Source organism: Gloeocapsopsis crepidinum LEGE 06123 (assembly GCF_015207655.1).
GTDB classification, from domain to species: domain Bacteria; phylum Cyanobacteriota; class Cyanobacteriia; order Cyanobacteriales; family Chroococcidiopsidaceae; genus Gloeocapsopsis; species Gloeocapsopsis crepidinum.
Map to the genome: position 1 here is coordinate 1 of NZ_JADEWN010000044.1, position 49,788 is coordinate 49,788.

Genomic DNA, 49,788 nt, shown 5'->3' on the forward strand with positions numbered 1-49,788 from the left:
AATTTTTGGACAACCATACATCATCTTTCTCAGAGCGATTGCCTGAGTCAAGCTATTACTGCTAAATGGGCATTACAAGCTGTAGTGCTTATTCTGCAACACTTTGAGCTTTTCTTCGTGCCATTCGTTTTACAGTTGTATCTTAAACTGTATGGAAGATTTTTTCAAAATTTAATAGGTAGATCTTATTCACTTCAGCTCGTCATTTCATCAACTACTCTTGATTTGGCGTTGGAATCTCATAGGAGTGTTACTAGGAGTGACGACTACTGAGAGTGTTGTTATCCTTTCAGAAGCTGATTAAGTAGCTTAACTAAGTTAATAGAAGTAGGTATTTTGCCTGCCTATCAACTAAATTAATACTCAAACAAATTTAGTAGCGCTCCCAAGAAGGTTGAAAGCCGCGCCGTCGCAGAAAATCTTCTTGTAGTTGTTGTCTTTGACGCGATAAATCGCTATCCGACTGTCCATTGGATTGATTTACTTGCAACCGCTCAAGTTGTTCTAGTGCAGTCAAAGGTTTATCTTGTGCAGCACTCAAACTTGCTAGCGTCCGCCGAATAGATAAATCATTTGGATTAACTGCTAAAACTTGAGAATATAACTGTTCTGCAGAGTTAAAGCGGCGCTGCTGAAACCGAATACCACCTAAAGCAGATAAAGCATCTGCATTGTAAGGTTGTGCACTCAAGATTGTTTGATAAGCGCGATCGGCAAGACTTAGATCGCCAATTGCTTGTGCTAATTGTCCTTGCAAGAAATAAACGCCAACATTATTTGGATTACTTGCAACAATTTGAGCAACTCGCGCGCGTGCTAGTGCTGGATCTCGCGATGCAATTAATTGCAAAGAGCGTGTTTGTACAGGAATATTATTCGGCTCAATCGCCAAAAGCGCATTATAAAGACTTTCCCGCTGAGGACTTGCAGGCAATGCAGCAACTAAACTAAATAACTCAGCAGGTGCATTAGTCGTAGGTTGAGTTTGCAACCAACTGCTGAGTACTGCTTCTGCTTGAGCTTGTGAGATTCTGTTTGCTTGATAAGCGATACTAGCGCGTCCTAATTGGATATTTGCATCTTGAGGATTTCGTACCAAAAGCTGATCGTAAAGAATAAGAGCATTATCTGATTGATTTTGGCTGAGGTAAATTCCAGCAAGTCCTTGCAGTGCAGCATTTAGAACATCACTATCTTGAATATTAGCGGCAATCAATGCTTGATAACGTGCTTGTGCAGCTGTTAAGTTTCCTTCCCGTCGCTCGATTTCTGCTGCAAGTAATTGTGGTGCGAGATCTGTTGCTCCTGCTGGTGTCGCTGCATAAGCTGCCAAAGCGCGTTTGGCACCTTCTAAATCATTGCTTTGCAGTAATAGCTGTGCTACGCGGAAATTAAGAAACGGTTGATTGACACCAACCAGCAGTAAATTCTGATAAACAGGCAGAAATTCTAGCCCTGGGGGTTCAATTTGTGCTAAAGCTTGTGCTAATTGCTGCCGTTGAGTGGGATCTGTGGGTAAGATTTGTAGAACTTGAGATAGTCGTCCCTTGAGATCGGTTGGAGAGATTAACCCTAGTTGGCGTTCGAGAGCTAAAAGTTGTACTTGAACACTGGGATCGTTTGGTTGGCTAGTTGCTAATTGACGATACAACTGTAATGCAGTTTGTTGCCCTTGAGGTAAACCACTAAAAACATCAGCTGCCTCGCGTAATAGTTGCGGATCGGGAGTCACTGCTTGAGCTAGTGCTTGAGAGTAGAGATTTCCGACTCGTTCAGCAAGTCCAGCAACATTAGCACGTAAACGAATTTCATTGAGCGATCGCGCTAAAGGTAAAATCGCATCGACTCTACCTTGTAAAGGATCTAAAATTGCTAGTGATTCAGTAAACTGCTGATTTGCTAAGTAGGCTAAAGATAACTCCGCACGGGCTTGAATCGCGCGATCGTCAATTTGAGCAGCTTGTACTTGGGGTTCGAGAACTTGTATAGCTGCTGCTGCACTACCTGTTTGACGTAAAGCGCGGGCATAGGCGATCGCTGCATAGCCAGAGATCGACTGTCCTGTTGCACGGTAGCGATTAAACAGCTCTAATCCTTGTTGATAGTTACCGCTATTAGTGTAAGTTTCTGCTGCACCAAGTAAGATTTCTGGAGATGGATTATTAGCTAAAACAGTTTGATAGTCTGCTAAAGCTTCCGCGAACCGACCTTGATAACCGTAGAGTAATGCGCGTTGGGCACGAGCTTCGGTGTCATTCGGGTTAAGACTGAGTAACGTTGTCAGTGCTTCTATGCCACGTGCTTGCCACTCAGGGCGAAAACCGCCAAGAGTACCTACACTTTGAAGTGCTAGTTGATTGTTAGGTTCTTGTGCCAAAACTTGTTGGTAAGCATCCCACGCTTCAGAAGTTTCTCCCTGTCGCCTATAGGCAATTGCTAAGCCGAGTTTCGCAGGAATAGACTGCGGATAGCGGCGAATGGCTTGGTGAAAAGCAGCGATCGCATCTTTAACCAGTCCTTGATCTAAAAGCGTATAGCCTCGACGCACCTCGTTTGGCAGTGCTTGTGCTTGAGCAACAGGAACCCCTATAACAACCTCTAGTACTGGACTTCCAACTAATCCCATCATTAGTACAAAAGGAACTAAGTAAGAAATTTGCCTTTTGCCAGTTTCCATTTTGTTCACGCTCTTTTGCGGCTGACTCATCGGATAATACTCTCGATAGGAGTCACATTAAACTCTGTTTTAAGCCTAAATCCAAAAATTGTTTCGGAGAAATTGTTACGCTCTTGAAACGTAAAGCCCAACCGTAAGTTAGACAGAAAGCGGAAATCATAATACAACTCTAAGACATCAGGTCTATCATTCCCTGCTTGCCGACGCAATCTATCATTAGACAAACTTCTACCATAAGCTAAGCCAAGTCTATCGTCAGGTGAAAACACATCTAAAAAGCTCACACCTAAACTATATGTATCTCCTCCTAGTTCTAAATCGCGGTTTTCATAGCGACCATAGCGACCAAATAGCCCCATTTTAAGATTAGGAATATAAACTTCTGCGTTGACACCGTATGATTCCTCGCGATCCGAACGCAAAATGCCACTATCTCCATCACTTCTGGCAACTTGAAAAGCTTCTTGGAAGCCATCTTGAGTTCCAGCATCGCGATCTGTAGCATAAGTTCCGCGAATGATCGCATTGCCGTAGCGAATCCCTACTTCTGTAGCAAATCCATCGAGTGCAAAGTCTCCAATTGCTCGTGAAGAAGAAAAGATCGCCGCTTTAGCTTCAATGTTATCGGTTACGGTCCAATTCACCAAAGCACCAGGACGCGAGTTAACACCAGTACTGACTAGAGCTGGATTTGTCTGAAACACAGGATTAAAAAACTGCGATGCTCCATCTTTAGCAAAGCTATTACGGTCAAAGTAAGAAGTCAAATCAAGTTGACCAATCACAAACCGCAAGTTTGGTACATTTTCTAACGAAGTTGCTAAATAAAATTCATTAAGATTCAATCCTTGAGTTCGAGAATCAGCAAAAGCGTTGCCATCAGTTAAATCAACTGTCGCACCTACCAAAATTCGAGGTGTGAGAGGATACACTGCACCTACTCGTGCTCGAGCTGAAGACTCGTCTCCTTGATAAGAATAAACACCTTGCAACTGCAAAGCAGAATTACTCACCGGTTGACTATCCAACGCAGGTACTGTAGGTGTTTGGATCGTACCTTGGTTAGGAATAGGAGTTGGAGGTGCTGGAGCTAAATTCGGGCTAGGAGCAGTGGGAGGTACTGTATTGAGTGGAGGAGGTAATTGTGTTGTGGCTGGTGCTAAGTAAGAGCCAACAGGTGCTGGAAATACTTGCTGTCCAACAGCTGCATTTTGGTTGACAACTGGAGCATATGATGTCATACCGCCTGGGTACATCATGCTCATACCACCCGCATTAGGTTGTGGCATAGGTGGTAAGTAAAGTTGGGGAACTGGAACACCATAAGGAATCATATACCCTGGTGCTAAAGGTACAGCATTTCCACCGATCGCATTAGGTGGCGCTAGATAAGGCTGTTGAGTTGGAACACCATAAGGAACCATCATCATGCCGAGTGCATTAGGTTGTGGCATGGGTGGTAAGTAAGGCTGTTGAGTTGGAACACCATAAGGAACCATCATTCCATTGACAGGACTTCCTGGTGCTGGCGGTAGCACATCGCCGTTTGGAGAATTTGCCTGAGGAATTCCAGGGCTTGCAGGAACTGGTAGTGATGTCACTGGTGGTTGAACGTACGTTGGAGATCCAACGACACCGTAAGGATAAGGTGATGCAATCGCTCCAGGATAAATATTGGCTGGAGCTTGCGGCACATAGGGTTGTACAACGCTGTAAGGAGTCATAACTCCAGGTGCAATGCTTCCACTACCAAGCATATTAGGTTGTGGTGGTGCCACTGGTGGTAGGGAAGGTGATGCCATCCCTTGATTTGGGTAATTGCTGTTTCTCTGCGCAAGTTCTTCTTGCCACGTTTTCGCAGGAGATACTGCTGGCGGGCGAGATCCATAAGGAATACCACTAGGAACGGCCAAATACTGATTGTAGTTGGGAAGTGTTCCTGGAGCTACTTGTGGACTTTGAATATAATTAAAATTTGGTGGAGTCGTATTTTGATTTGGCAAGCTCGGAAGTTGTGCTATCAATTGAGAGTCAATGTGTTGATGCTGTTCAGAGTTTGCTTGAGCAGGTTGATTAGTACCAACTTCAAGCAGGCAAACAGCGATCACACTCACACCAAGTAAGCTAAATAGCTTAAATTGATTCAAAAATATGGGTATAGGACAATCAGGTACGGTTTGGCTCATCACACCCTGGTTGCTTGGCTAATTAATTCTTCGTAGGCAGACTGACGCCACTTTAACAAACCTTATTCCGATCGACGAGATCTAGCAGCTTAATATTCTCGTGTAAAAGGTATTAATTTGCAGCCAATAGCCGTAAATTTTGCAGGGTGAGTAGCTGAATAGGTGTAAATAAAAGTACAAATTTTGAGTAATTAAATTTTCCAAGATTCTTTGTAAAAGTCTCTTGTTGATCTTAAAAAGCAAGATTATCCTGGAGCAGTAGCTTTACGAGTTTTAAGGAATGCGCTTTTTGCTCACTGGTGTTTAATGATTTTTGTTTGGTTTTGCAACTTTGTCATCAAAATACTTAAAATTTAGTGTGTTTTTATTGCGATCGCCCTATGCTTATCCCTTTATATCAATTTATTCTAAAAATTAAATTCCCTCAGATTACGGCTTGTAGTTTACTGTCATTGCTATGTATTAGCTGCTCGCCTCCACCTCAACAAGGTGTAGAACTCAACATTAACCAGATCAAAGCAGCAAGTCGTCCAGGAGTCTACAATATTGCAGGTAGTACTAATTTACCTGATGATAGTGGAATTGCAGTGACAGCGTTACGTTATCTCAGTCCAGCACACGAGCGATCGCTTACTTCTCAGCCTCATACGTACTCTATCTTGGCTAGGCAAATTGTGCCAGTATCGGCAGGAAAATGGCAAACTACACTTAATTTTTGGCAAGTTGCTACAGATGGAAGTTATCAAGAAGCTTGGCAAACAGAAGCAGCACTGCAAAACTTACTACAACCAGCCACATCTATAACTTTTATTGCTACCTACGAACCTTCAGCTCAGTTACCAACTGAACAGCAAACAATCCCAGAATTACAAGGAAGATTAGTTCGGTTTAGTGTTGATGGTGAAGAGTATGTGCAAGCTAGTCAAACACTGCCTATTACTCTAGCTTCTGGAAAAACAGCTCCTCCTAAAGTTCTACCAGAAGAAACAAACGGAGGTTGGGGAAACCGTTCAGAACTTGATTTGAATGCTTCTAATACCACCGCAACTCGTCCAAAACCAATTAAGACAAACCAAACTAATGCTCCACTTTCTCTAGCTGAATTCTTACGTTAATAACTACTGCGTTTCTAATTAAGTAAGTGGGTGTAGTTATTTATCAGATGCTATGTGCTGCTTAATAGCTCCACTAGCCATTAGACCTATAACAGCCCTTAAATCACGTTTATTTTTATTCACTTACTTAGGATAGTCATTCAAGTGAAGATAATAGACCTGAATTTATAATTCATAACGTAGACGTTAACAGTATTTTGCTTTTAGTTTTTTACTTTGTTGACGGCTACGTTCTACACATATGTTTTTATGAGTGAGAAACAAGCAGAGAATCACTAGCTAATGCTTCTTGCTCTGGTTTTACCGAGGTATTTATTTGTAATGTTTTGTGTAAATTCTCCATCTGAACCATGATTTGTTGTAATTGATCTTGCAGTTCTTCTACTGAAGGTGTATCTAGCGCAGGTTCTTGCTGAAAATCTCTCAAATTTTGCGGTTTTTGAGTAGGAATAGCTTGTGTATACGATATATAGTTTTGCGCTAAAGAAAACTGTGATGTAGCTGCTTGAACTGTTAAGATAGGCTCTGCTTTGTGCTCTGCAATTACAACTAAAGGCTCAATAGCTTGTACGGGTGTAGTGATAACAACAGGCTGCATTGCAGTTGTAGCAGGTTCTGAGGCTGTAGTAGATACTTCACCTTCTAAGAATGAATTTAATCCAACAGTTGCTAAACGAGATTCAGAAAGTTTAAGTTGTTCTAATTGCTCTTCTTTTTCTTGCAAACGTTGTTGCAAACCAGATAGCTGCTGCTCTACTTGTGCTGATTTACGAGAAGATTGTTGCCATCCTGCAACTGCAACACTAGCAATTCCTGTTCCCAAACTCAGTAAGCTTGCTAAGCCAAGATAAGGAGTAGAGATGTCTCTTAGTTTACCATGAAACACTGGTTCTTCTTGGAGTTGAATTGCTACAGGCTTAGAGCCAAGTAAAGCCAAAGGTAAAGTTAATGTTGCAAAGATTCCGGTAGAAAGAAGTACAGGTGGTAGAACAAATTTTTTGAAGATAGATGTAGTCATGATTTATACTTGTGAATGTTTTTTGTGAGGAACTATGTCAATTAGAAGTTTTTTCGAAACCAAAGCTAAAGGTGTACTTTAGTTTTGTAGAGGTAATTATTAATATTTAGTAACAAGTCCTTGCCACAATTTGCTTTTATTTCTGGAATGTAATTAATTCGTTGTCTGTACTTAGTTTAACTTTGAGATCGTAATTGTCTATATAGAGAATATAAAGTTGCGTGTAAATACTTAAATTTGTTGTAAGGTTTTTCAGTAAAATTGACAATGCATCTTCTACTAAATTCCTACAAATACTGATTGTGCGGAAATTTAGACTGTGATGAAAATAGAGTGAATAGGCGATCGCTCTAATAAGTGGAGGCACTTCTTGATACTGATACGTGTCATGCTCAATATAAGCAAGATAAGCAAGCAGCCTGCTCATAAATAGATTCTAGAAGATACATATTTATAGAAAGCTCTTATATAACTGTGAGATTTAAATAGCTGCACACCTTAACGGCTAGCAGTTGCCTACTACAAATATAGATAGATACAAATATGGTTAATTTTTTCTCCTATGGTATGTGTATTGCATCTATGGCAGTGTTTATACTGAGTTTTTTAGATCAAATGCTACTCTTGAACACTTGTTCTTACCAGATACAGAAAACATCGCCGCTTCTACCAGAGAGAAAGTGCTCTCAACGACGAAATAAGACCATGATTTTACAGATGCTCTGCTTATTTACATTAGCAGTGACAACAGTATTGGTGACGCCTTGGTTATTGAAAGAAATCAATACTACAACCTATGCCACGACAACTATTCAATTTCCCTTATCTACTCAAGGAGCAAAAATAGTTGATGCTAAAGGAAATCAAGTTTTGCTTAGAGGCGTTAACTGGTTTGGTATGGAGACAGAGTTACATGCTCCTCACGGTTTATGGCGTCGAGATTATCGGGAAATGTTAGCACAAATCAAGAGTTTGGGATATAACACGATCCGGCTACCTTATTCCGTACAATCACTGAGATCTTTAGAAGTCAGCGGAATTGACTACAAACTTGGTGCAAATCAAGAACTGCAGGGAAAAACTCCCTTAGAAGTCATGGACTATATCATTCAAGAAGCTCAGCATCAAGGCTTGCTTATTGTGTTAGATAGTCATCGATTAAATGACAAACGTATTCCTGAGTTGTGGTACGGAGATGGGTTTACAGAACAAGACTGGATTAATACATGGCTAATGTTAGCGATTCGTTACCAAAATCAAGACAATGTGATTGGAGCAGATTTAAAAAATGAACCCCACGGTCGTGCGAGTTGGGGAACTAACGATTTAGCAACTGATTGGCGACTTGCTGCAGAACGAGCAGGAAATGCAATTCTTGCGTTGAATCCTCATTGGTTAATTATCGTGGAAGGAGTAGAAAATAATGTTCCAGGACAAAGATTATCAGGACATTGGCAAGGAGGTAATCTTGAAGGTGTCAGACGTTATCCAGTACGTTTATCTCACTCTGATAAGTTAATTTATTCTCCGCACGAATATGGTCCTGGAGTCTACAATCAGCCTTGGTTTGCTGAACGAACTTTTCCTTACAATCTCTATCACCGTTGGGAGATTGGATTTCACTACATTGCTGGTCAAAATATCGCCCCTGTTCTAGTTGGAGAATTTGGCGGTCATTATGTAGATACGATATCCAAAGAAGGTATTTGGCAACAGCAATTTATCAATTACATTCAAAAGCATCATCTGAGCTTTACCTATTGGAGTTGGAATCCTAACAGTGATGATACAGGCGGAATTTTACAAGATGACTGGCAAAGTGTAAATGTACCTAAACATAATCTATTGAGTCGGCTATTAGAAGGTATTTCCTTCACTCATTAATTACCTCTACCCATCATAACTATAGTGAGCAAAGCGATCGCTCTCTACAACAATCTCAACCATAACTGACAAAATTCCAATGTTCCAACTTTACATTCTCAGGGGTTAGAAGTGACAATACAGCTGCAATGTGATTGGAAAACAGGGTTTTGTTATAGTTTCCATGCCAGCAATAAAACAAACAGCCATATCTCAAATTGACAAGTAAGCTTTCAAATACATGAAACAGCAATTGATAATATTTGGAAGGCAACATTTAAGCAACCAGGGAAAAAATACTTATTGACTCCTTAAGATGTAGAAAAGAAACCTCGAACATAATCAAGTGTGATTTGGTTGTTGTGCTACAAAGCCAAGTCAAAACTATCAGATGCGGCAAATACAGCAATAGTAAACATAATTAGGGCATTATTGAGGAACCCAGAATTATCGCTCTAACTAACTTTTAAGCATGCTCTCTGAACCGAAGATTTGCGAAGAGCTTCCTCTGCTATATCTAATCCCCAGTCGCTAAATTTTGCACATATCCCACCTTTAAAGTAAACCCTCTAAACCAAAGTGGTCTAGAGGGTCTTTCTTTTTCCTATTTCAGCTCAAGATTAGCTCAACAAGTTAGAGATCGTCTTCATCACTGTCTTCATCTTCATCTTCTTCGTAATCATCGTCTTCATCTTCATCAGCTGCAAAGTCCTCGACCTCATCACTGATCATCAAGTCTTCATCATCTTGAATGAAGGAATTACGATCAAAGCTAAAATTATCTCCCAAACCACCGTCTAAATTGTAAGCGCGAGCTGTACGGTCATCGAGTACGACATCGAGTGAATCTTCTCCATCATCAAAGACACTTCCTGAGTCAAGCGAGAGATCTTCGCTCATCGGACTAGCAAGTTCCTCATAGGCATTAAAGCCAGTTCCAGCAGGAATCAAGCGTCCAATAATGACGTTTTCTTTCAAGCCGCGTAGCCAGTCTGATTTACCTTCAATCGCGGCTTCGGTTAGGACTCTTGTAGTTTCTTGGAAAGAAGCTGCTGAAATAAAGCTATCTGTATTGAGTGATGCCTTAGTGATACCGAGTAGCATTGGTGTATACTGCGCTCTAGCACCTCCAGTAATACTCATTGCTTCGTTGACCTGCTCAATTTGCCGCAGCTCGACCAATTCACCAGGTAGCATTGTGGTGTCGCCACCATCATCAACACGTACCTTAGAAGTCATTTGCCGCACAATAACTTCAATGTGCTTGTCAGCAATATCAATTCCTTGAGATTGGTACACTGTTTGGACTTCATTCACCAAGAAAGTTTGTACTTGCTGCAATGCTTCTAAAGCATCAGCATAAGCACCATTTTGCGTACCATACTCAAAGAAAATTTCCAAGATTTCGTGAGGATTGGCGGGTCCTTCTGTCAGCGGCATTCCAACTTCTACTGTTGCTCCATCTGGTACTACGGCATTCTGACCAGGTCCAATAGGATATTCAATGACTGCGCCAGAGTCTTCAACAACTCTAATTGCAACTGCTTCATCTTCTAACCTGCCAACTTCAACGGTTCCTGGTTTACGAGCAAGAACACAAGCTTCCTTGGGTTTACGAGCTTCCAACAGTTCTTCAATTCGCGGTAAACCTTGAATAATATCTCCAGTCTTAGCTCGCTCGAACACAAGTAATACTAAGTTGTCACCGCGTTGAACTAAACCGCCATCTTCAACTTGTAAGACAGCTCCTGGTGAAACGCGATAAGGACGAGCAATTCGCAGAACAATTTCATAATTGTTACTAGTTAGGGCTGTGTTTGCTGCGTCTTCTTGCCTTGCGGTTTGAGATCTAATTTCCAGGACTTGACCGGATTCCTCAATCACAACCCCTGGAGCGATTTCACGACCAGCAATTAGTAAGTCACCTGTTTTGACGTGAGGTTTCTCTTTGGTTGTAACGGTGAATTGATCTGTCGTTCTGACTACTAAGATCCGGCGAATTGCCTCTGCCCCCTCACGAATACCGCGAATTTCCCCTGCTTCTTTGCCCTGGATTTCTGTGCGAGCCACAACAGCACCAGCTTCAATAGTTTGTCCGTCTTCGACAAGAAGCCTTGTTTGAGTACTCCCTTGGGTTGCATCAGCAGCAATGTCACGACGAATCACTAATGATTCAAGAATTACTAACTGCAAGCGCTGAACGTTTGAATCGTCCTCATCTGGGACTAACTCAATGTCAGCGAGCATTGGTGAGCCTGTGTGTTCAGGTGACTGCATTTGCTCAATTTCTAGCACCAACTGAGTACGTAATAGCTCTACTCCCTCGACAGAACGAACGCGCTCTGAATCTTTGTACGGAACGCGTTGCACTGCTCTAAGAGTAATTGAACGACCCGCACCTGCGCTCGATTGTGTACTGGGAACTGAAGGTTCATCTGGTACTGCGAATTCAGTCACTGGACGCAGCAGCAAAGCAGGTCCTTCTGGCGATTCGACGTACTCGATATAGCGTAAGTCTGAGAGGGTATGTCCTGGCAGAATTTCCTCGCCTGGTTGACCAAATGTACCATCGCGATTCATAACTGCTTCAGGATCGTCTACCATCAGCAAGTCACCAGGCTTGATCACTAGCTCGCGTAGAATGTCATTTTTCTGAGTAACTTCCACTACACCATTGTTTTGGCAGAAGATATCTTTAACTACTTCAGTTCCAGCTTCAACATACTGAGCATCTTCTACCATCAGTAGCGAGATATCTTTATTAACCTCGTGGGTTTCTTCTGGAATCCACAAAATCGTTCCACCTTGGACAATTTCATAGCCCTGCTTAGCTTTACCTTTCTTCGCCAGCTCTATCCCAGAATACTTAATTAAACCGCCAGTCGTAGTGCGATATTCATCAGAAATCAACTCAGCTACAACTTGGTTATTTTGTACTTTTGTTCCAGGGGTAGCGAGCAGCGAGAACATTTGGTTATTATTTGTTTCAACCAAATATTGATCGCGACCTTGACTGTGTTCTGCTCGTACTCTAGCGGTATCTAGTACGACTGAAGCAGTAATGATTTCTATTTCTCGCCCACCTTTGCCGTTGTTTACACTTCCTGACGGTATCCGTACAGTACCGCCATAGACAGTGTTAAGTCGTGTCTCAGCAAGAACGCTATTTGCTTCAATCTTTTGACCATTAACAACCGACGGTTCTGCTCCTGGAGGTAAGTTGTACACTTCTCCAGATAAAATCCAAATCAAACCACCTCTTGCTGCAGTAGTTGTCGTATTACCTTGACGGTCTGTTTTTTCTTCTGGGACAACATCAGCAAACTTAACTTCGCCTGCTAAGTCTGAGGCAACATCTTTTGTTGCTTTTTCTGTATGTGCTCTAGTGTTACGACCGCCAATTGCAACTTCTGCAAGAAGTTCTCCAACTTTTACCGTTTGACCGTCAGTAATGTACAGAGTAGAACCTTGGGTTACAGGAACGGTGACTTTCTCGCCAGATCTTGCTTCAACTGTTAGGGTACCATTCGCTTCAACAATCAATGCATCTTCCCCGTGACGAGTGCGGAAGGGTCGAGTCCGTAAGCGGCTGGGGATTCGTAACGTACCTTCGACGTCACTGCGAACTTGTCGAGCAACTTCACCAGTAAATACACCTCCAGTATGGAAAGTCCGCATTGTCAGCTGAGTTCCTGGTTCACCGATACTTTGAGCTGCAATAATTCCCACAGCCTCGCCAAGATCAACCATTTTGCCATGCGCTAAACTCCAACCGTAACAGTGTTGACATACCGAGCGAGCGGCTTCACACGTTAAGGGCGATCGCACAATAACTTCTTCGACACCAGCTTTCTCGATGTGCTTGGCTACTTCGTCAGAAATCGGTTGATTTTTCTCGAACAAGACTTCTTTTGTTTGGGGATGCACAATATCTATTGCTGCAATTCTGCCCAATAGTCGCGAGCTAAGAGGAATAACTACGCGATCGCCTTCCATCATTGCTCGCAGCGAGATCCCTCTTGTTGTTCCGCAATCAATTTCCCGAATAATCACATCTTGCGAAACGTCTACTAAACGACGTGTTAAGTAACCTGAATCGGCTGTTCTCAGTGCGGTATCAACTAACCCTTTTCTGGCTCCGTAGGAAGAAATAATATACTCAGTAACTGTCAATCCTTCGCGGAAATTTGTTTTAATTGGTAAGTCAATAATCTCACCTTGGGGATCAGCCATCAAACCACGCATTCCCACCAACTGGCGCACTTGAGAAATATTCCCCCTAGCTCCAGAGAACGCCATCATATATACTGAGTTCAACGGATTAGTTGCGCGGAAGTGATCGACAACTTCATCTTTAAGCGCTTCACTGGTACTATTCCAGGTATCAATGACTTTTTGGAAGCGTTCTACTTCGGTAATTTCGCCTCGCGTGTAGCGTTCTTCAGTCGCTCGAATTTCTGCTTCGGCTGCCTCTAATAAAGCACGCTTGCTAGGAGGAACCATTAAGTCATCAACACTAATGGAAACACCCGCTTTTGTCGCGTAGCGAAATCCCAAGTCTTTTAAACGGTCGGCGATCGCTGCTGTTCGGGCAGTTCCATAATTCGTGAAAGCCCATGCGATTAAATTCTTAAGCTGTCCCTTATCTACTATCCGATTGCGAAAAATCATTCCCTTTTCTTCTGCCATTTCTCTACTATTCCTATTAGCGATTAGCAGCAATTAGCGAGCAGTACTAACCGCTCACGGCTAATTGCTGACAGCTTTACTGCAAGGCTTCCTGAATTACTTTGTTATAAATTACGCGACCTGGAGTTGTTTGTATAAACTGAGAAATCAGGTTTCCATTAGCATCTTCACGGGTACGTCGTTCGCGATAATGCTTTGTTACAGTGCCATCATCGCCTTTTTCTACCTTGACAGGTTCGGTATCTGGCTTTGCTGATTCAACTTCACCATCAAACCGTACCCACACCTTTGCATGAAGCGCAACTTGCTCTTGTTCGTAAGCCATAATGGCATCATCAAGTGAAGCAAAGAAGCGTCCAGCACCTTTTTGGCTATGGGGATTGTCTGCTGTGAGGTAATAGCAGCCCAAAACCATGTCCTGACTAGGAGTAATAATTGGTCTACCTGTTGCAGGTGACAAGATATTGTTTGAAGCTAGCATCAGTAGTCTTGCTTCTGCTTGCGATTCTAAAGACAATGGCACATGAACTGCCATTTGATCGCCGTCAAAGTCAGCGTTAAAAGCTGGGCATACGAGAGGATGGAGTTGAATTGCGCGCCCTTCCACCAGAATCGGTTCAAAAGCTTGAATTCCTAGGCGGTGTAATGTAGGAGCGCGGTTGAGTAGGACTGGATGACCTTCAATGACTTCTTCAAGGACATCCCACACACTAGGATCGCCTCGGGAAATCAGTTTTTTGGCTGCTTTGATATTGTTAACTAACCCTGAACGAATCAATCTATGAATGACAAAGGGCTGAAACAACTCAATTGCCATTTCTCTAGGCAAACCACATTGGTGGATGTGAAGTTTTGGTCCAACAACAATGACCGATCGCCCTGAGTAGTCTACTCTTTTCCCTAGTAAGTTTTGCCGAAAACGTCCTTGTTTTCCTTCAATAATGTCAGACAAGGATTTCAATGGTCGGTTATTTGCGCCTACTACAGTTCGACCGCGACGTCCATTATCAATTAATGCGTCTACCGCTTCTTGCAGCATCCGTTTTTCATTGCGGACAATAATTTCAGGAGCTAAAATTTCCTGTAATCTTGCTAAGCGGTTGTTGCGGTTAATCACCCGACGGTAAAGATCGTTTAAGTCAGAAGTTGCAAAACGACCACCATCAAGCTGTACCATCGGGCGCAAGTCTGGCGGAATCACGGGGATAACCATCATCACCATCCACTCTGGTTTAGAGCCGGTAGCAACAAAGTTATCAATGACTCGCAGTCGTTTAATCAACTTGGCACGTTTTTGCCCTTTAGCATTGGCTATTTCTTCGCGCAGCTTTTCTGCTTCAGTCTCTAAATTGATATCAGAAAGCAACCGTGCTAAAGCTTCAGCACCGATACCAACTTCTACGCCAGTAAGTTGAGAATCCTCACTGTAGATTTGATCTTCAATTTCCAACCACTGATCTTCAGTTAAGAGTTGCTTGTAGGTTAGAGTCTCAGCATTACCAGGAGACAAAACAACATAAGCATTGAAGTAAACTATTTGTTCGACATCGCGTAGCGGCATATCAAGCAAAATTGAGATATAGCTTGGTATACCTTTGAGATACCAAACATGCGCAACAGGTGCAGCAAGTTTGATATATCCCATACGATGGCGACGTACGCGGGATTCTGTGACTTCTACACCACAGCGTTCGCAGACAATACCGCGATGCCGTACTCGCTTATATTTACCACAGTGGCATTCCCAATCTTTCGCAGGACCAAAGATGCGCTCGCAGAATAGCCCATCCATCTCTGGTTTAAGTGTGCGGTAGTTAATTGTCTCCGGTTTTGTAACTTCTCCAACCACTTGACCATTAGGGAGGGTACGTTCTCCCCACTGGCGAATGCGTTCTGGTGAAGCTAAGCCAATCTTGACATAGTCAAACTGCGTTGTTTGCGCGTGTCTCATATATAAAGAATAGAAAAATGGAAGGGAATAGGATCAGGATGCAATAGATAGTAGGGGAGCGAGGTGTTCACCTCCAACCCCCTAGCATTTAATTAAGCGTCGTCTTCGAGTGCCTCGCGAGTTAAGGATTCATAGGTGGGGCGTGAAGGAGTACGGCGATTACCAGTATCTGCCATCAAATCGACTTCAGCATCAGCAGTACTTCCGTCTGCTTGAGTTTCGACTTTGTGTACGGCAATATCTAACCCGAGTGATTGAAGTTCTCGCATCAATACTTTGAATGACTCGGGTGTACCAGGTCTAGGAATGGCTTTACCTTTCACAATCGAATTTAGTGCCTCATTGCGTCCTTGCATATCATCGGATTTAACGGTGAGCAATTCCTGTAAAGTATATGCTGCACCAAAGGCTTCTAATGCCCACACTTCCATTTCTCCAAAGCGCTGACCACCTTGTTGGGCTTTACCACCTAAAGGCTGCTGCGTGACTAAGGAGTATGGTCCTGTAGAACGCGCGTGGATCTTGTCATCTACGAGGTGTACGAGTTTGAGTATGTAAGCGATACCTACGGTAATCGGGCGGTCAAAGGCTTCTCCAGTCCGACCATCAAACACCTTAATTTTGCCAGGTGTCTCTGGGTCGAATAGCCAATCTTGACCACTGCGATCGCCCGCCTCACTTAGTTTGCCATGAACGACAGTTCGTGATGACTCTTCGCCATACATTTCGTCAAATGGCGTTACCTTGTACCGCATACCCAAGTTGTGCCCTGCCCAACCGAGTAAGCACTCGAAAACTTGACCGACGTTCATGCGTGAAGGAACTCCTAGAGGATTAAGCACAATATCTACAGGTGTTCCATCTTCCAAATACGGCATATCTTCTATCGGCAGAATCCGAGAAATAATACCTTTGTTACCGTGACGTCCTGCCATTTTGTCGCCGACTTGAATCTTGCGTTTTTGCGCTACATAGACGCGTACCACCATATTTGCTCCTGGTGGCAGTTCATCGCCTTGTTCGCGGGTAAATACACGCACATCAACGACACGACCCTTTTCGCCGTTCGGTACTCTTAAAGAGTTATCTCGGACATCACGGGCTTTTTCTCCGAAGATGGCGCGCAGTAACTTCTCTTCAGGGGGTTGGTCTGACTCTCCTTTTGGAGTCACTTTACCAACAAGGATATCTCCTGCTTCTACCCACGCACCCATGCGGATGATTCCTTGTTCATCCAACTGTCGTAGCGCGTCTTCTCCGACATTAGGAATTTCTCTGGTAATTTCTTCAGGTCCAAGTTTTGTTTGTCTTGCTTCAATTTCATACTTTTCAATGTGAATTGAAGTGTAAATATCTTCTTGAACGAGTCGTTCTGAGATTAAGATCGCGTCTTCATAGTTATAACCTTCCCACGGCATATAGGCGATCATGATATTTTGACCAAGTGCCAACTCACCACCTTCAGTGGCTGAACCATCAGCAATAACTTGACCGGCAACAACGCGATCGCCTTTTTGCACTAACGGTCTTTGATTTAAACACGTATCTTGGTTAGAACGTTGATACTTAGAGATTTGATACTCAATTTCTGAACCACTGCCATCAGGACGGACGCGAATGCGGTTAGCATCTACATACGAAATTTCACCGTCCGTGCGGCTGACAATGACCATTCCAGAGTCGCGTGCCGCTTGTGCTTCTAACCCTGTTCCTACTAAAGGACGTTCTGGTTTCAGCAAAGGTACTGCTTGTCGTTGCATGTTTGATCCCATGAGCGCGCGGTTAGCGTCGTCGTGCTCTAGGAAAGGGATCATACTTGTTGCTACCGACACGATTTGTACAGGTGATACTGCAACGTAGTCTACTTGTTCTGGTGTTGTTGTTGTCCAGTCTTGACGATAACGCACTGGGACTTGTGAACCAAGGATATAACCATTGTCATCAATCGGAGTATCTCCAGGTGCGACGCGCAAATCGTCTTCTTCGTCTGCTGTCATGTAAGCTGGAGCTTTGTCAAACAAGACACGTCCGTTTTCTACTGCTCGAAATGGCGTTTCTAGAAAGCCATATTGATTAACACGAGCATGAGTTGCCAAAGAACCAATCAAACCTGCGTTTGGTCCTTCTGGTGTTTCAATCGGGCAGATTCGCCCATAGTGTGAAGGATGAATATCTCGCACAGCAAAGCCTGCACGTTCTCGGGTTAATCCTCCAGGACCTAAAGCACTCAAGCGGCGTTTGTGTGTCAGTTCTGCTAATGGATTTGTCTGATCCATAAACTGACTCAATTGGCTAGAACCAAAGAATTCTTTGATTGCTGCGACTAATGGTTTGGGGTTCACTAAGGATGCTGGAGTTAAAGCTTCAGCATCGGATACTGTCATCCGCTCTCGAATAATCCGCTCTAAGCGATTTAAACCAACGCGTACCTGATTTTGTAGCAATTCACCAACGCTGCGCACTCGGCGATTACCTAAGTGGTCGATGTCATCAGTATTGCCAATATCAAACTCTAAGTTAATCAGATAGTCAACTGCTGCCAAGATATCGTTAGAAGTTAGGACTCGTGTCGTTTCAGGGATACTCAAGCGAAGTTTCTTGTTGAGTTTGTAGCGTCCTACACGCCCAAGGTCATATCGTTTGGGATCAAAGAAGCGCGAGTCTAACAGCTGCTGACCGCCAAGCACTGTGGGCGGTTCGCCAGGACGTAGCTTGCGGTACAACTCCATTAAGGCTTCTTCTTCAGAGAACTGCCCTTCTTTTTCGATTGTCTTTTGAAAATACTCTGGGTGGCGTAGTGCATCAAAAATTTCATTGTCAGATAGACCTAGTGCCTTGAGTAGTACTTGGGCAGATAGCTTGCGGGTTTTGTCAATGCGTACCCATACCAAGTCATTACGATCAGTTTCAAATTTAAGCCATGCTCCTCGGTTAGGAATTAGGCTAGCTGAGTAAGTTCTACGACCGTTTTTATCAACTTCAGACTTATAGTAAACTCCTGGCGAACGAACAATTTGATTAACAATGACTCGCTCTGCACCGTTGATAATGAAAGTCCCGCGATCAGTCATTAGAGGTAGATCGCCGATAAAGACTTCTTGCTCTTTAATTTCACCAGTTTCTTTGTTGATCAGTCGTGTAGGCACGTACATCTGTACTGCATAGGTGCTGTCACGACGCTTTGCCTCGTCTACATCATATTTAGGTCTTTTGAGTTTGTAGTTTTGACCAACAAAGTGTAGCTCTAATTTGCCTGTGTAATCTGTAATGGGAGAGAAACTGTTGAGTTCTTCAATCAGACCGTCTTCTAAAAACCACCGGAAGCTGGAGCGCTGAATTTCAATTAAATCGGGTAACAGGAAGGCGGGTTCGATATAAGTTTCGTTTGTCATGCTTCTTATACGTACGTACTTTGTATAGTTAAACTTGCCGAGTGTTGGTAACGCTGCCAATATACTGATGGTGAGATTTGACAGTTAAGGGACAAGCGCTGTAGAAGAAATTGTGCTTTTTGGTTGCTTTGTTTGTACAATAAACACAAAGATATAAAGCTTAAGCTTGGTAGCAGTGCTTCACGGTAGTTTAGGGAACTTGCTGACTAATAGCTGATGTGGGTATCGCTGTGACAACTGAGATCTCCATTTAGTGACTGGTCACTGATAATATAAATAGGCTTAAATATTTTAAGCCTGACAGTTGCTGCTTATTTGTAGAAATCAAGTTTTGCGTACATTTTTTGCTTTTACTCGCATGACACTCCTTTCATTAAGACGTGGTTCTTTGTCCACAGCAAAAAATAGTTTTTCAATCCAGAAATTGGTTAATGTGTAGATGAGGTTGATTTTGCATAATGACTTGACCTCGCCTCTTGAAGGTTCAGAGCATTAGTAGCAGATTGTCTGTTGCTTTGGTTAACCTATTTTGTATTTGATTCGCGATCGCCAAGGTAGTTAAGAGAGAGGTGTAAAAAATTTGCAACTGCCTGAAAAATAAATTCATATTGGCTTCATTAAATATTATGGCGTTTTTCTGACAGCTTTCGCCAACTACAACCGAGATATGCTAAGTTCAGACTTCAACTTGAGTTTTATACTGAAAGCCCGAAGAGCTTGCATGCATTAGTTGTGGTTAGTGCGGCAATGTCCTCTGTAGTCACATCGCGGAGAGTGGCTAGTGTTTCGGCTACATAGCGTACAAAAGCCGGCTCATTGCGTTTTTGACTTCTTTTGGGAACCGGAGATAAAAATGGGCAGTCAGTCTCAATTAACAGGCGATCTTTCCAAACCATTTTTGCCGACTCTTGAATTTGCTTGGCATTTTTGAATGTCACTATACCGCTGAAACTTACATAAAACCCCAAATCAAGAAACCACTCTGTTTCTTCTGCATTTCCCGTCCAACAGTGCATGACTCCTTTAACTTGACCGTGTTGCTGCTGAAAATCATGAATGACATCGCGCATGATGTTAGCCGCGTCTCGGCAATGGATAATCACTGGTAAGTCAAGTTCGCGTGCGATCTCAAGTTGTGCAACAAATACATTTTTTTGCTGTATTTGGTTCTCTGCTTTGTAGAAATCCAGCCCAATCTCTCCTATTGCCACTACTTTGTTGTCTGAGCGAGCAAATGAAACGATTTGTTCAGCAGTGTTTGCTACCCATTTGTCTGCATCTAGCGGATGTAAGCCGACTGCAAAACTCAGCTCAGGAATTTTTGTTGCTAGTAACTGAATACTAGCAAATTCTGCTGGTTCTACGCAGGAGTGTACCAAGCGAACAACGCCAGCTTCTTGCCAGCGCGATCGCACGGCTGGCAAGTCCGGTTCAAACACATCAAAGTTGAGATGAACGTGGGAATCTATAAGTTGCATTTTAACGATGCTAGATGTTAGAGAAGAAAATTTGTACTTCCTAATAATCCCTAACGATTTAGTTGCCGGTTGCTTCTGCTTGTTCGTGCTGTTTGAGTCGCTTGACTAGACGTGATTTTTTTCTAGCTCCATTGTTTGGGTGTAGGACACCGCGTTTTACAGCTTTGTCAATTTTGCTGTATGCTGCTGCCATCCGCGAAAGCACTTCTTGCTTTGCTTCTGGTGTAGGATCAGCAGCATAAGTATCTACAGCAGTCAAGTATTTTTTCATTAAAGTTTTGACTGCCGATTTGTAAGCTTTGTTACGCAGTCGGTTCCGTTCTGCAATTTTGATACGCTTGATAGCAGATTTTGTATTCGCCACAGTTAAACCCAGGAAAACGATAAAATTATAAAGACAAAATCCTAGATGTACTAATATAGCATTCAATTTAGCAATATTGCGATTATCCGGAAAATCCAGGTTAAGCTAGAGAAACGAGTATGGCTCAACTTTGCACTCCATTTAGGGCAAAGCAAAATAAAGAACCTGTACTCGGTTTGGTAATTCCTAGAAAGCCACAAGTCCGAACTTCATGCTGCGAATTATTACTCAGCAAGCCGAGGTACGAGCAGAGCTACAACGCATCTGCGATCGCACCCACGATGACCAAGTGGTTCACAAAGAAGCGACGGTGCGGGAGGTGCTTCAAGCGGTGAAGCGCCAAGGCGATCGAGCCTTACTGCACTATACAGCAGAATTTGACCACCAAAACCTGAAACAAGAAGAGTTACGTGTTAGCGGTTCAGAACTAGACGCGGCTTATCAGCAAGTGTCGAAAGAGCTGCTTGACGCCATCAGGCTCGCTTGTCGTCAAATTGAAGCATTTCACCGTCAACGAGTGCCCAAATCGTGGGTTCACTTTGGTGAAGATGAAATTGTCTTGGGCAAACGCTACACGCCTGTAGACAAAGCAGGGTTATACGTACCTGGTGGCAGAGCTGCATATCCAAGCACTGTGTTAATGAACGCGGTTCCTGCCAAAGTGGCGGGAGTACCACGGCGAGTCATGGTAACACCACCAGGAGGGGAAAAATCAATTCACCCAGCAGTGCTAGTTGCCGCACAAGAAGCTGGGATAGAAGAAATTTATCGTGTAGGAGGAGCGCAGGCGATCGCCGCGCTAGCATACGGCACAGAAACAATTCCTAAAGTTAACGTCATTACAGGTCCAGGTAACATATATGTCACCTTGGCAAAAAAACTAGTGTATGGGACTGTAGGTATTGACTCGCTAGCAGGCCCTTCAGAGGTTCTGGTGATTGCTGATGAAACAGCTAATGCGACTTATGTAGCAGCTGACTTGTTGGCTCAAGCTGAGCACGATCCTATGGCTGCGGCTATTTTGTTGACAACAGATGCGGAGTTAGCAAAGAAAGTACAAGCTGAAGTCGAGCAGCAATTAGAAAATCATCCCCGCCGAACTTTAACTGAAAAAGCGATCGCGCATTATGGTTTAATTGTGATTGTAGATTCACTAGAGCAAGCAGCTGAACTCTCAAATGAGTTTGCGCCAGAACACTTAGAGCTAGAAGTCGCAGAACCTTGGGAATTGGTAGAGAAAATTCGTCATGCAGGGGCAATTTTTTTAGGTTCCTCAACACCGGAAGCTGTGGGAGATTATTTAGCAGGACCTAACCATACGCTACCAACTTCGGGAGCCGCTCGCTATGCGTCTGCTTTGGGTGTAGAAACTTTTCTAAAACACTCAAGCCTAATTCAGTATTCTCCAATCGCCCTTCAAAAAGTTGCCGGTGCAATTGAAGTTCTTGCCAAAGCTGAAGGATTACCCTCTCATGCTGCATCGGTACGGTTGAGAACGCAGCCCAAAGGTGATACATGGGGAATGGAAGACGGGGACAAGCCATCTTAACCTCAGCGCAGCACAAAGGAGATCAGCCTGTGTTAAAAACAATTGTGGTAGCTCTTGATGGTTCAGACCTCTCAGAATACGTAATTCAAACTGTACAAGAACTGCAACTGCAACCTGACAGCCAATTCATCCTTTGTCACGTTATCCCGCCACCAGTATCTGACCTAGAGATGGTGGCTGATTTACCTCATGCCTATGCAGCGGAGGTTCCTTATCGGAACGTTGAAAAGCAGATAGAAGCTTATCAAGAGCAGCTACCAGGAGAAAGTCAAGTAGAAATTGTTAGTGGCGATCCGGCTGAAGAAATTGTGCGGATTGCGAATATTTACCACGCTGACTTGATTGCGATTGGTAGTCGTGGTTTACAAGGTGTTAAGCGAATTATTCAAGGATCGGTGAGTAGTCAAGTTGTAGAGAGTGCGCATTGCTCGGTGCTTGTGGTTAAACCATAGTAGGCTTTACTCGGTAATAGGTAGTGGCTAAGAGGTCAGGCGACCAATTGTAACCATTATCCTTAAACCTGTTCTACATTGGCACAATGCCTTCATTAGCAATAAATCCAAATTGGTCTGAGACAAAAATGTCTGCATGGCTAAGCAATGGTTTATTGGTCAGTGTTGCTATTTGTACTTGCTTGCTGGGACCTATACCATCGCGATCAAAGTATAACGCTCCAGAATTTCTATTATAAATGAAGCGATCGCTCGCATCACTAGCAGTTGTCCCAAGACGAAACTGATGAGGCTTGATAACTGCACCTGGTTTCAACCCACTACCGAAATAGCGTGGTGAGACAACTATAGTGTCATCAGCGACAACAAAGTCAGTAATGATATCAGTTCCTTGGTTTGGAAAACTAAAGCTAAACCTGTCCGTACCAGATCCACCAGTCAGCGTATCTACACCATAACCTCCTGCCAGGATGTCGTTTCCTATTCCACCAATCAATAAGTCTTTACCAGAATCACCATAAAGAATATCTGCACCAGCACCGCCGCGAATTGTGTCACTGCCAGCGTCACCATAAAGAATATCTGCACCAGCTAACCCTAATATCCAGTCATTAGACTCAGTGCCTATAAGAATGTCACTGCCATTACTACCAATAATTTTTGCCACAATAATTTACTACCTCAAATCGAATCTTATTAACTAGTCCTCTGAAAGAGTAAACGTTTAAGTTGCCTACATCTGTTATCAACAATTTAAGTCCCTTTTAAAAATATATTTTATATTTACATAATAAAAAAGCAAGTCGTAACCAAGTTTATTAACTAGAAATAAATACTACAGTAATGTCTCGACAAATAGAAAATTCAAGCTTGATTTAGTAAAAGAGGCTGGGGTTTTCTCTAGTCAGCATTGCTTTTTCAGACCCTTCAAGGAAGTCTTGAAAATCATACTTTTTATTACTATTATTCAGTTTGCTTTGTCGTTAGATATAAGACATAAATACTTAATTTACGTCTTAATAACTAACTATAGAGCATTGACGTAACACTTTTAATACTGAATGATTAAAAGCAGGCAATAAAAAAGCCTAGTTCAAAAAATAATTAGTTATCAAACACAAGGAAAACAAATGGCTAGCATCAAAATTTTTGAATTAACTCCTGCTGGTACTGAACTGTTTCGGGATAATGAAAGTTTTCTCAATGAGTTAAACGATCAGGAATCTTTAACGATATCTGGTGGTGATGGTAGTGATGTGTACATTAGTAATATTAGTCAGGTAACAGTTTCAGTTGGTATTTCAATTAAGACTTTTTCTGTAGTATCTCAAGTCAAGTTTGGCAAACAAAGAGGAAGATAAGCTAAGCATTCCAATTTTGATTTAGCTTGTTGTGGTTCAGTCAAACTAATCGATATCAGATAAATCTAGTCATAATTGTTGCAATTATTTATACAGGTCGAAGCTGAGTTAGCTTCGACCTATTATTTATGTAATGAAAATACTATTAGTCATCAATGTAGGTAAGATATCTGCATAAATACTCAGTGAATAAAATTACTACTAAAAATCTCTTTTTACCTCTACAGATTTACTTATAAAGCTTTTATTGAGAATAGACGCTTATCACGCTTCGTTTGAGTAGCTTCAACTTCAGTTGAAGAACATTTGCGATTTATATAGGAGGTTTAGCTTCTGAAATAGCGAATCCTAATATTAAGTCATAAGTACCAATAAGAATATCACTTTCGTTACTAATAAAAATCGTTATCACAATGGTTTTTACCTCGACATTGATTCCATTAATTTCTCCTCATAAATAAACCTCTAATTAGCTAAAACTTTAATCAGCAGTGCAGCTATTTTACTTTCAAAAGTATATAGTAAAGCTCTGGATTACAAAAAAGTTTATTTCTCAGAAGCAAATAATATACTAATGTCTAAAAAATCCAGAATATTTAATTTTGTTTTCACAAAAAGTATTTCTGTTGCTAATTCTTAAGCAAAAATAAAATAACTAAGTTTGCTGTTGAATGAATGATTACAACATTTCAGCTATTTGTCTAAATCAAAATTTTTACTAAAGATTGCGAGTTTGTTTATGAGACATAAGTACTTGGTTAACGTCTCGAAAACCTGCTAAAAAATATTGACGTGATGGGTTACATATTGAATGATTAAAAGCAGGCAATAAAAAAGCCTAGTCCCAAAAACAACTAGTTATTAAACATAAGGAGAAACAAATGGCTAGCATCAAAATTTTTGAATTAACTCCTGCTGGTGCTGAACTGTTTCAGGATACTGAGAGCTTCCTTAATGAGTTAAACGATCAAGAATCCTTAATAATATCTGGTGGTAACGGTAGCGATTTAAATATTAGCAATATTAGTCAAGCCACTGTTTCTGTTGGTATTTCAATCAAATCACTTTCTGTAGTATCTCAAGTAAAAAGCAACCTTTACTTTGGTAAGAGAAATAGAAGATAGGCTAAACATTTCAATTTTGGTTTAGCTTACTATGTTTTAACCAATCTAACCGATATCGGATGCTTTATATCTAGTCATAATTGTTGCGAGTACTCTAAACGGGTTGAAGCCATTTTAGCTTCAACCCTATTATTTATGTGATAAAAATACTCTTCTTAGCTAAGATAAAGTTAAATTACATAAGTTGTTAATTTGAGACATAAATATCTTAATTTGCATGATCAACAAGTCTGATAACTCTTAAAAGCTAAAGTATTTGGAAACAAAAAAGCATTATAAAATAATTTTTAGAATATAAAAAAGTTGCACGGATTTATCTAGAACAAATGTAAAAGAATATTAAGGTTACGACATAAAACTGGTACTTTTGTCTTTTAAAACAATTGAAACAACTTGACTAATAAAATACACTCTCTAATTATAAAGAGTATGTGGGATTAAATAAAAGCTAAAAAAAAATGGAGAAAAACAATGGCTTGCATCAAAATTTCTGAGTTAAAACCTGCAGGTAATGAACTATTTCAAGATGAAGAAAGTTTTTTAGATGAACTAAATGAAAAAGAAATGCCATTTATTATAGGTGGTAAGAAGAAAGGAGGAGATTTAGATGTATCTGTATTGACAGTTTATACTGAAAGTATAGGTATCTCCTTACAAACATTTAGTGTTGTAACGCAAGTTAAGAAAGTCAAGATAAAAATTAAATATTAATAGTATTTAACCTGAGGATGAGTTCTTAAGCATATTTCCAGTATGTGTTTCTACATTTTTTTTGGAAACTGCAAATATGGAGTTTATTTTAAGTAACGCAAATGTTTTTGCCTATTTAGTGAGTAGAGACCTGTGTACTCAGGAAGAAGCAAACAGTAAAGTTGAGCAAAAAAGTGCGAAAAATTTTAACTTACTTGTTAGCTTATCAGCAGGACGTAAACTTTTAGTCAAACAGGAACCTTTCACTGGACAACAAGAAGTGGCTAATGAGTTTCTGCGAGAATGGCGAATTCACGAGTTTATTCAGAGATTTCCAGAATTAGGATATATTAGTGCATGGTTGCCAGAGGTAATTCATTTTGATGCAGAAAATTCTATCATTGTTATCAACTATTTAACGAATTATCGCGACCTAGCTGAATTTTACGCTCAAGAAAATAACTTTGCACCTGCAATATCAGGTGCAATTGGCTCAGCGTTAGCAACAATTCACCGTGCAACTCTAAATTGCCAAAAGTACCAAGAATTTTTTGTTCAAAATACAGCAATTGAAACGGATCAAGAACTGCAGTTAACTGAAGGGTTAAACAGAATTGGTCCAGAGATCTTTGGTCAAGTTCCTGATGATGGGTTAAAGTTCTTTGCACTTTACCAACGCTATGACAGTTTAGGACAAGCGATCGCACAACTCGGTCATGCATACCAACCTTGCTGTTTAACGCACAATGACCTCAAACTCAATAACATTCTTTTACCTTTAGATTGGGAAAATCATCTTCAGATTCGTCTGATTGATTGGGAACGTTCTGACTGGGGCGATCCGGCATTTGATTTAGGGTCGCTGATAGCAAGTTATCTTTTAGTATGGCTCACAAGTTTGGTTGTGAGTAAATCAATTGGCATTGAAGAAGCATTACGCTTAGCAATGACACCCCTGGAAGACTTACAGCCTTCACTTGTCGCATTGATGCGTAGTTACTGCGATCGCTTTCCAGAAATTTTTGAACTGCACCCTGACTTTCTCCCACGCGTGATGCAATTTACTGGTTTGAATTTGATCAAAGCAATTCAATCGATGCTGCAGTATCAGAAATCTTTTGGTAATACAGGAATTTGCTTACTGCAGGTAGCCAAGACTTTACTGTGTCGTCCTGAAGCCTCAATCCGGATTATTTTTGGCAGGGAAGAATCAGAACTGACTCGCCTTGTTCGTTCCGCTTAATTATTAATTGTAGGCACATTATGCTGTTGTTGGATTCGCTGCATCAACTAGTAGACGAGCGATTACAAACTTCCTTACAAGATATTGTTAACAATATTCATATCGAATCTAACTTTTGTATTCGCCACCCAAACTACAAACCCTTACAACTTCCTACTGAAGCAGTAGAGAGGTTTGAGCGATTACCGTATAGTCTGCAGATGAAATATCTCAATTTGCAGCTACAAAATTTTCTCTATGGCATTTATTACAATGGCTTTTTGCAAGCAGCACTAGCACCGACTGAGGATAGTAAAACACCACAACACCACGAAAACAATACTTTTCTTGGTGTAGACCTCGCATTTTATGAGCGATTGCACGATAGCAACAACGGTGAAGGCTATTTTGATCCTGGTTGGTTGGTAGTCAGACAAGAGGATGATAGCTTTGTTGTCGCCAAAGGTGGATTAACTTTGTGGGTCAGCGATCGCCATCTGCAACCCGAAGTTGTGCCTTTAGTTGGTGAAGAAATTGCTATTCGTTTACCTCGCAATCGAGTACAAAACGGTTTCTACATGGCGGTGGGTGATGCAGGTCCTCCCAGTGATGAAGAGCAATTGACACGAATCTATTTCAACCTCAGCCCAGAAGGTGCGGTTGCTGTCATGAATAGCTTGACGCATCAACTCAATAAAATTGCCCTACCTTTTCTATTTAAGGTTCTCTACGATCCTGCGTACTACAAGCGCTATGACTCAGGAGTGCTGTATTTTGCCAAAAGTCACTACGCAGCTATCCGAAAGGCGTTACAGCAGGTTTACGCTGAACATCAAGCGCATTTTCGCACCCAAGTGCCACTGTTTACCAAGTTTCTTGCACCAGGACTCGCGATCGCCGAAGAACCCGATCTCAAATTTGCCGAACAAGAAAGTTTTGGCATGAATCGGTGCCAAATTGTTGCAAGTGGCTTGCTAGAAGCAAGAGAAGACAATGATGAGTCTCCACAAAAGCGGATGGTAGCAATTTTGCAACAGTTTTCCTCGTTAGAACTTGATCTAAATCGTTCTTATCTTAATGCGAATTCCGAAGACATTTATATTCCGCTGCAGTTATGAAGATTACCGATCTCACCTCACCTACAGAGGAAGCGATTCCTGTCAGGAAGCATTCTAATTGTGATCTACCTTTTTATCGCCCCCTTGGTCGCACAAACTTAACTGTAAGTTGTCTGGGATTAGGAGGTGGTGGACAGATTTCGAGCGAAGATACGCTTTATGCGTTTGACCAGGGAATCAATTTCTTTTTCTACTCTAGCGATCTCCACCACTATCTTTACAGTTCGATGGCAGGGGCGCTACGTCAACTGTGCGGACGCAAGTCTAGAGTGCGCGAGCAAGTAGTATTGGCAACAGTATCTTACATTGTGAAAACCCCAGATGCCATTTTCTCTTCACTTTACGATCAGTTTGTCGATTTGGGGATTGATTATATTGATATCTTTTTCTGGGGTTGGATTGGTGCAGATAATGCGGGTGATTTGCAAAACTGCTTGAATGCTTCTAACGACATTCGCGGTCCTAACACTGTATGTCAGCGCACGATGGAAAGAATATTTAGTACCTCAGAGCGCCTCAAGAAAATGGGTGCAGTTCGTTATATTGGTGCTTCTTTCCACGATCATCATCTAGCGCGTCAATGGTTAAACAATTCGTTGTTAGATGTGGTAATGGTACGGCATAATGTCGCGCATCGTACCGCTCAACAAGAGGTTTTTGCCCAGCTAGATCCTCAAGACTCGCAGCGTTCAGGAATTGTCACTTTTAAGTCGGCTGGAATGCACAATTTTCTTGGAGATCCCCCTGTCAATCTCCCGAAAGGATGCTGGCAACCAACAGTTCCTGATTTGTATCGCTATTCGCTAAGTCAAAACTGTGTTGATGTTTGCTTGACAGGGTTAACACGGCGCGAAGAAGTTGATGCGGCGATCGCCAATGTGCAACAGGGTAAGCTTTCAACTGCAGAACTCGACTATCTCGCGCTGTATGGAGATTTGCATCGTCAGCGCGTCAATGTGCAAGATGTTCCTGCTGAACGCTGGTATCAACCACTGGCAGCAGCTTTGTAAATTTATTGGGTAAGTGCTATGTCGGATTTAGTCATCGAACAACCAGTTTTACCAAAAATTTCTCCTGCAACCGATGCAGAGATTGTGACTTATCTGCGGCGTTCATGTAAATTTGCTGAAATTGCTGATTTGACCGAACGCGATGCTTTAATTTTACAGCTTTGCGAACAGTACGAAGTCACCGTATCGGATGAAGAATGGCAAGCTGCTGGTGATGCTTTTCGCACAGAACATAAAATACTCGGAGTTGCAGAAACTTATGCATGGTTGGCACGCCAACGGATCAGTGTCGAAGATTGGTCTGAGGGCATTAAAGTTAGGCTCTTGGCACGGAAGTTAAAAGCGGAGCTTTTTGGAGAAGCTGTTGATAGTTATTACTTGCAAAATCGAGAGGAATATCAGCGAGTTGCGCTTTCACAAATTCTTGTACTCAATGTTACTGACGCGATGAAACTAGCAAAAGCACTACGCGAGGAACAAGCTTCTTTCTGCGCTTTGGCGTTGGAATACTCGAAGGGTAAACAATCGCAAGAAAACGGTGGTTTTACTGGGGTGCGCTTTTTGAATGAATTACTACCAGAAATTGCGCAGGCGATCGCTACAGCCATAGAAGGCGAAATTATCGGACCAATTCATACAAAACTCGGCTATCACATTCTCCGAGTTGAAAAAAGATTTCCTCCAGAACTCAGCGAAACCGTAAGAGAGCAAATTTTAGATACTTTATTTGAATTCTGGATACAGGAAAACAGTAAAGCAAAAATGCTTGACGCATGAATTTGCTGCTATACAAACAAAGTCTATGTGGACTATGGGTAAGGCATCTTTTACCCTCTCAAAAGACTTATCTTAGTGTACGACGAAGATACACTTTGCTTAAATAACCCCAACTTTAGCCGGACTTTATGTTCGTTCGGAATCATTGTCTAGGAGTGCGTCACATGTCTTGTTTAAAAATCTCTGATTTATCTGTTACTGGTTTAGAGCTATTCCAGGACGCTGAAAGTTTTTTGAATGAATTAAGCGATCGCGAAATGGAAAATATTACAGGTGGCTGGTTCAGTTTTCTCACAGATAACTTCATGCCAACCACAAGTAACTTAGTAGTAGAAACCGTAGTAAAAACGCGAGTTGTTTCCGTAGTAACTAAATCAGTTTGGGTAAAAACAAAAGGTGTGAAAACTTATGGGATCTCGCATACTTACAAAACTATATCAAAACAATTATGACTATACAGACACAGCACTTTCTAACTGAATTTTAACTTCTGCATTGGCAATCTGTTGCTTGAGCCACTCAGCAAATAAATCAGAAAGAATTTGGTAACGTAGATCGTTGTCCAACTGAGGTTGAATGATTTCCTCAACGAAGATCAGATGAATCCCTTTTGAGGTGACAATTGGCTTGAGAAGTTGTGGGGGAGTTGCAGCAAATACTGCAGCAGAGATTTCCGGCTTGAGATCTTTCCTATGTAAAATTCCGCGATATCCACCGCAGCGCCGTAGTTCAGGTTCTTCTATATACTGGCTAGCAACCTCACTAAAACTGATCTCTTTTTCAGTAATTGCATAAAACAGTTCTAATGCCAAATCTCGATCGTTTAATATAACTTCATAGAATATAATGCCAGCATAATCAAGTTGATGCTCAACAAAAAAAGGTTCAACACTATCTGCAAATAAATGTTGAGCTAGTTTTGCAGAAATAACATTTGCATAAACTATTTCTTCAAAATCATCGACAGATAAATGATGTTTTTCTAGCCATTGCCAAGTATCTTCTGCATGATGAAGGTGATTTATAATCCGCAAGTTATCTGCTCCTTGCTGTAATTCTTCTTGTGTAGCTGTAAGTCCTTTTTCTGATGCAATGATAGCAATAATGTTTCGATTCAAAATTCCTTCAATTATTGAAGGGAGTTGACATGTAAGCTTGATTTCATGAATAATTTTGCTGGGAGTAATGTTGATGATATTTAACATGGTTTATACCTTGAACGTAATAAAAAGCTTTATTTTGGGCAGACAAAGGTTTTATACTTAATATTTAGATTGATATAGCAATCTTATTTGAGTTGCAAGGTTTTCTAGAAACGTATATATCTATAGCAGCTTGCTGTAGGCTACTACATATGCACAGCCTTCTCGCAGGGTAGAACATAAAGTACTCAAAAAGAAAATATACAAAGTTTTACAAATAATTCTAGAGTTCTAAACCACCCACTTGTAATTTTTTGAAAGGATCGAGAATAAAGTCTATAATTCGGCGCTGTCTAATTATGACTTCAGCTGTTGCTGTCTGACCTGGAATTAGAGGAATACGTTTATTTGCTGTTTGAATATAAGGCTGAGATATTGTAATTTCTAGTTTGTATGTATCTACCTGTCCTTGAATTGTTTCTTTACTTTGAGAATCAGGTGATACCCAACTTAAAAAGCCATATACTATCCCATAATCCTGAAAAGGATAAGCATCAAATTTAATTTTGACAGGCAATCCAGGGCGAAGAAAACCACTTTGTTGACTAGACATTTCAGCGTTAAGAACAAGGGCAGTACCACTAGGTGCAATTTGAGCGATCGTTTGGCCTGTTTGTACTACAGCACCTGCCCGTTGAATAGGTAATTGAAAAATGATGCCATCAATCGGTGCGTGTAAGATATGCTGTTGTAGTCGTAACAGTAAAGATGAAATTTGATTTTTTGTTTGGGCAATATCGGCTTGCAAATCGATGATTTGGGTTTGGATTTCCTTGATTTGCCTCTCACTATCTAAAATTGCTAATTCACCAGCACGTAAATTACTTTCGTAAGTACTCTGTTGCTTTTCAAGTTCAGCTTTAGCTTGTTGGATGTCTGATTCTGCTTTTTTTAAACGCTGCTCGTTTTCAATCATGGTACGTTCAGCCATATCTACTTGTACCCCAGAAATAATGCCTTCTTTTTGGAGTCGCCGATAGCGTTGTACTGTATCTTGGTCTTTACTCAATAGTTGTTGTGCGGCTTCTGCAGCGACTCGATTAAAGCTTTGCTGTTGGCGAATTTGATGAGTTTGTGCAAGTTGTACTGAGGCTTGCGCTTGATTTTGTAATCGTTGAGTACGAATACTGATGGCTAGTTGATTTTTTATCAGTTCCAACTGTGGTAAACGATTTTGCTGCCCTTCTAATTTTGCTCTTGCCTGTTGAAGTTCGGTTAAAATTACCTCAGATTCCAAGACTAATAAACTTTGCCCAGCTTTAACTATTTGACCTTCTTCAACATTAATTGCTGCTACTGTACCACTAACGGGGACATCAAGTCTTACCATTTTTCCTTTAGGTTCTAGTCGTCCTCTAGCACTACCAGTTTCATCAACTCTAGCTAGCATTGCCCAAGGTAAAAGAACAATAGCAAAAATCAACAAGAAATAAAGTAAACCTCGCGTCCAAACTCTTGGCAGGGTATCGAGTAATTCTTGAGTAGGATAAGACCAATTTTCACTTTGAGTAGGCATTGGTAAGGATTAATAGTTTTGAGTTTTGTTAGCGTAGCGGTGCGTTAGCACGTTTTGAGTTAGTTCTATTCATCTCTCATCTTTTAAAGTTGCTAACTTTACGCACCAGTAATAGGTAATCATTTTATCTAATCAACGATCTTTCTACGTTGTAAATAACAAATGAAATTCAATATTAAATAAATCATATTTACAGAAAAATTCAATTTAAATTTAAGAAGGAATTCCTGTAATTTGTTGCTGATTGAGATAGAAGTATTGACCGCGTTTTGCCATTAATTCTTCGTGCGTACCACTTTCAACTAATACTCCTCGATCTAAGACTAAAATCTTGTTGGCTTGGCGCACAGTAGAAAGACGATGAGCAATAATCAGCGTTGTGCGTCCTTGTAGAAGTGTACTAAGGTTGTTTTGAATAATTCGCTCAGATTCGGCATCAAGATGGCTAGTTGCTTCATCAAGAACAAGTAAGTGGGGATTACCAAGAAAAGCACGGGCGATCGCGATTCTTTGGCGTTGTCCTCCTGATAGCATGCCACCACCTTCACCAATTTGGGTTTCATAACCCATTGGTAGTTGTTGAATAAACTGATCGGCACCTGCAAGTTTGGCTGCTTGGCGAACGTCATCTGAAGACGCTTCAGGATGACCGAGGCTAATATTTTCCCAAATAGTCCCGCCGAAGAGAAATGTATCTTGATCGACAACACCAATCTGTTGACGGAGCGATCGCAAAGCTACGGTTGTAATATCATAACCATCGATCAAAATCTTGCCTTCTGTAGGTGGATAAAGCCCTAAAACTAACTTAGAAATTGTCGTTTTACCAGAACCACTGCGACCAACCAGCGCGACAGTTTCTCCTGGTTTTACCTCAAAACTAATATTTTCTAAGGTGTTGACCTCGCTTTCAGGATGGTAACGAAATGTCACTTGCTCAAAGCGGATGTGACCTTGTAATGGTGGTAACAATTGCCGTGGCTGATTTTGAAAATCTTCTTCTGGTTGAGTTTCAATGACATCATTAATTCGCTCAACCGCAATAATCACTTCTTGTAGTTGATTCCACAAAACTGTTAAACGTTGAAAAGGATTAATAACATTACTCAACAGCATATTGAAAGCAACTAATTGCCCAATAGTCAGTTGGTTTTGAATCACCTGCCACGCTCCAAACCAAAGTAATGCTGTAGTAGCGAGTGCTTCAATTGTTGAACTAAAAACTAAGAAGCTGTTATCAATAACCTGTCCAGAAAAAGAGGTTCGTACAGACTTATTTAAAAGTTCTTCCCAATGCCAACGCACTGTCTGCTCAACTGCCATTGATTTAATTGTCCGAATACCTGTGAGCGCTTCAATTAAGTAGCTATTTTGCTCAGCAAGGGAGTTAAAAATCTCTTTGGAAATACGGCGAAAGAAGGGTGTAGCAATTAATGCCAATAAGAAAAATGGTGGTACAACAACTAAGACAAGTAGTGCCATTTGCCAGCTGTACCAAAACATTAGTCCTGCATAGACAAACACAGTTAAGAGATCGAGAAATATAGAAAGTGCTTCACCTGTAAGAAATTGCTGAATTTTATAATTTTCTTGAACGCGCGAGATGATATCGCCAACATAGCGAGACTCAAAAAAACTGAGTGGTAAGCGAAAAGTATGTTTAATAAAACCAACAATTAACGCTAAATCAATCCGGTGAGCCGTGTGGTCTAATAAATATTGTCGTAGACCAATCATCGCTACTCGAAATAAACCAAAGATCAGTAAACCTAGTCCTACAGCAGTTAAAGTTAAAGTACTGCGTTGCACTACCACTCGGTCGAGTAGTAGTTGTGTTAAAAGGGGCGTAATTAGCCCAAAAACCTGCAATAGGAGTGAAGCAATCAGAACCTCTAGCAAAACTAAAGTGTGTGGTTTGATTAACTCAATAAATTGCCACCACGTTTGCGTCGTATCTTTTGTCTTATTAAGGAGCGCAGTAGGCTGTAATAATAAGGTGTAACCTGTCCAACTTGCTTTAAATGCTGCCGGACTTAGAGTTTTTTGACCTGTGGCTGGATCAGCAATCACAACTCGCTTGGGAGTAATTTCGTAGACAACAACATAGTGTCTTCCTTCCCAATGTGCGATCGCGGGTAAAGTTTGTTCGGCTAGTTTATTAAGGCTAGCTTTTACTGGTCGAGTCGTGAATCCAATGCTTTCTGCTGCTGCTGCTAATCCCCGTAAAGATGCACCATTACGGTCAACATTAGCAATATCACGTAACCGATTTACACTAAAGCGTTTTCCCCAATAACGCCCAATCATCACCAAACAAGCTGCACCACAATCAGCGGTACTTTGTTGCGCAAAAAAGGGATAACGTCGTGTAAATTGCTGCCACCATTGACCAACTTTTACAGTAGGACGAGGAAAGTAAGCTTGGTTGATTTTGACCTGATCTTTGCGCTCAACTGCTTCTGTAAATGAGATGCTTTTTGGTTCTACAGTAGCAGTAACTTGTGGTACATCTGCGGTACTCGCTAATTGTGGTACGTACTGGATTGCGGTTTGCCAATGTGCATTGGGGAGAACATACAACTCAGTTGATGCAGTTGCTTGCCAGTTTTTGTCTTTAGACGATTTTGGAACATATATATCACCTGCAGTAAGCTTGTCTCCCGAAGAATGTAGGAGTTCTCCGCGCCGTATCAACCATAACCGTGATTCTGCTACACGAACAGGGACGTAATGACTACAGATATGTTGCTTTAGCAGCGGTAATATCTGCATTAACCCATCTACAGAAGCATTGTTAAAAAAGCTACTTTGCTGACACAACAAAAGTAAGTCTCGGAGTACTGCTTGCTGATAGAGGCGATCGCGAATTGCTGAATAACTTGCGATTAAGGTTTGTAAGCATTCATCATTGAGATAGCAAAGCTTTAAGTTCACAGATGCTCTGACAGCATAAGGTTGAAATTGTTCTGAAGTAAATAGCGTTACTTCACCAAATACGGAACCTGTCTCTAACGAAGTTATGAGATTATCGCTGCTATCTAGAAGTCGAGCTTTGCCTGCAATAATTAAATAAATTCCGCGATGTGCATCTGCGGTACACCAAAATTTCTTACCTGCATTTGGTTGGATAATTTCAGCTTGCTGATAACAGCTAAAGATTTCTGCCTCAGAAAGCGTTAGCCCTATTTGGGTAAAGAGTTGACTTAGCTGTGCTAAGGAAAACTCTGATAATTTTTGTCCCATGATTTGCAGATATGATGCTGAAATCAGTTATTTACTTGGCTTGACTGCATTAAAAGTCCAAAGTGGATTTGCTTGTGCAGAAGATTGCAAATTACTAATCTTGATACCTGAAGCTTTAGTTTGAGAAAAACTTTTGGTTTCTGTCTGTACGCGAATTTGCCTTAAGGAAAGTCCTAATTTTTGTAATATCCGGCTAATGTGGCGATCGCTGACTTCAACACCAAATTCTTTTGCCAGTTGTTTACTCAACCATTCTGCTGTCCAACACCGAAATGAATAACCATATTCTCGTGGACTATGACTCACTAGTTCTTGCAAGCGAGCAATATGATGTGCATCAATTACTCTAGGGCGACCAATTGGGCGATCGTCCCACTTATGCGCTAAACCTGCTTTTGCCATTGCAATCCAATACCGCGCCATCTCTTGAGAGCATCCTAATGCTGTGCAAATTTCTGCTTGTGAGTACCCCATGTCTGCTAACAGCATGATTTCAATCCGACGATGATATTCGGGACGTAGATTACTTTGCCTACTTTTTAATAAAAACTCTCGTTGAAAAATTGTTAAAAACTGGCTTTCTTCTATATATAGTTTTTCAAAACTACTACTTTGAATTTGATCGCCATCAGTCAAATTCGTTGTATTTAGATTAGATTCTGTCCTCATCATAATTTTATCTCAGTATTTTTGAAAATTTCAAATTAGATGCCTAACAGAGGTGTTCAAACCATGATTAGTGATGATCGAATTAGTAATATTTACAGATGTAGTACTTTTCTAAGCAGTAAAATTATTTTCTTCTCTAAAACATGGATGGAAGAATATATAGTTATTACTTAAAAACAATATTAATTGTTACAAAGCTTGCTTTTATTTTTTAATCAAAGCATTCACTTTTAGTGATATCTAATTGGTAAATAGCAACTCATTTACCATATTGAATCAAAAAAAATACTTTTTAAACTTTCCTTTGAACACATAACTATTTTCATGAATCTTCTCTCTTCCAAGCAGTTTTTTTAATCACAGTCAATTAAGTATCTCAAAACATCAGTATTTTTTTTGATTAATTAAACTTAAGCTTTTTAATCGATCTTTATAATAGCAACTAAAGTCGCTAGAACTCAATCTACTATTAGAACTAAGTCACATTTACCCTAAGGTTGCATCATTGCTTAATAAATTATTTCAAATTATTTTTTATGTTTTTCAGGTAATTAGATTATCAAGATTTTTGTTACTCAATGCAAGCTCTAATTAAGTTAAGTAATTTGTGTAAATTTTGTTACCAAATGTAACTAGCGAGTATCCTCTTATACTCGAATACTTAAGTAAGTACCTCTGAGGATTATGGTCTATCGAAGATAATAGTGCAGACTCTATCACAGCAAAATAAGATTAAGTATATTTTTATACCTTAAATAATTAAAAAGTAGGTTTATTTAAATAAGAAATTAATATATAAAAATTTCAACGCTAGGAATAAGTTATCTTTGTACGTCAATACTGATGCAGTTCTACTAGTAACAAAAAGTACATAAGTAATTTCTATTGAAAGAGTTTATTGTATAGAACCTACAGCCTATTGCTTAGCTCTAAGCAACTTAAATATTAATTTCACTCATCATCTTATCAAAGCTCTTAGGAAAAACAGACAATATTTCCAGAAAAAAGTCACATTTTACCTGCAGTTCCAAAGAACTTTGAATTTCAAAAGTCTGCTTCGTGCATTTAAGTTGCATACCATCACAAATTAGAGTTTAGTCTATACCAATATTATTCGACAATATAAATGTATAAATTCATTTTCTCTACTTTAAGAAATTACTTTAAAGCACTCTGGTAGTTGTGAATTTTGCAATAGACAATATATCTAGAAATAAGTCTGTACTAAGGCTTTTACACAGTTCCTGATTCAGGCAGTTGATATTGCTTAGCTCAGACTTAAGCAGTCGTCGTTAGAAGTTAGACTAAATATCTATGCTGATTTAGTTGCTAAAAACTGACGTAGACTGAGCAAACTCATCGTTTGTGCCAAGTTTAGTGGCAAAAGTGAAACTCCTACCAAAGATGACTGCACCCAGCCTTCCCCCCAATACCATTCGTGGTAGCCATCAATGCCTTGACTGAGTAAAAAGCGTAAGCAAACAGGTGTTGCTATTTCAACTTGATGGCGGATGGCGATAGGTCCTGCCCAACTCGTGAAAGAAAGTCCTGAATGTATCTGTTCAGGCATTCCCTCTGTTAAGCGTTGAAACCACAGCCATTTTCGTAGCTGTTCTGGATGCAATAAACTGTCGCGAATTGCAGTTGCTGACGCTTCTACTTCTATTCTCAGTTGGCTTTGTTGAAAAGTACCCAGCATGATAATCGTTGCGATCGCCCTATTAATACTATTTTTAGTATGACTGAACTTCAGAGTGAGGCGCGAGTGTTTAGTGGCTAGTGACTAGTTTTGAGTTTTGAATTTTAAATTATAAAGAGTTTTCATAACTCAACACTCACAACTTTCTTAAACTCACAACTCCCCGTTTCCCAGTCACATAGTTCCTCAGTCTCCTCTGCACTCCTGCTCCAACTTCCCAAGCCGTTAGCTGTATCTCCGCCTTAAAATAAAAAAGAAAGCGTATGTAAAGAAATGTAAGGGTTATGGCGGATCAGTTAATTCGTGCCACGGCAGCTGAGGGTGGAATTCGTGCGGTAGGTGTGATCGCTACTCGCCTCACAGAAGAAGCAAGGCAGCGGCATCAGCTTTCATATGTCGCCACAGCAGCTTTGGGTCGTACCATGTCAGCAGGACTTCTTCTGGCATCCAATATGAAGCGTGCCGAATCACGAGTCAATATTCGGATCAAGGGCAATGGACCGTTGGATGGAATTCTTGTCGATGCTGGCTTAGATGGCACTGTACGCGGTTATGTGGATAATCCTAGTGTAGAGCTACCACCAAATTCCCGAGGTAAATTAGATGTCGGTGGTGCTGTTGGTAATGACGGCTATTTATATGTTGTACGTGATGTTGGCTATGGATATCCTTACACCAGTACAGTAGAGCTAGTTTCAGGTGAAATTGGAGATGATATTTCTCACTACTTAGTGACTTCTGAACAGACTCCATCAGCATTGGTTTTAGGTGTATTTGTAGGAAGTGAGGGAGTACAAGCTGCTGGAGGAATATTGATACAAGTCTTACCAAAAGCTGCAACAGACGAAACACTTGTTCAAACACTAGAATCTCGGGTCACAGCCTTATCAGGGTTTACTCCTCTACTGCAGGCTGGAAAAACTTTACCCGAAATCTTCGAGCAATTGCTTGGAGATATGGGTTTAGAGATCTTACCAGAAACGCAGTTGGTACGTTTCCATTGTGGTTGTACATTTGATCGGATGTTGGGAGCACTGAAAATGCTCGGCGAAGCCGAACTGCAAGACATGATTGAAAAAGATGATGGTGCTGAAGCAACTTGTCATTTTTGTGGAACAGTTTATCAGGCAAGCAGTGCCCAGTTGAACCAGCTGATTGTAGATTTGCAGTCTGAAGCTTCAGCCAAGTGATAGGGATCAAAGGGCAGGAGCCAGAGGTCAAAAAATGCTAATACCAACCTTTTTTGTGCTAAAATACACGTCTTTATACATAATAAAGTGGGTTGACAAACAAGGCTGCTTATAAACAGAATCAAAGCCAGGTAAAGATATTTGGATGTCAGCAATGAGAGAGCAAGGTATTCCAGAAGATTGGTCTGTTGTCAAGGCTTCTAGCCCAGAAGATGCTAGCCAATCTTTAACTCCCGTTGCAGGAATTGGCTCTACTGAAGTAGGACACGCAGCCAAAAAGAGCGGTAACACCTCAGCACCGCAGCCAAAATCCCCAAAAAGATTGAATCCAAAGCACAAGGTACTCCTCTGGTCGAAAAATTGGATTTTCTGGATGGGATTAGGAGGCTTGGTGACAAGTGGAGTTGGTATTATCGCGTTGGCAATGCTATTGAAATCACCAGCAGCACCCAACTGCCCAGCTATTTTTTGGCCTTTAGCTTCAGCTTCAGTGCGACTACATTGCGCACAGGTAGCAGCAAATAAGCAGACAGTGCAAGACTTACTGCAAGCGATCGCCCTAGTTGAAGCACTCCCAGACGATCACCCACTTCGTCCAGAAATCAGTCGTTTACTAGAACAATGGTCGCTTGATATTTTGGCTTTAGCTGAGCAAGATTTTCAAGCAGGAAGATTAGAACAAGCGATCGCTACGGCACAAAAAATCTCCAGAAATGTACCTGTTTACCAAAACGTAGATAGTAAGATTGCCAATTGGCAGTCAATTTGGTCAGAAGCAGAAGCAATATACGCCGAAGTCGAAGATCGCTTACGGGCACGCGAGTGGCATCAGGCATTTATGGGAACGGTACGGTTACTAAGTGTCGGTAACGAATATTGGGCAACAACTAAGTACACAGAACTCAATCAAAAAATTGAAATTGCCCGCGAAGATGCCAGCAAGTTGGCAAAAGCGGAAAGCTTGGCAAAAAGAGGTGGTGCAGACAACTTAGTAGAAGCCATTAAGATTGCACAATCAATCGGAGTCAATAGCTATATTTACCAAGAAGCGCGAAACCTCATTCCTGATTTGGGACGGCAAATGCTGGAACTCGCGCAAGCAGCTTTAGAAAGACGCGATGCCGATCAAGCGATCAATATTGCTAATCGTATTCCAGCAAGTACAGGCTTGCGTGCGGAGGCTCAAGATTTTACAACTTTAGCATCTGCTCAGCAGAGCGCGTGGATGGGGCAAATTCCAGATATTGAAACAGCGATCGCTACCGCACAGAAAATTGCTACAGATAGACCACTATATATTAGGGCACAAGAGTTAATCGCCCAGTGGCAACTAGAAATTGAAGCAGTAGCGCGTCTAGATCGTGCCCGACAACTTGCCCAAGGTGGAACTATTGGGGATTTGACAGCGGCAATTACCGAAGCACAATTAATTTCTGATAGCAATCCCCGTGCTTCGGAAGCACGAACAGAAATCAATCGCTGGCGAAGACAAGTTGAGACTATTGAGGATAGACCACTACTTAACCGTGCAGAAGATTTAGCGGCAGGAGGAGATATTGCTTCCTTACAAGCCGCAATTAACGAGGCAAGACAAATCAGCAGTGGACGTGCTTTGTATCGCGAAGCCCGTAGTAGAATTCGGAGTTGGACAAATACAATTGAGCGAACTCAAGATCAGCCGATTCTGGATGAAGCAAGATTTTTTGCTAGGAATGGTAATCTTCCGGCGGCAATCGCTACCGCACAAAGAATAGCACCAGGAAGAGCACTTTCAGGAGAAGCCCAAGCCGCAGTAAACGACTGGCAAGGACAAATTCGTGCTAGACAAAACTGGCAAGAAGCACGCCGGACAGCCCTACAAGGTACACCAGAAGCATTAGCACAAGCAATTCGACTGGCAAACCGAGTGCCACGCACTAGTCCACTACGCGCAGATGTTAATCCTGCGATCGCTCAATGGAGTCAACAGCTGTTTAATCTTGCCTTGAATCGAGGTCAGTATGATATTCCTGGTGGCATTGCGATCGCTCGCAGAATTCCTCCTGGAACAGATGCTTATCGAGCAGCCCAGCAACAAATTACTGCTTGGGAAAAGTTTTTGAATCCCGAACCTATTGTAGTACCAACAATACCAACCTCAACACCAGTGTCTACTCCGCAACAGTAATTGCATTAGGAGTAATTGACCTGACTTGATGGAATAATAGAACGTTTATAGTAACAAGAAACAACTGAATCCATTTGGTCTTGTTCTGCTGCTACTGCGTTGACTTTATGCAAGAATTTACTATTCATAAATTTTGCTAGTGGTTGGTTAACTTTTTTAAAAAATTTTATAGCATCAACTGCCTTTTGATCCCATTCATGATAAAAATGCAAAATATCATGAGGTGTTACCTGTACGCGATCGCTACCAGTTTCAGGTAAGCAATCAAACGGTTCGTCTAGATTTAATAATCCATAATCCTCAGTCAACTCTTCTCCTGGATGGATATCTCTAGCAGCTATCACAAAATCATACGGAGTCAGAATGCAGTTAGCATCAAAGCTATGGTTTATGTACCGCGCAATATCCCAGCATAAGATATATTTGCCCTGAGCATTACGAAAAGAATATTTTAATAATTTCTCTCGGTAAACATCACCAACGTCCAAAATGTAAGATTCATCAATTTCCTGATCTAATTTGTCTAAAACCCATGTAATTGTTCCTTTAGGAATCAATTTAGTTGCAAATACACCATAACCTATTGATGGACTCACAAAACCAAGTTGAGTATCAGGATGTATCATACGTTTTAAAGGTTTTTTAAAGTGGTATACCTCCTTTATAATCGGTTTAATAAATACTATGGTAAAAATTAGGTAAAGTTACTAGCTAAATACTTCATTAAATCTGTTCTTTTGAGTTAATAGCAACTTTAGCTAAGTTATCTTTACACATGAGTGCTGCATTAATGCTCAACAGTTGTGTTTACCCACTTAGTAGCTAAACCACACTATATCAAACGTAAAGTATATATCTTACTTACCCATACTGAGAAACTGAGATAGCCATCTTGCAATTAACTGAGTTGAATTAATTAACCTCAGCAAAGATATTTTTAATTAAATCAGGATTCGGCAGTTTTTATAACTTGAGAAATACAACGTTTGTCGTTCAAGATAAAATTGTCACCTGATCCTCAAAGAATACCAGCTTATCTTTTGACACATTGCTAATTGTTCATTGCCCTTAGCCTATCTTCGATTAGTGATTAGCTAACAGATTGTAGCGTTCGGCAACTATGTAGAAGCACCATATTACACTAAATATTGTTGATTAAAAGTTGTAATGCTCTCTAGAATCCTCCTAACAGGTTAAGATTCATAAAGTTGCCCTACGGCTACGGCATAACTTCAAAATTCAAACTTGCATGAGAAGCCCTAGTCCACTCGTTGCATCAGAGCAAAAAGCTAGTCAACAGTTACCGACACTGCGACGCTTTTTAGGATATCTGCAACCCTACCGCAAAGAAGTCCCTGTTGCCCTCGGCTTAGTTGCAACTGGTGCGGCTTCACAGTCACTTGGTCCTTTTTTAGTTGGTTGGTCAATTGATAATCTGATTGCCCAGGGCAACTTACAAGGTTTACTTTTAATGCTCGTACTACTAGTAGGTGTCTATGTAGGCGGCATTACAGCTATCCGCGCCCAAATCATTCGTGTTGGCTGGATTGTACAACGCTTGTTAGCACAACTACGTCAAGATATTTTTATAAAAGTTCAAAGCTTACCGATTAGCTTTTTCGATCAAAGTGAATCTGGGGACTTAATGAGCCGCTTGCTCAATGATGTCAGTGTTGTTAATCAGGCATTTGGACAAACGATCGCTCAGATGTTGGGCAACTTATTCAGCTTAGCAGGAATTGTCATTGCCATGTTCTTGATCAACCTGCGGCTAGGTTTAGTCAGCAACTTAGTTGTTCCATTGATGCTTGTTACCACCAGCTTATTTTCGCGCTGGGCAAGAAAACGATTTCGCGTAACGAGACAAACAATTGGGGAACTTTCTACCAAGATTGAGGAAGATATTAGCAGTGTACGCGAAGCCCAAGCCTTTAATCGCGTCCGATTGAATATTGCAGAGTTCAAAGCCCTCAATGCAGCAAACCGCGATGCTAACGTCGATGCAGTGGCAATTACAGCCGCGTTTCTACCATCAATTGATTTTCTCAACACACTAGCAACTGCTGGAGTTCTCGCTTATGGCGGTTATTTGGCAGTGACAGGAGCCGCCACAATAGGAACCGTAACTGCATTTTTACTTTACGTACAGCAATTTTTCCGCCCAATTCAGATTTTGAGTCAGTTTTATACGCAAGCCCAGTCAGCGTTAGCCGCAGTCGAGCGCATTTTTATGCTACTTGATGAACCTGCTCAACTCAAAGATGCACCCGATGCGATCGCAATGCCACCAATTCGTGGTGAGGTGACATTCGAGCAAGTTTCCTTTGGCTACAACCCAAATCAGCTTGTGCTTAAAGAAGTCAATCTTCGTGCTAAACCAGGACAGACAATCGCTTTAGTGGGACCTACAGGAGCAGGCAAAAGTACAATTATTAACTTGATTCTGCGGTACTATGACGTTACGAGTGGAGCCATCAAAATTGATGGCATTGATATCCGTAAAGTCACGCAGGCAAGCTTACGGAAACAAATTGGATTAGTTTTGCAAGACAATATTTTATTTAGTGGCACAGTTGCCGAAAATATTGCTTTTGGTCGTCCTGATGCTACTCAAGCCGAAATTGAAGCAGCTGCTCAAGTTGCCAATGTTCATGAGTTTATTACCAGTTTGCCGCAAGGATACGCAACACTATTAGGTGCTAGAGGCGCAAACCTTAGTAAAGGACAGCGACAACTGATGAGTATTGCTCGTGCTGTTTTAGTTAACCCGCGAATTCTGATTTTAGATGAAGCAACTAGCAGTATTGACACGCGCACCGAAGCTTTAGTTCAAGATGCAATTGATCGATTGTTGACTGAACGTACTAGCTTTGTGATTGCCCACCGCCTCAGTACTGTTACTAAAGCAGATCAAGTATTGGTCATTCAACAAGGTCAAATTATTGAAAGTGGAACGCATGCAGAATTAGTTGCCCACGGCGGAGTCTATGCTAATCTTTACGCACTACAATTAGGTGCAGCTTAGTCTTGCAGCTTGATAGGCTTCAGGAGTGTTGAGATCTAACAAAACTTCTGGAGTGTCAAATTCTACGCGCTGAATTTGTGAATAAAATGTTTGGACAACTTGACGCAAACCGCAACTAGCTTCACTCAAATTTTCTAAATGCGATCGCACTGATGAGGAAAACAATAGCGGATGACCTAACTTGCCTTGATAATCAGGTGCCGTAATAGGCACGCTAGAAGAAATGTGTGCTTGAAGTAATTTTTGATAGATCCAGCTACTTCTAGGTTGATCCACCGCTGAAATCAATAAACAATCAAATTGCGGCACGTACTTTAATCCAGTTAAGATCGAAGTGACTTTTCCGCCACTGGGATTCTGATTAATCTTGACTATAGTTTCTGAAGGAACTTGTTGTTTGCAATTATGCAGTCCTAATACAACAATAGGAACAAACTTAGCAAGTGATAATTGCTCGATTTGATAAAACAATAAACTTTTACCGTTTCGCCACGGTAAGCTAGCTTTACAAGTACCCATCCGGCTTGATGCACCTGCTGCCAAAACTAATGCAAAGCAATTAAAGGTTTGCTGTGGCATGAATAACGAATTACGAACTACAAATTAATCATTATTCAGTCATTGTATGATTCTGCAACCAACAAAAAAACTAACAATCACCTGGGAACATCTTCCAGATGACTTCGTATTACCTGACGACCCTGTGGAGAACATTCAACAACCGCCCCTTGCTGCTGCGCTTACCGACGCATTAGGAGCCGCAGGACGTATTCAACCAGATATGCTGATCGGCTCGAATTTTGGTTTAGTTGCCACGGTAAATAAAAAAGTTGTCGTGAAAGCACCTGATTGGTTTTATGTGCCTCACGTCCAACCTGTACCATCAGAAGTCATTCGTCGCAGCTATACACCACATCTTGAAGGCGATTCGGTAGCTGTAGTTATGGAGTTTCTTTCACAAGAAGATGGCGGTGAATTGTCAGTACGCTCGACGCCACCCTATGGCAAGCTTTATTTTTATGAACAGATCCTCCAGGTGCCTACTTATGTCACCTATGACCCTTACGAACCTAGTCTAGAGGTACGATATCTAGAAGAAGAAAAGTACGTTTTACATAGAGCTGATATTAATGGACGCTATTGGATTCCACAATTAGAGCTATTTATAGGAATTTGGTACGGCGAACGATTGCGCCAAACCACAAATTGGTTGCGCTGGTGGGATGCTGAAGGTAATCTGCTTTTGTGGAGTTCTGAACAAGCCGAACAAGAGAGACAGCGTGCTGAACTATTGGCAGCTAAACTACGTGAGTTAGGTGTTGATCCAGACACGTTAAATTGAAGTTGACGATCGCCTACGTAGTAGAGAAAGCGATCGCACTTTATGCATAAATTCTAGACAGCGAAAGTAAGCTGCACTCTAAGATAATGATAGTTGCTACTTTTGCCCAAAAATGTGGCGGAGATTATTGTTGAGTGTTAGCGCAATAAATTTATGGTGTATTGGATAACAGCGATTGGTTGGGGAGTAGGTTCGATTTTCTGGGCAGAAGTCGTGCGGGATCTGTATCACGTACTATCGCATCGCGTGCCATCATTGTATAAACAACACGTATGGCATCATCGTGTTTTTCGTCGAGATTTGACCTTTGCAAGTGCAACGATATATCGTCAAGCACAGTGGCGCAATGATTTTCCTGAATGTCTTGCGATGTTACTGTTTACGCTAGCGTTGTGGTGGGCGTGCTTGATATGGACGCCTGCGTATCACTGGGCAGCTTTAGCGGGAACAATTTATACACTAGGATTTCTCATTAGCTGTATAGCGCGTGGTAGCGGAAGTGAATGGGCGCGAGAAGTTACCGATGTCACACATAAACCAGGACGTTTTTTATCGCCTCCTGCAACATGGTTTGTAAATCGTCCTTATCACTGGCGGCATCACTTTGATGATGACCAAGCTTATTATTGTGGTACTTTCACTTTGGTGGATAAGTTGATGGGTACAGCACTCGCGCTTAAAGGAAAGAAAGTTGCAGTTACTGGCGCATCGGGAACGTTGGGGAAAGCTTTGTTACTTCACTTGCATCAAGCAGGCGCAAAGGTGTTTGCCTTGAGTTCGCATTCTGACCCGATTACTTTGACACTCAACTTTGATGAATCTTTCGCCGTCCAGACAATTACTTGGAAAACTGGACACGAGGTTGAACTTGCAGAATTCCTCAAGAAGATAGATATCCTTGTTCTGAATCATGGCATTAATGTTCGCGGTGAAAGGACTCCAGAAGCAATTTCTAAGTCTTATGAGGTGAATACTTTTTCGAGTTGGCGGTTGATGGAATTGTTTTTTAATACCGTCTGCACAAATGAAGACATTGCGTTGAAAGAAGTATGGGTAAATACGTCAGAAGCAGAGGTTAGCCCAGCATTTAGCCCATTGTATGAACTTTCTAAACGTGCTTTGGGCGATCTAGTGACGCTACGTCGTTTAGATGCACCGTGTGTTGTGAGAAAACTGATTTTGGGACCATTTAAGAGTAATCTTAATCCAATTGGAGTGATGTCAGGCGATCGCGTTGCGCGGCAAATTATTGCTTTAGCAAAGCGCGATGTCCGCAACATCATCGTTACAGTTAATCCGCTGACTTATCTCCTGTTCCCCATCAAAGAATTCTGCACATCAATGTATTTCAGATTCTTTAGTCGTGCAGAAACTAGTCATCCAGAAGTAGAAGCGCAAAATGATCTTTTTGGTAATGGGTAATGGGTTAATGGTCTTCTTCCAATTACCAGCGATAGTCTGGTTATTCAACCGAAGTTGATATCACTTATGAATTACTTTCGTTCTGCTGTTGATGCAATGACAGGTTACATTCCTGGAGAACAACCTAAACCAGGAACACCGATTATTAAGCTCAACACCAATGAAAACCCTTATCCACCGTCACCACAAGCGATGGAGGTGTTGCGGAGTCTTGACAGTGAGTGGTTGCGCCGCTACCCCGATCCGTTTGCGAAAGATTTTTGCAGTGCAGTCAGTGAGGCTTTGGGTGTACCTGCAGATTGGGTAATTGTCGGTAACGGTAGTGATGAGTTGCTGAATGTCATCATACGAGCAAGTGCTGAGGGAAGCGATCGCAAAGTTGTTTATCCGATGCCGACGTATGTTTTGTATCGTACTTTAGCCGCGATGCAACCTGCGGAGGTTGTAGAAATTGATTATCCCGCAGATTTTCACTTACCAATTGATGAACTTGTTGCTGCTGAGGGTGCAGTGACATTTATGGCTTCACCGAATAGTCCTTCAGGTCATTTGGTTCCTTTTGCAGATTTGCGCATACTAGCACAACAGCTTGCAGGCATATTAGTCGTTGACGAGGCTTATACTGATTTTGCAGAGTACTCGGCTTTACCACTTGTGCAGGAATTTGAAAATGTAATTATTCTGCGGACACTATCGAAAGGATATTCGCTAGCAGGGTTGCGGATGGGTTTTGGCATTGCTAATCCGCAGTTACTTGCGGGATTATTCAAAATTAAAGATAGCTACAACATTGATGCGATCGCAACCGCTGTTGGTACTGCTGCTATGCGCGATCAAGCTTACAAAAATGCTTGTGCCGAAAGAGTAAAGAAGTCGCGCGCTAAACTCGCACTAGAACTTAAAAATCTAGGTTTCCAAGTTCTTGATTCGCAAGCAAACTTTGTTTTGGCAACTCCACCGCAAGGAAACGCTGAACAGTTGTATTTAGCACTGAAGGCGCGGGGAATTTTAGTACGATATTTCAAGCAATTTGGATTAAAAGATAAGTTGCGGATTACTGTTGGGACAGATGAACAAAATCAAACTTTAATTGAGGCGTTGGTGAGTTTAATGTAGCAATCCTATTTGAATTGTCATAGTTTTTAGGAAACATAGACGCATTGGCGAAGCCTTCTCGCAGAGTAGCGGCTTGCCGAAGGCTACCACATAGGCCACATTCCCCGTAGGGGTTGCCGTTAGCGTAGTGCTAGCGAAGCGAAGCTGAAAGGCGTTAGGCTAGGACACGAAGAAAAGAGTTAGAAAGGAATTCTCTTAAAATCAGTGACGGTAGAGGATGTAGAGAATTGTATAGTTGGTTCATTAGCAAACTAGCTGCCTCTAGTTCAGTAGAATAACCGTTGATACAAGCATCATAAAAAAGAGGAAGAGCGTGCACATACTACCTACCTTTATCACCCATTACTATTGGGGTGAGGATGAGATGCTAAAAAACTTGTGTAATCTTCCTCCCAATGAAGCTGAAGCCATTATTGCCAATCTTAGAACTAGTGGAAAACGTGTATGGCTTCACTCAGGCTACCTCATGGATCGGCAACGTGTAGAGAAATGGCTCTATCGTGAGTTTGAGAGTAAGGGAAAAAAGCCTTACCTTCGTCACCCACTGTATTTTGTGCTTGGTGATAATGATGATTTTTTTAGCAAGAATGGTTTCTTCAGTGACAAAGAACCTGCAAAACTTCAACTTCCTCTGACTATTTTTACCAACGATATGATTTCTTTTACATATCCTGACAGCATGACTAGCCTGAATCTAGTGAGTCCTCCCCCACCTGATACCTATGAACTTAGACCTCGTGAGGATGGTCAAATGCCGACGCTAGAAGAAATTGATGAAGAAATGAGGAGGTTTGCAGAATCATATCGTAAGCCTCAACACGGTCAAGTGTTTACATTATCAGAAATTGCAGATGTAGTGAAAAGGTATGGAATGCCAGGAACGAGATGGCAGTCTGAGCCGCAATGGAGGATTGATCGCTATATTGAGGCTCAAGTTTGGGACGATCGCCCGATCTGGGAGTTTCTCTCTACAAGCACTTTTGATGTAAGTTAAGCTTACTGTCATATCAATACTAATGAGGACTTTTCTACTAAGAGGAGGTCTGAAAAGTAAAAAAGCTCTCGTTACAATAACCTGTCAATAGCAAAAAATGACAGAGAACGAGAGTCATGGGTCAATCATATCGTACCGATCTCACAGATGAACAATGGGAATTACTG

36 protein-coding genes are annotated in these 49,788 nt (G+C 41.4%); 19 read left to right on the plus strand and 17 right to left on the minus strand.

The genetic code is table 11. From position 1 onward, the window contains the following. Positions 1-373 precede the first annotated feature (373 nt). Together IQ230_RS16800 and IQ230_RS16805 are read right to left on the minus strand one after the other, a co-directional pair. Positions 374-2,707 (minus strand): tetratricopeptide repeat protein, encoded by a 2,334-nt coding sequence (locus tag IQ230_RS16800; protein ID WP_228055061.1) that lies wholly within the window; start codon positions 2,705-2,707, stop codon positions 374-376. Further along, positions 2,704-4,863, minus strand: a complete 2,160-nt coding sequence (locus tag IQ230_RS16805) for a carbohydrate porin (RefSeq protein WP_228055063.1) — start codon at positions 4,861-4,863, stop codon at positions 2,704-2,706. The genes IQ230_RS16800 and IQ230_RS16805 overlap by 4 nt, the downstream gene beginning before the upstream one ends. Positions 4,864-5,243: 380 nt before the next feature. Here IQ230_RS16805 and IQ230_RS16810 point away from each other — a divergent pair, with 380 nt between their 5' ends. Next, positions 5,244-5,978, plus strand: a complete 735-nt coding sequence (locus IQ230_RS16810; protein ID WP_193933344.1) for a hypothetical protein — start codon at positions 5,244-5,246, stop codon at positions 5,976-5,978. Positions 5,979-6,225: 247 nt separating this feature from the next. Here the strand turns inward: IQ230_RS16810 and IQ230_RS16815 are convergent, their stop codons facing one another. Together IQ230_RS16815 and IQ230_RS16820 are read right to left on the minus strand one after the other, a co-directional pair. Beyond that, positions 6,226-6,996, minus strand: coding sequence for a hypothetical protein (locus IQ230_RS16815; RefSeq protein WP_193933345.1), 771 nt, complete (start codon positions 6,994-6,996; stop codon positions 6,226-6,228). A 136-nt stretch (positions 6,997-7,132) separates the two neighbouring features. Further along, positions 7,133-7,423, minus strand: coding sequence for a hypothetical protein (locus tag IQ230_RS16820; protein ID WP_193933347.1), 291 nt, complete (start codon positions 7,421-7,423; stop codon positions 7,133-7,135). Between the two features lie 278 nt (positions 7,424-7,701). On the opposite strand from IQ230_RS16820, the gene IQ230_RS16825 reads away from it, so the two are divergent. Further along, positions 7,702-8,880 carry a glycoside hydrolase family 5 protein gene (locus IQ230_RS16825; RefSeq protein ID WP_228055065.1) on the plus strand — a complete coding sequence of 393 codons (1,179 nt, stop codon included), beginning with the start codon at positions 7,702-7,704 and terminating at the stop codon, positions 8,878-8,880. A 612-nt stretch (positions 8,881-9,492) separates the two neighbouring features. Here the strand turns inward: IQ230_RS16825 and IQ230_RS26790 are convergent. The 5 genes from IQ230_RS26790 to rpsT all read right to left on the minus strand — a co-directional run bounded on the left by IQ230_RS26790 (position 9,493) and on the right by rpsT (position 20,733). Beyond that, on the minus strand, positions 9,493-13,530 hold the full coding sequence (locus IQ230_RS26790; protein WP_265576224.1) for a DNA-directed RNA polymerase subunit beta': 4,038 nt from the start codon (positions 13,528-13,530) through the stop codon (positions 9,493-9,495). 94 nt (positions 13,531-13,624) lie between these two features. Continuing rightward, on the minus strand, positions 13,625-15,499 hold the full coding sequence (locus tag IQ230_RS27430; RefSeq protein ID WP_099700422.1) for a DNA-directed RNA polymerase subunit gamma: 1,875 nt from the start codon (positions 15,497-15,499) through the stop codon (positions 13,625-13,627). A 92-nt stretch (positions 15,500-15,591) separates the two neighbouring features. Further along, entirely contained in the window at positions 15,592-18,891 is a 3,300-nt protein-coding gene (gene rpoB / locus IQ230_RS16840; protein WP_193933353.1) for a DNA-directed RNA polymerase subunit beta, read from the minus strand. A gap of 695 nt (positions 18,892-19,586) precedes the next feature. Further along, entirely contained in the window at positions 19,587-20,369 is a 783-nt protein-coding gene (locus IQ230_RS16845; protein ID WP_193933355.1) for a TatD family hydrolase, read from the minus strand. Positions 20,370-20,427: 58 nt separating this feature from the next. After that, positions 20,428-20,733, minus strand: a complete 306-nt coding sequence (rpsT, locus tag IQ230_RS16850; protein WP_099700419.1) for a 30S ribosomal protein S20 — start codon at positions 20,731-20,733, stop codon at positions 20,428-20,430. 211 nt (positions 20,734-20,944) lie between these two features. On the opposite strand from rpsT, the gene hisD reads away from it, so the two are divergent. Both hisD and IQ230_RS16860 read left to right on the plus strand, forming a co-directional pair. Beyond that, on the plus strand, positions 20,945-22,282 hold the full coding sequence (gene hisD / locus IQ230_RS16855) for a histidinol dehydrogenase (RefSeq protein ID WP_193933357.1): 1,338 nt from the start codon (positions 20,945-20,947) through the stop codon (positions 22,280-22,282). A gap of 29 nt (positions 22,283-22,311) precedes the next feature. Beyond that, positions 22,312-22,734: a universal stress protein gene (locus IQ230_RS16860; protein ID WP_193933403.1), complete on the plus strand. Its 423-nt coding sequence runs from the start codon at positions 22,312-22,314 to the stop codon at positions 22,732-22,734. A gap of 73 nt (positions 22,735-22,807) precedes the next feature. Here IQ230_RS16860 and IQ230_RS16865 read toward each other — a convergent pair whose 3' ends face one another. Beyond that, complete coding sequence (locus IQ230_RS16865; protein ID WP_193933359.1) at positions 22,808-23,401, minus strand: calcium-binding protein; 594 nt, start codon at positions 23,399-23,401, stop codon at positions 22,808-22,810. A 463-nt stretch (positions 23,402-23,864) separates the two neighbouring features. Between IQ230_RS16865 and IQ230_RS16870 the strand changes: the two genes are divergently transcribed. The 8 genes from IQ230_RS16870 to IQ230_RS16905 all read left to right on the plus strand — a co-directional run bounded on the left by IQ230_RS16870 (position 23,865) and on the right by IQ230_RS16905 (position 30,488). After that, positions 23,865-24,095 carry a hypothetical protein gene (locus tag IQ230_RS16870; protein WP_193933361.1) on the plus strand — a complete coding sequence of 77 codons (231 nt, stop codon included), beginning with the start codon at positions 23,865-23,867 and terminating at the stop codon, positions 24,093-24,095. Between the two features lie 881 nt (positions 24,096-24,976). Beyond that, positions 24,977-25,219 carry a hypothetical protein gene (locus IQ230_RS16875; protein ID WP_193933363.1) on the plus strand — a complete coding sequence of 81 codons (243 nt, stop codon included), beginning with the start codon at positions 24,977-24,979 and terminating at the stop codon, positions 25,217-25,219. 471 nt (positions 25,220-25,690) lie between these two features. Next, positions 25,691-25,930, plus strand: a complete 240-nt coding sequence (locus IQ230_RS16880) for a hypothetical protein (RefSeq protein WP_193933365.1) — start codon at positions 25,691-25,693, stop codon at positions 25,928-25,930. Positions 25,931-26,006: 76 nt separating this feature from the next. Then, a complete protein-coding gene (locus IQ230_RS16885; RefSeq protein WP_193933367.1) occupies positions 26,007-27,152 on the plus strand; it encodes a phosphotransferase in 1,146 nt (381 codons plus the stop codon). 20 nt (positions 27,153-27,172) lie between these two features. Continuing rightward, complete coding sequence (locus IQ230_RS16890; RefSeq protein WP_193933369.1) at positions 27,173-28,249, plus strand: T3SS effector HopA1 family protein; 1,077 nt, start codon at positions 27,173-27,175, stop codon at positions 28,247-28,249. Further along, entirely contained in the window at positions 28,246-29,259 is a 1,014-nt protein-coding gene (locus IQ230_RS16895; protein ID WP_193933371.1) for an aldo/keto reductase, read from the plus strand. Before IQ230_RS16890 ends, IQ230_RS16895 begins: the two co-directional genes overlap by 4 nt. A gap of 18 nt (positions 29,260-29,277) precedes the next feature. Continuing rightward, positions 29,278-30,036: a peptidylprolyl isomerase gene (locus tag IQ230_RS16900; protein ID WP_193933373.1), complete on the plus strand. Its 759-nt coding sequence runs from the start codon at positions 29,278-29,280 to the stop codon at positions 30,034-30,036. 164 nt (positions 30,037-30,200) lie between these two features. After that, complete coding sequence (locus tag IQ230_RS16905; protein ID WP_193933375.1) at positions 30,201-30,488, plus strand: bacteriocin; 288 nt, start codon at positions 30,201-30,203, stop codon at positions 30,486-30,488. Here IQ230_RS16905 and IQ230_RS16910 read toward each other — a convergent pair whose 3' ends face one another. The 5 genes from IQ230_RS16910 to IQ230_RS16930 form a co-directional block, all read right to left on the minus strand. Further along, positions 30,489-31,241 carry a peptidylprolyl isomerase gene (locus IQ230_RS16910; protein WP_193933377.1) on the minus strand — a complete coding sequence of 251 codons (753 nt, stop codon included), beginning with the start codon at positions 31,239-31,241 and terminating at the stop codon, positions 30,489-30,491. Positions 31,242-31,461: 220 nt separating this feature from the next. Beyond that, positions 31,462-32,754, minus strand: coding sequence for an HlyD family efflux transporter periplasmic adaptor subunit (locus tag IQ230_RS16915; protein ID WP_193933379.1), 1,293 nt, complete (start codon positions 32,752-32,754; stop codon positions 31,462-31,464). A gap of 213 nt (positions 32,755-32,967) precedes the next feature. Next, positions 32,968-35,997: a peptidase domain-containing ABC transporter gene (locus tag IQ230_RS16920; protein ID WP_193933381.1), complete on the minus strand. Its 3,030-nt coding sequence runs from the start codon at positions 35,995-35,997 to the stop codon at positions 32,968-32,970. A gap of 27 nt (positions 35,998-36,024) precedes the next feature. Continuing rightward, positions 36,025-36,669 (minus strand): helix-turn-helix domain-containing protein, encoded by a 645-nt coding sequence (locus IQ230_RS16925; protein WP_228055069.1) that lies wholly within the window; start codon positions 36,667-36,669, stop codon positions 36,025-36,027. A gap of 1,309 nt (positions 36,670-37,978) precedes the next feature. Further along, entirely contained in the window at positions 37,979-38,365 is a 387-nt protein-coding gene (locus tag IQ230_RS16930; protein WP_193933383.1) for a hypothetical protein, read from the minus strand. A 284-nt stretch (positions 38,366-38,649) separates the two neighbouring features. Here IQ230_RS16930 and hslO point away from each other — a divergent pair, with 284 nt between their 5' ends. Both hslO and IQ230_RS16940 read left to right on the plus strand, forming a co-directional pair. After that, complete coding sequence (hslO, locus tag IQ230_RS16935; protein WP_193933385.1) at positions 38,650-39,555, plus strand: Hsp33 family molecular chaperone HslO; 906 nt, start codon at positions 38,650-38,652, stop codon at positions 39,553-39,555. Positions 39,556-39,700: 145 nt separating this feature from the next. Continuing rightward, positions 39,701-41,722 carry an ATP-binding protein gene (locus IQ230_RS16940; RefSeq protein WP_228055074.1) on the plus strand — a complete coding sequence of 674 codons (2,022 nt, stop codon included), beginning with the start codon at positions 39,701-39,703 and terminating at the stop codon, positions 41,720-41,722. A 5-nt stretch (positions 41,723-41,727) separates the two neighbouring features. Here IQ230_RS16940 and IQ230_RS16945 read toward each other — a convergent pair whose 3' ends face one another. Further along, entirely contained in the window at positions 41,728-42,348 is a 621-nt protein-coding gene (locus tag IQ230_RS16945) for an SET domain-containing protein (protein ID WP_193933387.1), read from the minus strand. A gap of 623 nt (positions 42,349-42,971) precedes the next feature. Here IQ230_RS16945 and IQ230_RS16950 point away from each other — a divergent pair. Next, on the plus strand, positions 42,972-44,747 hold the full coding sequence (locus IQ230_RS16950; RefSeq protein ID WP_193933389.1) for an ABC transporter ATP-binding protein: 1,776 nt from the start codon (positions 42,972-42,974) through the stop codon (positions 44,745-44,747). Here IQ230_RS16950 and IQ230_RS16955 read toward each other — a convergent pair. Then, on the minus strand, positions 44,733-45,326 hold the full coding sequence (locus tag IQ230_RS16955; RefSeq protein WP_193933391.1) for a nucleotidyltransferase family protein: 594 nt from the start codon (positions 45,324-45,326) through the stop codon (positions 44,733-44,735). The genes IQ230_RS16950 and IQ230_RS16955 overlap by 15 nt on opposite strands. Before the next feature lie 46 nt (positions 45,327-45,372). On the opposite strand from IQ230_RS16955, the gene IQ230_RS16960 reads away from it, so the two are divergent. From IQ230_RS16960 to IQ230_RS16975, 4 genes are all read left to right on the plus strand, one after another. Then, positions 45,373-46,089, plus strand: a complete 717-nt coding sequence (locus tag IQ230_RS16960; protein ID WP_193933393.1) for a Uma2 family endonuclease — start codon at positions 45,373-45,375, stop codon at positions 46,087-46,089. Positions 46,090-46,242: 153 nt separating this feature from the next. Next, the gene (locus tag IQ230_RS16965; protein ID WP_193933395.1) at positions 46,243-47,511 is read left to right on the plus strand and encodes a bifunctional sterol desaturase/short chain dehydrogenase; all 1,269 of its coding nucleotides are present in this window, start codon (positions 46,243-46,245) and stop codon (positions 47,509-47,511) included. Between the two features lie 66 nt (positions 47,512-47,577). Continuing rightward, entirely contained in the window at positions 47,578-48,627 is a 1,050-nt protein-coding gene (gene hisC / locus IQ230_RS16970) for a histidinol-phosphate transaminase (RefSeq protein ID WP_193933396.1), read from the plus strand. A 313-nt stretch (positions 48,628-48,940) separates the two neighbouring features. After that, on the plus strand, positions 48,941-49,621 hold the full coding sequence (locus tag IQ230_RS16975) for a hypothetical protein (protein WP_193933398.1): 681 nt from the start codon (positions 48,941-48,943) through the stop codon (positions 49,619-49,621). The last annotated feature ends 167 nt before the right edge of the window (positions 49,622-49,788 follow it).

Coding starts and splice junctions, on each gene's coding strand:
- IQ230_RS16800 (WP_228055061.1), bottom strand. CDS start 2,707: ATGAGTCAGCCGCAAAAGAGCGTGAACAAAATGGAAACTGGCAAAAGG.
- IQ230_RS16805 (WP_228055063.1), bottom strand. CDS start 4,863: ATGAGCCAAACCGTACCTGATTGTCCTATACCCATATTTTTGAATCAA.
- IQ230_RS16810 (WP_193933344.1), top strand. CDS start 5,244: ATGCTTATCCCTTTATATCAATTTATTCTAAAAATTAAATTCCCTCAG.
- IQ230_RS16815 (WP_193933345.1), bottom strand. CDS start 6,996: ATGACTACATCTATCTTCAAAAAATTTGTTCTACCACCTGTACTTCTT.
- IQ230_RS16820 (WP_193933347.1), bottom strand. CDS start 7,423: ATGAGCAGGCTGCTTGCTTATCTTGCTTATATTGAGCATGACACGTAT.
- IQ230_RS16825 (WP_228055065.1), top strand. CDS start 7,702: ATGATTTTACAGATGCTCTGCTTATTTACATTAGCAGTGACAACAGTA.
- IQ230_RS26790 (WP_265576224.1), bottom strand. CDS start 13,530: ATGATTTTTCGCAATCGGATAGTAGATAAGGGACAGCTTAAGAATTTA.
- IQ230_RS27430 (WP_099700422.1), bottom strand. CDS start 15,499: ATGAGACACGCGCAAACAACGCAGTTTGACTATGTCAAGATTGGCTTA.
- rpoB (WP_193933353.1), bottom strand. CDS start 18,891: ATGACAAACGAAACTTATATCGAACCCGCCTTCCTGTTACCCGATTTA.
- IQ230_RS16845 (WP_193933355.1), bottom strand. CDS start 20,369: ATGCAACTTATAGATTCCCACGTTCATCTCAACTTTGATGTGTTTGAA.
- hisD (WP_193933357.1), top strand. CDS start 20,945: ATGCTGCGAATTATTACTCAGCAAGCCGAGGTACGAGCAGAGCTACAA.
- IQ230_RS16870 (WP_193933361.1), top strand. CDS start 23,865: ATGGCTAGCATCAAAATTTTTGAATTAACTCCTGCTGGTACTGAACTG.
- IQ230_RS16875 (WP_193933363.1), top strand. CDS start 24,977: ATGGCTAGCATCAAAATTTTTGAATTAACTCCTGCTGGTGCTGAACTG.
- IQ230_RS16880 (WP_193933365.1), top strand. CDS start 25,691: ATGGCTTGCATCAAAATTTCTGAGTTAAAACCTGCAGGTAATGAACTA.
- IQ230_RS16885 (WP_193933367.1), top strand. CDS start 26,007: ATGGAGTTTATTTTAAGTAACGCAAATGTTTTTGCCTATTTAGTGAGT.
- IQ230_RS16890 (WP_193933369.1), top strand. CDS start 27,173: ATGCTGTTGTTGGATTCGCTGCATCAACTAGTAGACGAGCGATTACAA.
- IQ230_RS16895 (WP_193933371.1), top strand. CDS start 28,246: ATGAAGATTACCGATCTCACCTCACCTACAGAGGAAGCGATTCCTGTC.
- IQ230_RS16900 (WP_193933373.1), top strand. CDS start 29,278: ATGTCGGATTTAGTCATCGAACAACCAGTTTTACCAAAAATTTCTCCT.
- IQ230_RS16905 (WP_193933375.1), top strand. CDS start 30,201: ATGTCTTGTTTAAAAATCTCTGATTTATCTGTTACTGGTTTAGAGCTA.
- IQ230_RS16910 (WP_193933377.1), bottom strand. CDS start 31,241: ATGTTAAATATCATCAACATTACTCCCAGCAAAATTATTCATGAAATC.
- IQ230_RS16915 (WP_193933379.1), bottom strand. CDS start 32,754: ATGCCTACTCAAAGTGAAAATTGGTCTTATCCTACTCAAGAATTACTC.
- IQ230_RS16920 (WP_193933381.1), bottom strand. CDS start 35,997: ATGGGACAAAAATTATCAGAGTTTTCCTTAGCACAGCTAAGTCAACTC.
- IQ230_RS16925 (WP_228055069.1), bottom strand. CDS start 36,669: ATGATGAGGACAGAATCTAATCTAAATACAACGAATTTGACTGATGGC.
- IQ230_RS16930 (WP_193933383.1), bottom strand. CDS start 38,365: ATGCTGGGTACTTTTCAACAAAGCCAACTGAGAATAGAAGTAGAAGCG.
- hslO (WP_193933385.1), top strand. CDS start 38,650: ATGGCGGATCAGTTAATTCGTGCCACGGCAGCTGAGGGTGGAATTCGT.
- IQ230_RS16940 (WP_228055074.1), top strand. CDS start 39,701: ATGTCAGCAATGAGAGAGCAAGGTATTCCAGAAGATTGGTCTGTTGTC.
- IQ230_RS16945 (WP_193933387.1), bottom strand. CDS start 42,348: ATGATACATCCTGATACTCAACTTGGTTTTGTGAGTCCATCAATAGGT.
- IQ230_RS16950 (WP_193933389.1), top strand. CDS start 42,972: ATGAGAAGCCCTAGTCCACTCGTTGCATCAGAGCAAAAAGCTAGTCAA.
- IQ230_RS16955 (WP_193933391.1), bottom strand. CDS start 45,326: ATGCCACAGCAAACCTTTAATTGCTTTGCATTAGTTTTGGCAGCAGGT.
- IQ230_RS16960 (WP_193933393.1), top strand. CDS start 45,373: ATGATTCTGCAACCAACAAAAAAACTAACAATCACCTGGGAACATCTT.
- IQ230_RS16965 (WP_193933395.1), top strand. CDS start 46,243: ATGGTGTATTGGATAACAGCGATTGGTTGGGGAGTAGGTTCGATTTTC.
- hisC (WP_193933396.1), top strand. CDS start 47,578: ATGAATTACTTTCGTTCTGCTGTTGATGCAATGACAGGTTACATTCCT.